General features: G+C 70.4%; 54 protein-coding genes (1 of these 54 cut by a window edge). 35 read left to right on the top strand and 19 right to left on the bottom strand.

Annotation, left to right across the window (positions count from 1 at the left end; all coding sequences use genetic code 11):
• The 8 genes from ABZ382_RS30760 to ABZ382_RS30725 form a co-directional block, all read left to right on the top strand.
• Positions 1 to 462: the 3' portion of an ABC transporter permease gene (locus ABZ382_RS30760; RefSeq protein ID WP_357096211.1), read on the top strand. The gene continues 300 nt to the left of window position 1, outside the view; the window shows 462 of its 762 coding nt (coding positions 301-762); the start codon falls outside the window, past its left edge; its stop codon occupies positions 460 to 462.
• 129 nt (positions 463 to 591) lie between these two features.
• Positions 592 to 1,281 carry an SDR family oxidoreductase gene (locus ABZ382_RS30755; protein ID WP_357096209.1) on the top strand — a complete coding sequence of 230 codons (690 nt, stop codon included), beginning with the start codon at positions 592 to 594 and terminating at the stop codon, positions 1,279 to 1,281.
• Entirely contained in the window at positions 1,278 to 2,384 is a 1,107-nt protein-coding gene (locus ABZ382_RS30750) for an S-adenosylmethionine:tRNA ribosyltransferase-isomerase (RefSeq protein ID WP_357096206.1), read from the top strand. Before ABZ382_RS30755 ends, ABZ382_RS30750 begins: the two co-directional genes overlap by 4 nt.
• A gap of 287 nt (positions 2,385 to 2,671) precedes the next feature.
• Positions 2,672 to 3,520, top strand: a complete 849-nt coding sequence (locus tag ABZ382_RS30745) for a GNAT family N-acyltransferase (RefSeq protein WP_357096203.1) — start codon at positions 2,672 to 2,674, stop codon at positions 3,518 to 3,520.
• Positions 3,521 to 3,526: 6 nt separating this feature from the next.
• Positions 3,527 to 4,468 carry a lysophospholipid acyltransferase family protein gene (locus tag ABZ382_RS30740; RefSeq protein ID WP_357096200.1) on the top strand — a complete coding sequence of 314 codons (942 nt, stop codon included), beginning with the start codon at positions 3,527 to 3,529 and terminating at the stop codon, positions 4,466 to 4,468.
• A 200-nt stretch (positions 4,469 to 4,668) separates the two neighbouring features.
• Positions 4,669 to 5,643: a hypothetical protein gene (locus tag ABZ382_RS30735; protein ID WP_357096197.1), complete on the top strand. Its 975-nt coding sequence runs from the start codon at positions 4,669 to 4,671 to the stop codon at positions 5,641 to 5,643.
• A 17-nt stretch (positions 5,644 to 5,660) separates the two neighbouring features.
• Complete coding sequence (locus ABZ382_RS30730) at positions 5,661 to 6,278, top strand: class F sortase (RefSeq protein WP_357096194.1); 618 nt, start codon at positions 5,661 to 5,663, stop codon at positions 6,276 to 6,278.
• A gap of 87 nt (positions 6,279 to 6,365) precedes the next feature.
• Entirely contained in the window at positions 6,366 to 6,989 is a 624-nt protein-coding gene (locus tag ABZ382_RS30725) for a VOC family protein (RefSeq protein WP_357096192.1), read from the top strand.
• Between the two features lie 45 nt (positions 6,990 to 7,034).
• On the opposite strand, the gene ABZ382_RS30720 is transcribed toward ABZ382_RS30725, so the two are convergent.
• Positions 7,035 to 8,162 (bottom strand): phosphotransferase family protein, encoded by a 1,128-nt coding sequence (locus ABZ382_RS30720; protein WP_357096189.1) that lies wholly within the window; start codon positions 8,160 to 8,162, stop codon positions 7,035 to 7,037.
• Positions 8,163 to 8,522: 360 nt separating this feature from the next.
• Here ABZ382_RS30720 and ABZ382_RS30715 point away from each other — a divergent pair, with 360 nt between their 5' ends.
• The 9 genes from ABZ382_RS30715 (at position 8,523) to ABZ382_RS30675 (ending at position 18,554) form a co-directional block, all read left to right on the top strand.
• A complete protein-coding gene (locus ABZ382_RS30715; RefSeq protein WP_357096186.1) occupies positions 8,523 to 9,038 on the top strand; it encodes a hypothetical protein in 516 nt (171 codons plus the stop codon).
• A 121-nt stretch (positions 9,039 to 9,159) separates the two neighbouring features.
• Positions 9,160 to 11,100 carry a DUF5615 family PIN-like protein gene (locus ABZ382_RS30710; RefSeq protein ID WP_357096183.1) on the top strand — a complete coding sequence of 647 codons (1,941 nt, stop codon included), beginning with the start codon at positions 9,160 to 9,162 and terminating at the stop codon, positions 11,098 to 11,100.
• Between the two features lie 233 nt (positions 11,101 to 11,333).
• Positions 11,334 to 12,524 carry a 4-hydroxybenzoate 3-monooxygenase gene (locus tag ABZ382_RS30705; RefSeq protein WP_357096181.1) on the top strand — a complete coding sequence of 397 codons (1,191 nt, stop codon included), beginning with the start codon at positions 11,334 to 11,336 and terminating at the stop codon, positions 12,522 to 12,524.
• 73 nt (positions 12,525 to 12,597) lie between these two features.
• Positions 12,598 to 14,286 (top strand): methyltransferase, encoded by a 1,689-nt coding sequence (locus ABZ382_RS30700; RefSeq protein ID WP_357096178.1) that lies wholly within the window; start codon positions 12,598 to 12,600, stop codon positions 14,284 to 14,286.
• Between the two features lie 119 nt (positions 14,287 to 14,405).
• Positions 14,406 to 14,645 carry a hypothetical protein gene (locus ABZ382_RS30695; RefSeq protein ID WP_357096175.1) on the top strand — a complete coding sequence of 80 codons (240 nt, stop codon included), beginning with the start codon at positions 14,406 to 14,408 and terminating at the stop codon, positions 14,643 to 14,645.
• 60 nt (positions 14,646 to 14,705) lie between these two features.
• Complete coding sequence (locus ABZ382_RS30690) at positions 14,706 to 15,926, top strand: cysteine desulfurase family protein (RefSeq protein WP_357096173.1); 1,221 nt, start codon at positions 14,706 to 14,708, stop codon at positions 15,924 to 15,926.
• Positions 15,927 to 17,048, top strand: a complete 1,122-nt coding sequence (gene mnmA, locus ABZ382_RS30685; protein WP_357096170.1) for a tRNA 2-thiouridine(34) synthase MnmA — start codon at positions 15,927 to 15,929, stop codon at positions 17,046 to 17,048.
• The gene (locus tag ABZ382_RS30680) at positions 17,045 to 17,524 is read left to right on the top strand and encodes a hypothetical protein (protein WP_357096167.1); all 480 of its coding nucleotides are present in this window, start codon (positions 17,045 to 17,047) and stop codon (positions 17,522 to 17,524) included. Before mnmA ends, ABZ382_RS30680 begins: the two co-directional genes overlap by 4 nt.
• Positions 17,511 to 18,554 (top strand): methionine synthase, encoded by a 1,044-nt coding sequence (locus ABZ382_RS30675; protein WP_357096164.1) that lies wholly within the window; start codon positions 17,511 to 17,513, stop codon positions 18,552 to 18,554. The genes ABZ382_RS30680 and ABZ382_RS30675 overlap by 14 nt, the downstream gene beginning before the upstream one ends.
• Before the next feature lie 3 nt (positions 18,555 to 18,557).
• On the opposite strand, the gene ABZ382_RS30670 is transcribed toward ABZ382_RS30675, so the two are convergent.
• The gene (locus ABZ382_RS30670; protein WP_357096161.1) at positions 18,558 to 19,112 is read right to left on the bottom strand and encodes a helix-turn-helix domain-containing protein; all 555 of its coding nucleotides are present in this window, start codon (positions 19,110 to 19,112) and stop codon (positions 18,558 to 18,560) included.
• 109 nt (positions 19,113 to 19,221) lie between these two features.
• On the opposite strand from ABZ382_RS30670, the gene ABZ382_RS30665 reads away from it, so the two are divergent.
• Positions 19,222 to 20,070: an SAM-dependent methyltransferase gene (locus ABZ382_RS30665; protein WP_357096158.1), complete on the top strand. Its 849-nt coding sequence runs from the start codon at positions 19,222 to 19,224 to the stop codon at positions 20,068 to 20,070.
• A 21-nt stretch (positions 20,071 to 20,091) separates the two neighbouring features.
• On the opposite strand, the gene ABZ382_RS30660 is transcribed toward ABZ382_RS30665, so the two are convergent.
• Positions 20,092 to 20,484: a hypothetical protein gene (locus ABZ382_RS30660; protein ID WP_357096156.1), complete on the bottom strand. Its 393-nt coding sequence runs from the start codon at positions 20,482 to 20,484 to the stop codon at positions 20,092 to 20,094.
• A 43-nt stretch (positions 20,485 to 20,527) separates the two neighbouring features.
• Positions 20,528 to 21,751 carry an ATP-binding protein gene (locus ABZ382_RS30655; protein ID WP_357096153.1) on the bottom strand — a complete coding sequence of 408 codons (1,224 nt, stop codon included), beginning with the start codon at positions 21,749 to 21,751 and terminating at the stop codon, positions 20,528 to 20,530.
• A 286-nt stretch (positions 21,752 to 22,037) separates the two neighbouring features.
• Between ABZ382_RS30655 and ligA the strand changes: the two genes are divergently transcribed.
• Both ligA and ABZ382_RS30645 read left to right on the top strand, forming a co-directional pair.
• Complete coding sequence (gene ligA, locus ABZ382_RS30650) at positions 22,038 to 24,095, top strand: NAD-dependent DNA ligase LigA (RefSeq protein ID WP_357096399.1); 2,058 nt, start codon at positions 22,038 to 22,040, stop codon at positions 24,093 to 24,095.
• A gap of 59 nt (positions 24,096 to 24,154) precedes the next feature.
• Positions 24,155 to 24,670, top strand: a complete 516-nt coding sequence (locus tag ABZ382_RS30645; protein ID WP_357096396.1) for a GNAT family N-acetyltransferase — start codon at positions 24,155 to 24,157, stop codon at positions 24,668 to 24,670.
• Positions 24,671 to 24,698: 28 nt separating this feature from the next.
• On the opposite strand, the gene ABZ382_RS30640 is transcribed toward ABZ382_RS30645, so the two are convergent.
• The 3 genes from ABZ382_RS30640 to ABZ382_RS30630 form a co-directional block, all read right to left on the bottom strand.
• Entirely contained in the window at positions 24,699 to 25,238 is a 540-nt protein-coding gene (locus tag ABZ382_RS30640) for a hypothetical protein (protein ID WP_357096151.1), read from the bottom strand.
• Positions 25,239 to 25,264: 26 nt separating this feature from the next.
• Positions 25,265 to 25,684, bottom strand: a complete 420-nt coding sequence (locus ABZ382_RS30635) for a hypothetical protein (RefSeq protein WP_357096148.1) — start codon at positions 25,682 to 25,684, stop codon at positions 25,265 to 25,267.
• A gap of 211 nt (positions 25,685 to 25,895) precedes the next feature.
• Positions 25,896 to 26,546: an amino acid-binding protein gene (locus ABZ382_RS30630; RefSeq protein ID WP_357096145.1), complete on the bottom strand. Its 651-nt coding sequence runs from the start codon at positions 26,544 to 26,546 to the stop codon at positions 25,896 to 25,898.
• Between the two features lie 245 nt (positions 26,547 to 26,791).
• Here ABZ382_RS30630 and gatC point away from each other — a divergent pair, with 245 nt between their 5' ends.
• From gatC to ABZ382_RS30615, 3 genes are all read left to right on the top strand, one after another.
• Positions 26,792 to 27,091: an Asp-tRNA(Asn)/Glu-tRNA(Gln) amidotransferase subunit GatC gene (gatC, locus tag ABZ382_RS30625; protein ID WP_357096144.1), complete on the top strand. Its 300-nt coding sequence runs from the start codon at positions 26,792 to 26,794 to the stop codon at positions 27,089 to 27,091.
• Complete coding sequence (gene gatA, locus ABZ382_RS30620) at positions 27,088 to 28,557, top strand: Asp-tRNA(Asn)/Glu-tRNA(Gln) amidotransferase subunit GatA (protein WP_357096141.1); 1,470 nt, start codon at positions 27,088 to 27,090, stop codon at positions 28,555 to 28,557. The genes gatC and gatA overlap by 4 nt, the downstream gene beginning before the upstream one ends.
• Positions 28,558 to 28,788: 231 nt before the next feature.
• On the top strand, positions 28,789 to 30,780 hold the full coding sequence (locus ABZ382_RS30615; protein WP_357096138.1) for an ADP-ribosylglycohydrolase family protein: 1,992 nt from the start codon (positions 28,789 to 28,791) through the stop codon (positions 30,778 to 30,780).
• Here the strand turns inward: ABZ382_RS30615 and ABZ382_RS30610 are convergent.
• Positions 30,741 to 32,033, bottom strand: coding sequence for an alpha/beta-hydrolase family protein (locus ABZ382_RS30610; RefSeq protein WP_357096135.1), 1,293 nt, complete (start codon positions 32,031 to 32,033; stop codon positions 30,741 to 30,743). The two genes, ABZ382_RS30615 and ABZ382_RS30610, sit on opposite strands and share 40 nt — an antisense overlap.
• A gap of 131 nt (positions 32,034 to 32,164) precedes the next feature.
• Positions 32,165 to 32,950: a hypothetical protein gene (locus tag ABZ382_RS30605; RefSeq protein ID WP_357096132.1), complete on the bottom strand. Its 786-nt coding sequence runs from the start codon at positions 32,948 to 32,950 to the stop codon at positions 32,165 to 32,167.
• A gap of 166 nt (positions 32,951 to 33,116) precedes the next feature.
• Here ABZ382_RS30605 and ABZ382_RS30600 point away from each other — a divergent pair, with 166 nt between their 5' ends.
• From ABZ382_RS30600 to ABZ382_RS30590, 3 genes are all read left to right on the top strand, one after another.
• Positions 33,117 to 34,313 carry a histidine kinase gene (locus ABZ382_RS30600; protein ID WP_357096129.1) on the top strand — a complete coding sequence of 399 codons (1,197 nt, stop codon included), beginning with the start codon at positions 33,117 to 33,119 and terminating at the stop codon, positions 34,311 to 34,313.
• A 96-nt stretch (positions 34,314 to 34,409) separates the two neighbouring features.
• Positions 34,410 to 35,069 (top strand): response regulator transcription factor, encoded by a 660-nt coding sequence (locus ABZ382_RS30595; RefSeq protein WP_357096127.1) that lies wholly within the window; start codon positions 34,410 to 34,412, stop codon positions 35,067 to 35,069.
• Between the two features lie 68 nt (positions 35,070 to 35,137).
• Positions 35,138 to 37,135 carry a protein kinase gene (locus ABZ382_RS30590; protein ID WP_357096124.1) on the top strand — a complete coding sequence of 666 codons (1,998 nt, stop codon included), beginning with the start codon at positions 35,138 to 35,140 and terminating at the stop codon, positions 37,133 to 37,135.
• On the opposite strand, the gene ABZ382_RS30585 is transcribed toward ABZ382_RS30590, so the two are convergent.
• Positions 37,132 to 37,311, bottom strand: coding sequence for a hypothetical protein (locus ABZ382_RS30585; protein WP_357096394.1), 180 nt, complete (start codon positions 37,309 to 37,311; stop codon positions 37,132 to 37,134). The genes ABZ382_RS30590 and ABZ382_RS30585 overlap by 4 nt on opposite strands.
• Before the next feature lie 381 nt (positions 37,312 to 37,692).
• Here ABZ382_RS30585 and ABZ382_RS30580 point away from each other — a divergent pair, with 381 nt between their 5' ends.
• On the top strand, positions 37,693 to 38,574 hold the full coding sequence (locus ABZ382_RS30580; protein WP_357096121.1) for a helix-turn-helix transcriptional regulator: 882 nt from the start codon (positions 37,693 to 37,695) through the stop codon (positions 38,572 to 38,574).
• Entirely contained in the window at positions 38,571 to 38,768 is a 198-nt protein-coding gene (locus ABZ382_RS30575) for a DUF397 domain-containing protein (RefSeq protein ID WP_357096120.1), read from the top strand. The genes ABZ382_RS30580 and ABZ382_RS30575 overlap by 4 nt, the downstream gene beginning before the upstream one ends.
• 29 nt (positions 38,769 to 38,797) lie before the next feature.
• Here ABZ382_RS30575 and ABZ382_RS30570 read toward each other — a convergent pair whose 3' ends face one another.
• Together ABZ382_RS30570 and ABZ382_RS30565 are read right to left on the bottom strand one after the other, a co-directional pair.
• Positions 38,798 to 39,019: a hypothetical protein gene (locus ABZ382_RS30570; protein ID WP_357096117.1), complete on the bottom strand. Its 222-nt coding sequence runs from the start codon at positions 39,017 to 39,019 to the stop codon at positions 38,798 to 38,800.
• A 66-nt stretch (positions 39,020 to 39,085) separates the two neighbouring features.
• Entirely contained in the window at positions 39,086 to 39,580 is a 495-nt protein-coding gene (locus tag ABZ382_RS30565) for a carboxymuconolactone decarboxylase family protein (RefSeq protein ID WP_357096115.1), read from the bottom strand.
• Positions 39,581 to 39,667: 87 nt separating this feature from the next.
• Between ABZ382_RS30565 and ABZ382_RS30560 the strand changes: the two genes are divergently transcribed.
• Positions 39,668 to 40,249, top strand: a complete 582-nt coding sequence (locus tag ABZ382_RS30560; protein ID WP_357096112.1) for a CGNR zinc finger domain-containing protein — start codon at positions 39,668 to 39,670, stop codon at positions 40,247 to 40,249.
• A gap of 69 nt (positions 40,250 to 40,318) precedes the next feature.
• Here the strand turns inward: ABZ382_RS30560 and ABZ382_RS30555 are convergent, their stop codons facing one another.
• The 6 genes from ABZ382_RS30555 to ABZ382_RS30530 all read right to left on the bottom strand — a co-directional run bounded on the left by ABZ382_RS30555 (position 40,319) and on the right by ABZ382_RS30530 (position 47,326).
• Positions 40,319 to 41,350 (bottom strand): ATP-dependent 6-phosphofructokinase, encoded by a 1,032-nt coding sequence (locus tag ABZ382_RS30555; protein WP_357096109.1) that lies wholly within the window; start codon positions 41,348 to 41,350, stop codon positions 40,319 to 40,321.
• Positions 41,351 to 41,437: 87 nt separating this feature from the next.
• A complete protein-coding gene (locus ABZ382_RS30550; protein ID WP_357096107.1) occupies positions 41,438 to 42,334 on the bottom strand; it encodes a hypothetical protein in 897 nt (298 codons plus the stop codon).
• 155 nt (positions 42,335 to 42,489) lie between these two features.
• Complete coding sequence (locus ABZ382_RS30545) at positions 42,490 to 43,341, bottom strand: hypothetical protein (protein WP_357096104.1); 852 nt, start codon at positions 43,339 to 43,341, stop codon at positions 42,490 to 42,492.
• A gap of 91 nt (positions 43,342 to 43,432) precedes the next feature.
• Complete coding sequence (locus ABZ382_RS30540; protein ID WP_357096101.1) at positions 43,433 to 45,256, bottom strand: protein kinase; 1,824 nt, start codon at positions 45,254 to 45,256, stop codon at positions 43,433 to 43,435.
• 58 nt (positions 45,257 to 45,314) lie between these two features.
• Positions 45,315 to 46,001, bottom strand: a complete 687-nt coding sequence (locus ABZ382_RS30535) for a response regulator transcription factor (protein WP_357096098.1) — start codon at positions 45,999 to 46,001, stop codon at positions 45,315 to 45,317.
• A complete protein-coding gene (locus ABZ382_RS30530) occupies positions 45,998 to 47,326 on the bottom strand; it encodes a histidine kinase (protein ID WP_357096095.1) in 1,329 nt (442 codons plus the stop codon). The genes ABZ382_RS30535 and ABZ382_RS30530 overlap by 4 nt, the downstream gene beginning before the upstream one ends.
• Before the next feature lie 183 nt (positions 47,327 to 47,509).
• Between ABZ382_RS30530 and ABZ382_RS30525 the strand changes: the two genes are divergently transcribed.
• The 5 genes from ABZ382_RS30525 to ABZ382_RS30505 are packed head-to-tail and all read left to right on the top strand — an operon-like array spanning position 47,510 to position 53,611.
• Positions 47,510 to 47,857: a hypothetical protein gene (locus ABZ382_RS30525; RefSeq protein WP_357096092.1), complete on the top strand. Its 348-nt coding sequence runs from the start codon at positions 47,510 to 47,512 to the stop codon at positions 47,855 to 47,857.
• 39 nt (positions 47,858 to 47,896) lie between these two features.
• Positions 47,897 to 48,706: an ABC transporter ATP-binding protein gene (locus ABZ382_RS30520; RefSeq protein ID WP_357096089.1), complete on the top strand. Its 810-nt coding sequence runs from the start codon at positions 47,897 to 47,899 to the stop codon at positions 48,704 to 48,706.
• Positions 48,703 to 51,198: an FtsX-like permease family protein gene (locus ABZ382_RS30515; RefSeq protein ID WP_357096086.1), complete on the top strand. Its 2,496-nt coding sequence runs from the start codon at positions 48,703 to 48,705 to the stop codon at positions 51,196 to 51,198. The genes ABZ382_RS30520 and ABZ382_RS30515 overlap by 4 nt, the downstream gene beginning before the upstream one ends.
• A 25-nt stretch (positions 51,199 to 51,223) precedes the next feature.
• Positions 51,224 to 52,738, top strand: coding sequence for an Asp-tRNA(Asn)/Glu-tRNA(Gln) amidotransferase subunit GatB (gene gatB, locus ABZ382_RS30510; protein WP_357096083.1), 1,515 nt, complete (start codon positions 51,224 to 51,226; stop codon positions 52,736 to 52,738).
• Positions 52,739 to 52,780: 42 nt separating this feature from the next.
• Positions 52,781 to 53,611: a MerR family transcriptional regulator gene (locus ABZ382_RS30505; RefSeq protein ID WP_357096080.1), complete on the top strand. Its 831-nt coding sequence runs from the start codon at positions 52,781 to 52,783 to the stop codon at positions 53,609 to 53,611.
• 56 nt (positions 53,612 to 53,667) lie between these two features.
• Here ABZ382_RS30505 and ABZ382_RS30500 read toward each other — a convergent pair whose 3' ends face one another.
• The gene (locus tag ABZ382_RS30500; RefSeq protein ID WP_357096392.1) at positions 53,668 to 54,795 is read right to left on the bottom strand and encodes a PQQ-dependent sugar dehydrogenase; all 1,128 of its coding nucleotides are present in this window, start codon (positions 54,793 to 54,795) and stop codon (positions 53,668 to 53,670) included.
• 198 nt (positions 54,796 to 54,993) lie between these two features.
• Here ABZ382_RS30500 and ABZ382_RS30495 point away from each other — a divergent pair, with 198 nt between their 5' ends.
• On the top strand, positions 54,994 to 55,989 hold the full coding sequence (locus ABZ382_RS30495) for a DoxX family protein (protein WP_357096077.1): 996 nt from the start codon (positions 54,994 to 54,996) through the stop codon (positions 55,987 to 55,989).
• Positions 55,990 to 56,095 lie beyond the last annotated feature (106 nt).

Here is a 56,095-nt window from a genome sequence, read left to right as displayed (position 1 = left end):
GCGCTGCTGCTGGGCCGGGTGCTCAAGGACATGGTGGTGCTGGTGGCGCAGGCGCTGGTGTTGGTCGGCGTGGCCGCGCTGGCCTTCGGGCTGCGGCCCGACCCGCTGGGGCTGGTGCTGTCGCTGGCGCTGATCGCGGTCATGGGCGCGGGCCTGGCGTCCGCCTCGTACGCGCTGGGCCTGTGGGCGCGTTCGGAGGACACCCTGGCCTCGCTGCTGAACTCGGTGTCGGTGCCGGTCATGCTGCTGTCGGGCATCCTGCTGCCGATGACGGTGGGGCCGACCTGGTTGCAGAACCTGGCGAAGGTGAATCCGTTCTCGCACACCGTGGACGCGGCGCGGGCGCTGTTCCGCGGCGACTTCGGGGCGCACGAGGTGTACCTGGGGACCGCGGTGACGGTGGCGGTGTCGCTGCTGCTGATCCTGGTCGCCTCGCGCAGTTTCGCGCGGGAGAACGCCTGACCGACGCATCGGGGACACCGCCCATCGCTCCGGCCCGCACGGGTCGGAGCGATGGGCCGTGTCCCCGGTTCTTCGCTGCGGGCGAAAAGTCATTGACCTGAACAGCACTTCAGGTTTCACGATGGCGGTATGCCTGAGAACACGAGAAGGGCCCTGGTCACCGGGGCGTCGGCGGGCTTCGGCCGGGCGGTCGCGCTCGCGCTCGCCGAGCGGAACTGGGAGTTGATCATCGTCGCGCGCGGCGCGGATCGGCTCGAACGAGTGCGGGCCGCGACCGGTGCGCACGCCATCGCGGGGGATGTCGCCGACCCCGAGGTCCGGGACCGCATCGCGCGGGCCGTCGGATCGCGGCGACTGGACCTGCTCCTCAACAACGCCAGCACGCTGGGCCCCAGTCCGCTGCCGAGGCTGGACCGGTACCCCCTCGACGAGCTGGCGACCGTCCTCGACACGAATGTGATCGCGCCCCTGGCGATCCTGCAACTCACCCTGCCCGCCCTGCGCATCGCGGGCGGCACCGTGGTGGATATCAGCTCCGACGCGGCCGTGGGCGGCTACGAGGGCTGGGGCGGCTACGGCGCGTCCAAGGCGGCGCTGGACCAACTCACCAATGTCCTCGCCGCCGAGAACCCCGCCCTGCGCATCTACAGCTTCGACCCCGGCGACATGCGCACCGAGATGCACCAGGCGGCCTTCCCCGGCGAGGACATCTCCGACCGCCCCGAACCGGAAACCGTCGTCCCGGCCCTGCTGAACCTCCTGGAAACCCGCCCCCCGAGCGGCCGCTACCTCGCCTCGGACATGCGAGTCGCGCCATGACGATCAGCGTGAACGCGGTGGACGGGCCGCCGGTGGCCGGTGGCGGTGTGGCCCTCGAATCCGCCGCCGTCGATTTCGTCCTGCCGGAGGAATTGTCGGCTGCCGCTCCGCCGGAGGCGCGTGGCCTGGCCCGCGACGAGGTGCGCCTGCTGGTGTCCGACGGCCCGTCGCTCACCCATGCGCGGTTCCGGGAGCTGCCGTCCTTCCTGCGGCCGGGGGATCTGGTGGTGTTCAACAACTCCGCCATGATCACCGCGGCCGTGGACGCCGAGTACGGCGGTGCGTCGGCGGTCCTGCACTTCTCGACCTGGCTGGACGACGGCGGCTGGGTGGTGGAACTGCGCGACCCGGCGGGGGTCCCGTGGCGCGGGGCCGCGGTGGAAGCCGGTGCGCGCCTCGCGCTTCCGGGCGGTCAGGTCGCCACGATGCGCGCCCCGTGGCTGCCGGACGGGGATCGGCTGTGGGTCGCCGAGGTGGCCGCGGTGCCCGGCGGCATCGATATCGACGTCCGCACGATGCTCGCCCGGCACGGTCGGCCGATCACCTATTCCTATGTGGCCGAGCGCTGGTCGGCGTCCTACTACCGGACGGTGTTCGGGACGGTTCCCGGTAGCGCCGAAATGCCCAGTGCCGGGCGGCCTTTCAGTGAGGCGCTGGTGACGGGTCTGATCGCGGGCGGCGTCGGGCTGGCCCCGATCACCCTGCACACGGGCGTGTCCTCGCCGGAGACCGGGGAGCCGCCCAGTCCGGAGCGGTTCGAGGTGCCGGAGATGACCGCGCGGCTGGTCGAGGCCACTCGGCAAGCGGGTGGCCGGGTGGTGGCGGTCGGGACCACGGTGACGCGGGCGCTCGAATCCGCCGCCACCGTCGACGGCCGGGTGCTGCCGATGGCCGGGTGGACCGAGCTGGTGCTGAGCGCCGACCGCCCGGCGCGGGTGGTGGACGGGCTGATCACCGGGTGGCATGCCCCGGGCGCCTCGCATCTGCATCTGCTGGAAGCGGTGGCGGGCGGGGACGTGGTCCGCGAGGCGTACCGCGCCGCGCTCGATTCCGGTTATCTGTGGCACGAATTCGGTGACGCCGCCCTCCTCTTCCGGAACTGACCCGCATCCGTTCCGGAACTGGACCCCCGGGATGCACGCTTCACCGACGGTGGCGTAGGCTGGCCTCTTCCGCATCGCCGAGGGCTCGCCACCCGGTTCCGGGTCCGCGGCAACGGGTTTCCTACCCGCCGGTACCCATCAGGGATACGAGCGTTTGTCCTGGTAGAGAACGTTCAGAGGCGCTTCGATGAACTCCCGGTGCGGTCTGCGTCGCGTTCACCGGACTGGCATCGACAGGTAATCCCGCGGACGCTCCGACGCAGTCTGGGACTGGCTTGATCAAGGCTATGACCACGATGGCAGCGTCGAATTCCAGCCTGCTGGCAGCCGCGTCGAAGCCCGCCCCGGAACCGCCCCGCACCACCGGACGGTCCCAGTACTCCCTGGTCGTCTCCTCCGATGCCGAGCATCGTGAGGCCGCGCAGCGCCTGCGCTACCAGGTGTTCGCCAATGAGCCGGGGTTCACCATCCCCGACAACGGAACCGGCCTGGACGCCGACCGTTTCGACGACCACTGCGACCACCTGCTGGTGCGCGACGAGCTCACCGATCAGTTCGTCGGCTGCTACCGCATGCTGCCCCCGGACAAGGTGACCGCCGCCGGCGGCTACTACACCGCCACCGAATTCGATTTGGCCGCACTGGATCCCGTCGGTCACCGGATCGTCGAGATGGGCCGCGCCTGTGTGGTCCCCGACCACCGCAACGGCTCGGTGCTCACCCTCATGTGGGCGGGCATCCTGCACTACATCCAGCTCACCGGCTACGACTGGGTGATGGGCTGCGTCTCGGTCCCCATGCGGATGACGCCCGAGGACGAGCCCGGCGTGAACGTGCGCGGTGTGCGCGATCTGCTGCTGCGCAAGCACGCGCTGGACGCGGAACGCCATGTGCGCCCGTACAACCCGGTCGTGGTGGACGGCCGCGGCCTGGACGAGCTGGCGGCCCCGGCCCGTCCGAAGCTGCCGCCGCTGCTGAGCGGCTACCTACGCCTGGGCGCGGAGATCTGCGGTGAGCCGGCCCACGACCCGGAGTTCGCGGTGGCCGACTTCGTCGCGCTGCTCGGCCTCGAGACCATCAACACCCGCTACCTGGAGCGCCTGCAGGGCGCGGCCAACAGCCTGGATGCCCGGTGATATCCCATGATGCCCGCTCTGCTCTCCCCGGAGGCCGGTGCGCTCTCGTGCCCGCCGGCCGAGCCCACCGCCCACTCCTGGATGCCCCACAGCCCGTGCGGCGCTTCGTGTGTCGACTCTCCCGCTGAGGCGGGCACGCTGCGGGTCACGGCCCGCGTGCTCGGCATCGCGGGGGTGCTGCTGAGTTTCCCGATCGCCCATATCGTCACGCCGCGTCGCCGCCGTACCGGTCTGCAGCGCCGCTATGCGCGAGCCCTGTTGGCCTGCTGCGGAATTCGGGTCCGGATCACCGACGACCGCGCACCCGGGGACCGTCGTGAGGGCGGTGTCCTGGTGGTGGCCCACCACATCGGCTGGACCGACATCCTCGCGCTGACCGCCGTGTCGCCCATGGGTTTCGTGGCCCGCGCCGACCTGGTGGAGTGGCCGGCCCTGGGCGAGGTCGCCAAGCGGGTCCGGGTGATCCCGATCGACCGTGAGAAGCTGCGGCAGCTGCCGTCGGTCATCGACGTCATGGCCCGGCGACTGTCCGCCGGCGAGCCCATCGCGTTCTTCCCCGAGGGCACCACCTGGTGTGGCCGCGCCCACGGGACCCTGCGGCCGGCGCTGTTCCAGGCGGCCATCGATTCCGGTGCGCCGGTGCAGCCCCTGCGGTTCCGCTATGTGGGGCGCGATGGCGAAAAGTCCACGGTTCCCGGCTTCGTCGGCGTGGACTCGCTGGCGGACTCGTTCCGGCGGGTGCTGCGGTCCAAGGGCGTGGTCGCCGAGATCACCCTGCGCCCGCAGCTGCTCCCGGACACCGACCGGCACGAGCTGGCGCGGCGCTGTGAGCAGGAGCTGGAGGGCGATACCGTCGCCCGTGCCTTCACCGATGTGATCCACGGCTCGGAGCACCTCGCAGCTATCGGTACCGGGGCGACGCGGCAGGCCGCGGTCGACCGGGTGTGATTCGGATCAATTTCACAGGGTATTAGGGGATTTCACCGGTTTGTGCTGAATGTCCGTTAGGGGGTTGTGCAGTCGTCCGGTCTCGGGACCCCCTAATTGTCGCTAGTTCTCAGCTTCCAGGCCGACCAGTCGGTAACGCCCGGCCCGCGTGATTCGACGGCAAGGCAATCGAATAACGACGTCTGGAAGCGAATACATCAATGTCGGCAAGGACATTCCCGGCTGCCGTGGTCATCGCCGCGGCCGTAGCTCTCTGCGCGCCGTCAGCCACCGCTGACCCCACGACCACCGCGCCCGCCCCGGGCCTCGGCCTCGGCGTCGATGTCAATGTCGGCCCGGGCGGGCTCGGCGTCGACGTGAACACCGGCGCCCACGTGGGCGGAAACGCCAATGGTGGCGTGCAGGCCGGCGGTAACACCCAAGCCGGTGGCAATGCCAATGGTGGCGTCCAGGCGGGCGGTAACACCCAAGCCGGCGGGAATGCCAATGGTGGCGTGCAGGTCGGCGGCAATACGCAGGCCGGTGGCAATGCCAACGGTGGCGTGCAGGTCGGCGGAAACACGCAGGCCGGCGGGAATGCCAATGGTGGCGTGCAGGTCGGCGGAAACACGCAGGCCGGCGGAAACGCGGGCGGCGGTGTGGATGTCGGCGGCGGCGTCCAGACGGGCGGGAACGCCGGTGGCGGCCTCGATATCGGTGGCGGTGTGCAGACCGGCGGGAATGCCAATGGCGGCTTGGACATCGGCGGGGGCGTGCAGACCGGTGGCAATGCCAATGGCGGCCTGGACCTCGGTGGCGGTGTGCAGACCGGCGGCAACGCCAATGGTGGCGTGCAGATCGGCGGGGGCGTGCAGACCGGCGGCAATGCCAACGGTGGCGTGCAGATCGGTGGCGGTGTGCAGACCGGTGGCAATGCCAATGGCGGTGTGCAGGTGGGCGGCAACACCAATATCGGTGGTGAGGCGCAGGGCGGTGGCCTGGGCGGTGTCGACCTGACCGTCTCCGGTGGCGCGGCCGCGGGCGCGGATGTGGTGAACGGCATGACGATTCCGGTCGGCGCGAGCACCGGCATCCCCGGCGGCATCGCGGCGACCGACGCGGTCCCCGTGGGCGGCTACAAGATTCCGAAGGGCGCGCCGGAGACCGGTGCGGGCGGCATGGCGGGCGCCCGATGATGATCGAACGCCGAAACATGATGAGCACGAAGCCGGTCCGCCGCAGACCGCTGGCCGCCGTGGCCGCGGTGCTGGCGGTCACCGCGGCCCTGGTCTCGGGGTGCGGTTCCTCCGGCGGTTCGGACGCGCCGTCGACCTCGCGGGTGCCGACCACGGTCGCGGTGAAGACCGCGGGGTCGATCACCCGGTCCACCCCGGTGTCGTTCTCGATTCCCTCGATCAATGCCGCCGGATCGCTGATCTCGGTGGGGCTCAATGCCGATGGCTCGGTCCAGGTGCCCGCGGACTATCAGCAGGCCGCCTGGTACCAGCAGGGTCCGGCCCCGGGCGAGCAGGGCTCGTCGGTCATCCTCGGCCACGTCGACTCCTACAAGGGCCCGGGCGTGTTCTTCGCCCTGAAGAAGGTCAAGAAGGACGACATGATCGACGTGACCCGCGCCGACGGCAAGATCGCGCACTTCAAGGTCACCGATGTGCGGATGTACCTGAAGTCGGAGTTCCCCGACCAGACCGTGTTCGGCCCCCGCGGCGGCGCGACCCTGCAGGTCGTCACCTGCGGCGGCGACTTCGACAAGAACGCCAAGAGCTACCTGTCGAACGTGGTCGTCTTCTCCTCGCTGGACTCGGTGACCTAGCCGGGAGTGACGGAGCCCACCGCGCGGTCGCGGACTGATCAGGAATCGAGAAGCACTGGTCAGGCCCGCGACCGTAGCGTCGTGGACATGACCTCCATCGAATTCATCACTCTCGATGTCGCCGATCCCGAGGCGGCCGCCCACTTCTACGCCACCGCCTTCGGCCTGGACACCGAGCTGCGGTTCCGCGCCGCCCAGGAGCCCAGCACGGGCTTCCGTGGCTACACCCTGTCCCTGACCGTCGCCCAGCCCGCCGACGCCGACGCCTACCTGGACGCGGCCGTCGCCGCGGGCGCGACGGTGCTGAAGCCCGCGGCCAAGTCGATGTGGGGTTACGGCGGCGTGGTCCAGGCCCCCGACGGCGCGATCTGGAAGGTCGCCACGTCCGCCAAGAAGAACTCGGGCCCCGCGACCAAGCGTTTCGAGTCCCTGGTCCTGCTGCTCGGCGTCGCGAATATCGGTGCCGCCAAGCGCTTCTACGTCGATCACGGCCTGCCCGTGGCCAAGAGCTTCGGCCCCGTGTACGTCGAATTCGACACCGGCTCGGGTTCGATCAAGCTGGCCCTCTACAAGCGCCGCGCACTCGCCAAGGACGCGGGCGTGCCCGCCGACGGCACCGGCTCCCACCGGCTCGCCATCGGCGGCTCCGAAACCTTCACCGACCCCGACGGTTTCGCCTGGACACCGGCCACCCAGCCCGCCGATCGGTGATCCGCGGCGCGGGGCCGATCGACCGGCCGCCCTCCGGGGCCCAGCTCAGTCCCAGGCGTAGGTGCCGTCGAGCAGGGCTTCCAGCAGCGGGCGGTGCATGACGAAGTCGTCGCGGTCCTCGGGTTCGGTGGTCTCGCCGAAGTGGATCATGCGCCGCCAGATGCGGGCCATGACGATGCCGTGGCGCAGCGCGGCGTAGAGGAGGTACCAGTCCATGTCCTGCGGCGCGTGGCCGGTGCGCTCGGTGTAGAGCCGCTCGACGTCGCTGCGGCGCAGGAAGTCCGGCAGCCCGGGCTGGTCGAAGCGGACGGCCATGTCCTGGAAGAACCGGTGCATGAAGATCGGCCACGCGACGTCGAGTTCGCGCGGGCCGATGGCGGCCATCTCCCAGTCCAGCACCGCGGTCGGGTCGCCGCCGTCGAACATGATGTTGCCGGGTCGGGCGTCGCCCCAGGTGAGCACGTCCGCGCCGGATTCGGTCGGCCAGTTGCGTTCGAGCCAGTCGAAAGCGCGCTCCAGCAAAGGGATTCCGAAGCCGTCGCGGGCGAGCGCCCAGTCGTACCAGTCGCGCTGGGCCTGGAAGTGGCTGCGCAGCGCGGAGCCGTCCCCGGCGAGCATGGGGAAGCGCCGGGCGGGTTCGTCGATGGCGTGCACCTGCGCGATCACCTCGACGGTGTGGCGGGTGATCGCCGCCCGCTCCTCGGGCGTGGCGTCGAACAGCCAGCCGGTGAAGACGTAGGGCGGATTGTCCTCGCAGACCCGCCCGGCGACGCGGCCCATGACGAAGAACGGCGAGCCGAGCACGCCGGGATCGGTTTCCAGCCAGTGCAGTCCGGGCAGCGGCGCGTCGATCGCGTCGGCCACACCCGACATGACGGCGAACTGCGTTTCCAGATCGTAGGTTTCGAACAGCGGGAACGAATCCGCCTCGGGCGCGAGCCGCGCCACGAACCGACCGCCGCGGGATTCCCCGCCGACGCTCCACTCGGCGTCGAAAAGCAGTGTGGCGCTCGACATCCCGCCACCCTTGGGCTTGACCAGGTCGGTGACCCGCGGCGTGGCGTCGGCGTCGACGCGGGTGGCCAGCCACTGTTCCAGCTGCACCGTCAGCTCATCGTTGTCGCGGTCGGAAACCGTGAGTTTCCAACTCTGGTCGGGCGCGGGGGCGGACATCTGCGGAGTTCCTCCTGGGGCGAAGAGCGGGTGAGCCGAGCCGTGCTCTCGGGCGACTGTAACGCGTTCTAATTTCGTGGCGAAACCACCACGACACATGCTCCGGTAGGTGGGACTCAAGTTGATATTCAGGGTTTTTGCACTATTTCCCCGAGATGCCCGGAAATCGTCACTTGATGTAACACGTATCAGATTGATAAATGCGGCGCGCCGGGCGCGGGGTGTGTTTTGTGGTGAGGTTCGCATTTGCTACGCGGTTTCCGTGTGAGTTGTCTACCGTCATGAATGCGCGCCGGTCAGGTGGCCGACGGAAGGGGGTGGGGCGCAGTGACAACAGGATTGGCTTGTCCCAGTTGGTGTATGGCGCACGATGAGACAGATCTGCCGGGAGTCGACAGCGGGGGAACGCATTTCGGCCTGATGCTCGACGTCGATGACGTATCAACTTCGGCATCAGCGGGTTTCGTGCAGCTGCGGGCGACCGGTGAGGAGCTGCGGCACCGGCGGGTGGACCTGGTGTTCGCCCCGCATCTGTGGGTGGAGATGACCGACGAGCAGGCCTCCGATATCGCGCGGGCGCTGTGTGCCGGAGCGGCGCTGTGCGATCGGACCGTCGGCTCCCCGGCGCGCTGTCCGGCCTGGTGTCGCTGCCACGACGATCCCGAAGGCTGGGTGCACTACGGCCCGAAGCGGGTGGTGGAGGTGTCGGGGGAGCTGCGCTCGGTGGAGATCCAGCTGTGCGCCTTCAACTGTGGCCACGACCGCAGGCTCATCATCGAATTCACCGTCGGTCACGACGAGATCGTGGAATTCGCCCCGGCCGCCGCGCGCCGGATCGCCGCCCATTTGATGGAAGCCGCCGACCTGCTGGGTTGACGGCCCGGATTGCGACGGTACAACCGGGTATTCGCCTACGATAGCTGATGATTTGCGAGCTGTGGTCGCTTGCGTTCGTGCATGGGCCTGATCGTTCCTTCTCACGGCAAAGGGGATCGGTGTGCGAAACATAGGTTTGTCCAGTTCGGTCCGGTTGCGCAGGGCGGCGCTCCTCGGCTGCTCCGCGAGCCTCGGCGTCGCCCTGCTGGTGACTCCGGCGCAGGCTCAGGTGTCCGGGGCCGAGGAGATCGCCCAGAAATACGAGCAGTTCGGCGGCGCCGGATCCTTGCTCGGCAACCCGTCCGGTGACGTCCACGAGGTGGCGGGCGGCGCGGTCCGCGACTACGCGGGCGGCGCGATCTACTACTCGCAGCCCACCGGCGCGCATGTCCTCTACGGCGACATTCTGGCCGACTATCGGCAGCTCGGCGGGCCCGGCAGCGATCTCGGCTTCCCCACCAACGACGAATCGATGACGCCCGGCGACACCGGACGGTTCAACGACTTCTCCGCGCCCGACGGCGCGGCCATCTACTGGTCGCCCCGGCAGTCGTGGGTGGTCCGCGGTCCGATGCTCGCGGCCTACCGCAAGCTGGGCGGACCGGCCGCCGAACTCGGCTTCCCGGCCGCCGCCGCGACCGTCGACGCCGACGGCACCGTCGCCCAGAAGTTCACCGGCGACAGCGGCGCCGTGGAGATCTCCTGGAACCCGCAGCGCGGATTCGGCACGGTGCCAGGCAGTTTGGCCGGCGCACTGGCCGGTGTGATGGTTCCGGGCGCGGCCGGTCAGCTGCCCGGCGGCACGGTGAACCTGCCGGAGGGCTCGGTGAACCTGCCCGACGGTACGGTGCGGCTCCCGGACGGATCGATCCGTTTGCCGGACGGTAGCTTCCAGTTGCCGAATGGGAATCTGGTGCTGCCTGACGGCTCCGTCAAACTCCCCGACGGCTCGATCAGTCTGCCGGAGGGCTCGGTTCGGCTGCCCGACGGTTCGCTGCAGTACGCGAACGGTGTGATCCGGATGCCGGACGGTGCGTTCAAGCTGCCCGAGGGTGCGGTGCGGTTGCCCGACGGCACCGTGAGGATGGCCGACGGGTCGATCGTGTTCCCCAGCGGCGGCGTGAAGATGGCCGACGGGTCGTTCGAACTCCCGGGGATGTCGGCGCCGAGTACCGACAAGGCCGAGGGCTGGTTCACCAAGTTCAAGAACAACCTCGGCTGGTGGTGGCTGATCGCGCTACTGGCCATCGCGGCCGCGATCATCGGACTGCTCGCGCTGCTGGTGTGGGCCTGGCGGAAGCTTCGCGGCGGCAACGGATCGGGTCGCCGGGGCGCCACGATGGGCGCGACCAGGCCGGTTCCGAATGCCAAGGACGGCATCGCGGATGCGCAGAGCAACACGGTGCGGATGACGGGTGGCGGAGTCGACGGGCGGGGCGGCCTCGACGCGAAGGGAACCGTGTCCCGGGCCGCGGGCGCCGGCGACCTCGGTAGGAAGGCGGGCCTGGCGGCCGCGGGAGCCGGAGCGGTGGGTGCCGCCGGTGTGGCCGGGCTCGGCAGGCGCGGCCGGATGACCGGCGCGCCGCTGGTCGCCGACCCCGAGCTGGACACCATGCTGCGCGGTCTGAGGGACGGCGCCGTCCTCGACATCACCTACGGCGAAGCGCTGCAGGGTCTTTCGCCGGTGGTGGTCGGCGCCAAGCTGCTGGTCGACGAGAACCTGAGCCCCCGGCTGGCCGAACGGCTGGAGGCCGCCGGCTACGACGTGGCGCACGCGCGCGATGTCGGCCTGTCCGGTGGCGACAATCGGCGGGCGCTGGAGCAGGCGAAGTCGAGTGGTCGCGCCCTGGTGACCGCCGAGCGGACCTGCATTCCCGATCTCGTCGCGGGCACGTCGGCGCCGAGCGTGGTGCTGCTGCACTCGGCGGACGCCACGGTCGACGATCAGGTGACGGTGCTGAAGCAGGCGCTGCCGCGACTGGATCAGCTGCTGTCCGGCGGCGCCCTGGCGGTGCTGTCGGAGCAGCGGATCCAGGCGTGGCGGTTGCCGTCGCGCGGCTAGGGTCGAATTCACCAGTTCTGCTGTGGCGCTGGTGCCGATGCGTTCGCATTGGCACCAGCGCCATTTCTTTTGTGCGACTTGTCCTTTTTGTGAAGAATGCGCGGCGCGCCCGCGACGCGTGATGGGAAGCAATCCCGTATTCGACTCGTCAAGCCCAGTAACATCGGCCCGGCATTCGTCTGCGTCACCACTTTCCTTTCGGTTAGGACGGTTTCGTGAACAACGTGGAGTCGATGGGTCGCGAGAATGGCGACATCGACACCGAGGTAGTCGTTTTGGGCGCGGGACCCGCGGGCCTGGTCCTGGCGAACCTGCTGCAAGCGGCGGGCATCGCATGCGCGGTCCTGGAACGGCGAAGCCGGCGCTGGGTCGAGAATCGTTCCCGGGCAGGGTTTCTGGCGCCGGACGCGGTGGCGGTGCTGCGTGCGCACGGGTTGGCGACCGGTCTGGATCGGCACGGTCGCGAGCACGATGTCTGCGAATTCCGCGGGCCCGGGGTCGGGTTCGAATTGTGTTACGGGAAGCGGGGTTCCGGCCGTCCACACACGGTGTACCCGCAGCAGTCGCTGGTATCCGACTTGATCGCAGAATTTCTGCGGGCCGGTGGCGCAATGTATTTCGAGACGGTCGCCGAAGCCGTCGGCGATCTCGATACCGAGCGCCCCTGGGTGCGGGTTCGTGACGCCGACGGACGGGTTCGGCGCGTCACCGGGCACTATGTCGCCGGGTGCGACGGCGGCCACGGGGTGGCCGCGCCATCGGTTCCGGCGCGCACCGCGGTCCGCGATCACGGGATCACCTGGCTGGCACTGCTGGTCCAAGCGCCGCCGAGCTCACCGAACGTCCTCTACGGCGTGCATCCCGACGGCTTCGCCGGCCAGATGCCGCGCACCCCCGACATCACCCGGTACTACCTGCAATGCGATCCGGCCGACACTTCCGAGTCCTGGGACGACGCGCGCGTCTGGGCGGCGCTCGACCGTCGCCTGCACGCGAGCGTCCACGGCCCGTTGCGCCGCGGTCCGGTCGTGGAACGCGGTCTGGTCCGCTTGCGGTCGGAGATCCGAGATCGCCTCCAGCACGGCCGATTACTGCTCGTCGGCGACGCCGCCACGGCCATCAGCCCGTCCGCGGCCAAGGGCGCGAATCTGGCGATCCTGGGTGCGGAGTTGCTCGCGCGGGCGCTGACCTCCGCCTTGCGTGGCGGCGATACCGCCGGTGTCGCGCGCTATTCGGCCGACTACAGCCCGTTGATCGAACGGGCCCAAGAGTTTTCGCACTGGATGATCGATCTGCTCCATCCTCCCGTCGCCGCGGATCCGCACGCCGACTACCAGCGCGTCCTGCGCCGGTCCCGCCTGCGCGATCTCTCGGTATCGCGGGCGCACCAGGACTTCTTCGCCGACAACTACGTCGGCCTCTGACATTCCGTCACCTCTCCCATTCTTCCTGTCCCACAACTGAATACCTCTGTTCGCCATCCCCTCAGGAGGACGCGTGAATCCCGCGCTGGTAGCGCACGCCGAGCTCGATTCGTTCGATCTCGACCAGTTGGACGCCGCGGCACGATACGCCGCGGCCCACGACACCGGGGCGGTGCTGAGCGCCATGCTGCCCGGCCTGGCCGCTGCCGATCGGGCCGCCATCATGGCCCGCACCCGCTTCGCTCACACCGCCGTACTGGTGTTCCCACCGGATCTGAAGGCGCTCACCGCCGCGCTGGCCGGGCGCGGTCTCACCGCGGGCCCACCCACCCCGAGCATGGTGGTCAGATCCCGGCTCGCCGACCGCTACGGCCTGCCCGCTAGCGAGCTGGACGTGCGGATCATTCGCACCGCGGTGCCCAGCCCCGACGACGATCCCCGGTTACTGGAGATCTTCGCGCTGGCCGGAACGGCCGAAGCGACGCGCGCCACGATCGTGGCCGCGGAACGGGCCGCGGGCTACGAATCGCATCTGGCGCTCGAGGTCGAGAAGGCCGACAGCGTCGAACTGGCCGGGCTGCGCGCCCTGCTGCTGCACAAGAACCGGATGCACGCCGACGGCGGCGGCTACAACAGCCACGAGCACGCCACCGTCCTCTACTTCCGCACCACCGCCGCCGACCGCCCCTTCCGGCGGCTGGAACTCCATGTGGCCGGGCAACATTCGTCGGTGCTGGCCGCGCACCTGGGCGTCTCCCACGACGCGCCCACCCGCCTGCTGCGGCTGCTGACCGGTGCGTGGGCCACCCAGGCGCTCGCGGTCACCGCCACCCTGGGCGTGGCCGACCGGCTGGCCGCCACCCCCGGCGCCTCGGTCGCCGCCCTGGCCGAGCTGACCGCCACCGATGTCGACAGCCTGTCCCGGCTGCTGCGCTACCTCTGCGAACTCGACATCGTCCGGGTCTGCGGCGAGGGCTACGAACTCACCGACTCCGGCGCGCTGCTGTCCAGCACTGCCGCCCGCTCCCTGCAACCGCTCGCCCGCCTGTACGGGGGAGCGTTCTACGAGTCCTTCGCCCACCTCGACCACGCGGTCCGCACCGGCGCCGCCGGCTTCGACCACCATTTCGGCAGCCATCACTTCGACTACTTCTCCCGCACCCCGGCCGGCGCCGAACTCTTCGACACCGCCATGGCCGCCGGCGCCGCGATCTTCGGCCACGTCGCCGACCTGATCCAGCTCACCGGCGCCGAGACCATCGTCGATATCGCGGGCGGCAACGGCACCCTGCTGGCCGCCCTGCTGCGCGAAGCCCCCGCCGCCCGTGGCGTCCTGCTGGAACGCGCCACCGCGCTGGTCACCGCCCGCACCGCCCTGGAGCAGGCGGGCTGCCTGTCCCGATGTCGTTTGCTGGAGGGCGATTTCACCGCCCAGGTCCCCGCGGGCGCCGACGTCTACCTGCTCTCCCGGGTCCTGCACGACTGGGACGACGACCGCTCCCGCACCATCCTCGCCCGCTGCGCCGCCGCCATGCCCGCCCACGCCCGCCTGTTCGTCATCGAACGCCTCCTCCCCGACGACGACGCCCCATCCCTCGCCCCCGCCTGGGACGTCCACATGCTCTGCAATGTCGGCGGCCGCGAACGCACCCTCACCCACTACCGCGACCTCGCCGCCACCGCCGGGCTCGCGGTCGATCGGGTCTGCTCGCTGCCGTTGGACTTCTCGATGATCGAGCTGAGCCGCCCGCCCGGCCGCTGACGGTCTCGATCGTTTCGGCGGTGTCCGCTGTCAGCGCGCGATCGGCGGGCTGTCAGCGGCCGCGGCCATCGTCGTGCGTGTGCCGGAGCGACGGCACACCACCACGAAGGAGGACAACCATGAACAACTCGGCGATCGCGCGGCTGGAAACCCTGGCCAATCGGATGGAGCCCGCTGCGCGGGTCGACCGCAACGCGCGGGACTGGCTGACCGAGGTGCGGACCGCCATCCTTGAACTACGACAGCAGCCCGGGTCCCGGGCGGGCGGCGGCTTCCTGGAGTCGGTCGGGGAGGGCCTGGCCCTGGGCGCGGGCTTCGCCGTCGGCGAGGAGATCGTCGAGGACCTGTTCGACTGGTGAACCGGCCCGCGGGTATGGCGGGAATACCGACGCGACGGCGGCGGCTATCCTTGGACGGTCATGAAGTCGGCTTTCCCGGGTCCGGTCGGTGCCCAGACGGTCTACCTCGATCACGCGGCGACTACACCGATGTTCCCGGTCGCGGTCGAGGCCATGTGTGCTGCCCTGGGGGTGACGGGGAACGCCTCGTCGCTGCACGGGTCGGGACGCGCCGCGCGGCGGCTGCTCGAGGAGGCTCGGGAGTCGATCGCGGCGGGGCTGGGGGCGCGGCCCTCGGAGGTGATCTTCACCTCGGGCGGGACCGAGAGCGACAATCTCGCCGTCAAGGGGATCTACTGGGCGCGGCGTGACGCCGACCCGAAGCGGAACCGGATCCTGGTGAGCGCGGTCGAGCATCACGCGGTGCTGGACACCGTGGAATGGCTCGAACAGCACGAGGGCGCGCGGATCACGTGGCTGGAGTGCGACGCCGAGGGCGTCGTGTCGCCGCGCACGCTGCGGGCCGCGCTGGCCGCGCACGCCGACGAGACGGCGCTGGTCAGTGTCATGTGGGCCAATAACGAGGTCGGGACGATCCAGCCGATCCGGGAATTGGCCGCGGTGGCACAGGAGTTCGACGTGCCGATGCACAGCGACGCGGTGCAGGCGGCCGCCCAGCTGCCCATCGATTTCGCGGGCAGCGGGCTGGCGGCGGCCAGCTTCGCCGGGCACAAGGTCGGCGGGCCGCACGGGGTCGGGGTGCTGCTGCTCGGACGGCAGGTGCCCGCGGTGCCGCTGCTGCACGGCGGCGGGCACGAGCGGGATCTGCGCTCGGGCACCTCGGACGTCCCCGCGGCGGTGAGCCTGGCGGCCGCCCTCCGCGAGACCGTGGCGGGCCTGGAGCTGCGCGCGGTGGTCTTGGAGCGGCTGCGGGACCGGCTCATCGACGGGGTGCGCGCCGTCGTGCCGGACGCGGTGCTCAACGGGGGGACCGGTGAGCGACGGCTGCCCGGCAACGCCCATTTCACGTTCCCGGGCTGCGAGGGCGACTCGCTGCTGATGCTGCTCGACGCCGCCGGGATCGAATGCTCGACCGGATCCGCGTGCAATGCCGGAGTCGCCGGACCCTCCCATGTGCTGCTGGCCATGGGCGTGGAACCGGGCCGCGCGCGGGGATCTCTGCGATTCTCATTGGGACACGATTCGACCGACGCCGATATCGATGCCCTGCTGGCCGCGCTGCCGCAGGTGGTCGAGCGGGCGAAGGCGGCCGGACTGGCCGGAGCGAAGGGAGGCTTCTAGATGCGAGTACTTGCCGCGATGAGTGGTGGCGTGGATTCCGCCGTGGCGGCCGCCCGCGCCGTGGACGCCGGACACGAGGTGGTCGGCGTGCACCTGGCGCTGTCGGCGAGCCCGGGCACGCTACGCACCGGATCGCGCGGCTGCTGCTCGAAGGAGGACGCCGGTGACGCCCGGCGAGCGGCCGACGTGCTCGGAATCCCGTTCTACGTCTGGGATTTCGCGGACCGGTTCAAGGAGGACGTGATCGACGACTTCGTCGCCGCGTACGCCGCCGGCGAGACCCCCAACCCGTGCCTGCGCTGCAACGAGAAGATCAAGTTCTCGGCGCTGGCCGACCGCGCCGCGGCGCTCGGCTTCGACGCCGTCGTCACCGGGCACTACGCCCGCCTCGAGGACGGCGTGCTGCGCCGGGCCGTGGACGCGGACAAGGATCAGTCGTACGTGCTGGCCGTGCTGACCGCGGATCAGCTGTCGCGCGCCATGTTCCCGGTCGGCGACACCCCGAAGCCGCAGATCCGCACCGAGGCCGCCGAGCGCGGGCTGGCCGTCGCGAACAAGCCCGACAGCCACGACATCTGCTTCATCCCCTCCGGCGACACCCAGGCCTTCCTGGGCGCGAAGATCGGCATCCGCCCGGGCGCGGTGCTCGACGCCGACGGCACCAAGCTCGCCGACCACGAGGGCGTGCACGGATTCACCATCGGCCAGCGCAAGGGTCTGGGCCTGCCCGGCCCGGCCGCCGACGGCAAGCCGCGCTACGTCACCGGCATCGACCCCGACACCGGCGACGTGCACGTGGGCTCGGCCAAGGACCTGGAGGTGTGGACGGTGCTCGCCGACCGCGCCATCTGGACGTCGGGTGAAACCCCTTCCGGCCCCATCGAATGCGTCGCCCAGGTGCGCGCGCACGGGGGCACCGCCCCCGCGGTCGCCGAGGCCGTCGACGGCGGCCTGGTGGTGCGGCTGCGAGAGCCGCTGACCGGGGTGGCCCGCGGCCAGGCGGTGGTCCTCTACCGCCCCGACACCGACGGTGACGAGGTGCTGGGCAGCGGCACCATCTCCGGCACCGACCGCGAACCGCACTCGTACGCAAGCGAACTGGTCTCGGATAGCGCCCGGTGAGCGACCGTCCCTCGCGCAGCGGCGCGAAGTCATATGTGGCACGACAGATCCGGCCCGTTCTCGGTGGCCGGATCGTGTGGCGCACCGGTCTGGCGCAACCGGCCGGTCTGCGGCCCAAGCGCGGCCCCGGCAAGGTCCGGCTCGGCAAGGGCGCCACGCGGGCCTCGGCCGACCCGGTGGGGCAGCCCGCCCGCGCCGACACCGGCGAATTCCAGCCCGGCGAAGCGCAACCCGGCCCCGAGGGCCCGCACGACGCGGCGACCGGACCCTCGTCGGACCGCAGCCCCGACCATTCCGGACGCAAGCGCGCCGTGACCGTCCGGGTCGCCCCCTACGCCGAACGCGGCCGCATCCCCACCGGCGCGCCCGCCGAGGGCACCGCGGGCAAGACCTGGGACTGGTTCGTCAACACGACCTGCTGGGACTGGTACACCAACTCGAGCGACAAGACCGATCGCGGCGATGCCGGTGAGTGACAACGCCTTCGCGCTGCCCGGGGGCATCGCGACCGGCGTCGGCTCGTGGCCGGGCGCCGACCCGCGCGAGGCGGCGGCGACCGTGGTGGGGGAGCTGGGGCAGCTGCCGCACCTGGTCGAACTGCCCGCTCGCGGTATGGGCGCGGACATGATCGGGCGGGTGTCCGGGCTGCTGGTGGACATGCAGTTCGACAGCACCACCCGTGGCTACCGGCTGGGCGCGCGGCCCGGCGCGGTCTCGCGGCGCGCCAACGACCTGTTGCGCACCGACCTGGACGCGCTCGAAGAGGCCTGGGAGACCGGCGGTTTGGCCGGATCCGGCCATCCGGTGAAGGTGCAGGTGGCGGGTCCGCTGTCGGTCGCCGCGGAGGTGGAACTGCCCGGCGGGCATCGCATCCTCACCGATTCCGGTGCGCTGCGCGACCTTTCGGAGTCCCTGGCCGAGGGCGTCGCCAACCACGTCGCCGAAGTCGCCAAGCGACTCGGCACGCAGGTGATCCTCCAGATCGACGAACCGCACCTGACGGCCGTCCTGAACGGGACGTTGAAGGGCGTGAGCGTCCTGAACACGGTGCGCGCCATGCCCGAACCCGAGGCCCTGCACGTGCTCGACACCGTGGCCGCGCGGCAGTCGGTCCCGGTCCTGATCCACTCCTGCGCCGACCGCCCCGCGCTCGGCTTCCTGCGCGCATCCGCCGCGAGCGCGGTCGGGTTCGACCTGGCCGCCATCGGCACCCGGGACCTGGACCGCATCGGCGAATTGCTGGACGCCGGAAAGCATCTGGTTCTCGGCCTGGTCCCCACCACCGAACCGGCCAAGCCCGTCACCTGGCGCGACATCGCCGAACCCGGTGTCCGCCTGATCGACCGCCTCGGCTTCCCCCGCCGCCTGCTCGCCGAGCAGATCCTGGTGTCCCCGGCCTGCGGCCTGGCCGGGGCCTCCCTGTCCTGGGCCCGCCGCGCGGTGAGCCTGGCCGCGGAGACCGCCCGCGCCTACGCCGACGAGCCCGACGGCCTCGGCTTCGAGTAGCCGCTACATCCGCTCGACGATGCCGAGCGCGATGGCCACCGCCGCCGCGTTGCTCTCCTCGTCGGACAGCTCCAGGTCGCCCATCATGGACAGGCTCCAGCTGATGGCCAGCAGCGCCTGCCGGGCGTGGAACACGGTCAGCGGGTCCCGGCTCGGCGCGCTCATCAGGTCCGCCAGCACCCGGAACTGGTAGCGCAGGCTCGTCCCGAACCCGAGGTCGCGGAACGCGGGCTGGTTCTCGTGCCAGAACCGGATCATGTCCTTGCCGAGGCTGTGCAGCAGCGCCCCGTACCGGGTCACGATCTCGCGCGCCCGTTCCCGCCCCTCGGGGGCGCTCTCGGCCCAGGTCACGATCTCGTCGACGCCGCCCCGCAGATCCTCCGACAGACTGGCGACGATGTCTTCCTTGGTCCGGAAGTGGTAGTACAGCGCGGCTTTCGTGACTCCCAGGCGTTCGGCGATCTCCCGCAGCGAGGTCTTCTCGTATCCCCGCTCCGAGAACAGCTCCATGGCGACGGCCCGAATCCGCTCCCGCGTGTCACTACGACGCCCGTCCATCGAATCCCTTCATTTTGCTTGACGCCCGGCAAGGAAAAAGCCTAGCGTCTTCCTCACCGCCAGATACCTAGCCGGGCGGCAAGTTAATTCACTCGCGGGGAGCAGTGACATGACCGAATCAGCAGCGACAGTGCCGGTCGACGGCGTGGCCATGACGGCGATCGGGGTGGCCGTCATCCGGGCGCGGGAGTCCGAACGCACCGACCGCCTCTACGACGATCCGCAGGCCGCGGCCTTCGTGGCCGCCGCCCGCACGGGTTTCGACCCGGACCGCTGGGCCCGCGTGGAGGCCGTGGCGGACCAGTTCTACGAGGGCCGCACCGTCGGCGTGCACCTGGTCGACGAGCGATTCCGTGCGGCGATCACCGCGGGCTGCGCCCAAATCGTCCTCCTGGGAGCGGGTTTGGACACGCGCGCCTACCGCATGCCCCTGCCGCCGGACACCCACGTGTTCGAGATCGACCTCCCGGAACTCTTCGCGTTCAAGGAACCCGTCCTCGCGACCCTGCCCGCCACCTCCGGCTGCCACCGCCACGTGGTCGTCTCCGACCTGCGCGACGACTGGCGAACCCCCTTGCTGGCAGCCGGTTTCACCCCGAGCGTCCCCACCTACTGGGTGGACGAGGGCTCCCTCGGCTACCTGGACCAGGACTGGAACCAGCGCGTGGTCCGCACCCTCACCGACCTCTCCGCCCCCGGCAGCCGTTTCGGCGCGGCCCGCTACGTCGTCGACCCCGACGCCCCGCAGTACCGCGACCTCCGCCGCCTGGTCGCCGGTGACCGAGCCCCCGACCCGGCCCCCATCACCGCATCCCAGGACCTCGACGTCCAGTCCTGGCTCGACTCCCTCGGCTGGTCCACCGAGTTCCACAGCTGGAACGACATGACGGCCCACCTCGACCGCCCGGTCGGCCCCCTCGACCCCCGCATCGGCAATATCGCGGCCGTCCGCCGCTGACGATGACCCCTGGCCGGAGGATCAGCCCTGATCCTTCGGCCGCTTCGAGCCGAAGTAGGGGCGGGCGCCCGGGTGGCCGAGCTGCCATTTGTCGGGCTTGCCGCTGGGGTAGGCGACGGGGATCTGGTCGCCGATGGACGGCCACTGGTTGACGTCCCAGGCGAAGCGGCCGTAGACCTCGTGCGCCACCACGGTGGGACCGGAGATGCTGCCGCTGATGGTGACGTACTGTTCGCCCGGTTCGGCGGGGCGGGGGCTCACGCCGGTGACGTGCAGGGTGCCGGATTCCAGCTCGGCGGGGGCGCCGAAGCCGGGCAGGGCGCCACCGCCGCCGCCATTGGCGCGGCGGTAGTACATCACGGTCGCGGCCAGGGCGCCGCCGATCAGCAGGACGAACGCGAGCTGGATGAGCATGGAGTCCATGCTAGGCGGCGTCGCGTCCGGCCCCGGGCAGCGGCTAGTGGGCGGTGAGTTCGGAGACGCCGTGGTGGCGGCGGAGCTGCCAGACGGTGGTGCGCTTGGACTGGGAGCGGCCGTTGCCGCGGTCGATGAGGGTGCGGTTGGCGGTGGTGAACACCAATTGCGCGCCCTGGGTATTGGTTTCGGGGTTCTGGAACAGCTGGATGAGGCTGTCGGCGGTCTCGGGGGTGAGGGCGGCGTCGATATCGTCGACCGCCAGCACGCCGCCGGTGTCGAGGGCGTCGAGCATGGGCGGGAGCAGGCGCAGCATGGCCAGGGTGGCGCTGGACTCGTCGGCGATGTCGAAGGCGGTCTCGATGCCCTCGTGGGTGAGGCCCAGGCCGACGCCGCGGCGGGCCACCATGCGGGAGTAGAGGGCGTCGCGGGCGGCGTAGAGATTGGCCAGTTCGCGCTGTAGCAGGGTGACGGTGATGCCGTGCTCGAGGAACATCTCCTCGGCGTAGTTGGCCGACACCGTGCAGTTCTCGATTTCCTTTGTGGTGGACGAGATATCGGTGTCCAGGTCACGCAGGTAGTCGGCGTACATGGGATCGTCCGAGGGCAGCAGCAGATCGGTGATGCCCAGGTCCGCGCCGCGCAGCAGGGTCAGCAGCCGCACCGCGTGATCGGTGGAGCGGGAGATGTGCGAGCCCACGCGGTGCGCGATCTCCTGCGGATCCGGTTGCCCGCACTGCACTTCCAGCAGCGACTGGAACCACCGGTAGGCGGGCACCAGCGGTTCGGCGTACAACTGCCCGGACAGGCTGAGCAGCAGCGCGTTCGGCCGCACCAGCGGCACCACCGCCCCCAGGCCGTACCGGGCGGCCTCGAACATGGGTCCGATCCGGATGTCGTCCCCGGCGCGTTCGAAGACCACCCGCTTGCGATTGTGCGGATGCGAGTGCAGCCATTCGGCCGCCACATCGGCATTGTCGAGCCGGAATCCGTAGGTGTACGGGCAGCCCTCGGCGACGAAGTTGGCCACGAATTCCGAAGGGCGATCCGAGAATCCGAGATGCGGGGTGCGGTCGGGCCCGGAGTACGGGTCCCACCCGGTGACCGAGTTCAGCACGGCGTCGCGCATGCGGTCGAGCGCGTCGATGAGACCGGTCTTGCCGGTGGCGGCCGCGCCGTACACGGCGGTGACCGGCGTGGCGACCGGTCCGCTACCCCGGGTCAGCCGCAGCTCCTGCGGTTCGGCGAGGGACCGATGGTTCGTCACCTGAAAACTACGCAACACCCTGGACATCCTGCCGGTCGCGGGTCGGAAATGCGACTCACCTTATTCGGACGTGGCGGTCGGATTGCGGGCGGGCCGCGAATGACGCTGCGCGACAGCGCGAACGGTCGCGCGCGCGGGCCGCGACACGGTCGCCGCGACCCGGCGACGAGTCGTTCCGATCGCCCGAGAATGCGGCTCGACGTGCGGGAATGTTTGATCGAACCTGTCGGTGGGGCGGGATAGAGTGCCTGCTGTGAGCGAATCGGGCAGCGAATCGGGCAAGGAGATCACCGCGGCGAGCGGGGACGAGCGGGTCGAGTGGCAGCGGCTGGCGGAGGAGGTTCGCGACCACCAGTTCCGCTACTACGTGCGGGACGCGCCGATCATCACCGACGGTGAGTTCGACGAGCTGTTCAACCGGCTGGCGGCGCTCGAGGAGTCGCATCCGGATCTGCGGACCCCCGACTCGCCGACCCAGCTGGTCGGGGGCGGCTTCACGACGGAATTCGCGCCGGTCGATCACCTGGAGCGGATGTACTCGCTGGACAATGTGTTCAACGAGGACGAGATGCGGCAGTGGATCGCCAAGGTGGAGGCCGACGCCGGCACCGACCTGCACTACGTCTGCGAGGTCAAGATCGACGGCGTCGCGCTGAACCTGGTGTACGAGGACGGCAAGCTGGTGCGCGGCGCCACCCGCGGCGACGGCCGCACCGGTGAGGACGTCACCCTCAATGCCCGCACCATCGAGGACATCCCGCACGAGCTGGTGCACAGCGACGAGTTCCCGGTGCCGAAGCTCCTCGAGGTGCGCGGTGAGGCGTTCATGACGCTCGCCGACTTCGAGTCCCTCAACGCCGCCATCGTGGCGGAAGGCAAACCGCCGTACGCGAATCCGCGCAATACCGCGGCCGGCTCGCTGCGCCAGAAGGATCCGGCGGTGACGGCCCGCCGTCGGCTGCGCATGATCTGCCACGGCTTCGGCCGCCTGGAGGGTTTCGCGCCGGAGTCGCAGCACGAGGCGTATCGCGCGCTGGCCGCCTGGGGTCTGCCGGTGTCCGCGCACACGGTGCGGGTGCAGGGCGCGGACGCGGTGGTCGACCGCGTCAACTACTGGGGCGAGCACCGCCACGACATCGAGCACGAGATCGACGGCCAGGTCGTCAAGGTCGACGAGTTCAGCCTGCAGCGCCGCCTGGGCGCCACCTCGCGCGCGCCGCGCTGGGCCATCGCCTACAAGTACCCGCCGGAGGAGGCCACCACCAAGCTGCTCGACATTCAGGTGAATGTCGGTCGCACGGGCCGGGTTACGCCGTTCGCGGTCATGCAGCCGGTGACGGTGGCGGGCTCCACGGTCGCCATGGCCACCCTGCACAACGCCTCCGAGGTGCAGCGCAAGGGCGTGCTCATCGGCGACACCGTCACCATCCGCAAGGCCGGTGACGTGATTCCCGAGGTGCTCGGTCCGGTGGTGGACGCGCGCGACGGCTCCGAGCGCGCCTTCGTGATGCCCACCCACTGCCCCGAATGCGGTACCGAGCTGGCTCCCGCCAAGGAGGGCGACGCCGATATCCGCTGCCCCAATCAGCAGTACTGCCCGGCGCAGCTGCGGGAGCGGGTGTTCCACGTGGCCGGGCGCGGCGCGTTCGATATCGAGGCGCTGGGCTACGAGGCCGCCATCGACCTGCTGAAGTCGGGCGCGATCGCCGACGAGGGCGACCTGTTCGCCCTCGACGAGGCGACGCTGCTCACCACCACGCTGTTCACCAACAAGGCGGGCACGCTGTCGCAGAACGGCAAACGCCTGCTGGAGAATCTGGATTCGGCCAAGAATCGCCCGCTGTGGCGCGTCCTGGTCGGCCTGTCCATCCGGCACGCGGGTCCCACCGCGGCCCGCGCCCTGGCCACCGCCTTCGGCAGCATGGACCGCATTCGCGAGGCCTCGGCCGAGGAACTGGCCGCCACCGACGGCGTCGGCCCGACCATCGCCGCCGCGGTCACCGAATGGTTCACCGTGCCATGGCATCTCGACATCGTCGACAAGTGGGCCGCCGCCGGCGTCCGCATGGAGGACGAGCGTGACGAGTCCATCGAACGCAACCTCGAGGGCCTGTCCATCGTGGTGACCGGTTCCCTGCAGACCTTCACCCGCGACGGCGCGAAGGAAGCGATCCTGATCCGTGGCGGCAAGGCCGCCGGATCCGTCTCCAAGAAGACCGCTTTCGTGGTCATCGGCGACTCGCCCGGCTCGAAGGCCGACAAGGCGGAGGAACTCGGCGTCCCGATCCTCGACGAGGAAGGCTTCGTCAAACTCCTCGCGGGCGGCCCCGAGGCGGTGTCGTAGCGACCGCCGGGTACCGGTGGGATGACGGTGTGGGATCGATCGAGGACGGAGTTGTGGTGATGGGCGCGGACGGTGACGCCGTGGTGATTCGGGATGCCGAGGCCGGAGATTTCGCCGCGGTCGGTGAGTTGACGGTCGAGGTGTATGTGGGCGAGGGACATGTGAATCCCCAGAGCCTGTATGTCGCGGAGCTCGCCGACACCGCCACCCGCGCGGCGTCGGCGGAGATCCTGGTGGCGGTGCGCGGCGGGGAGCTGCTCGGCTCCCTGACCATGGCCCGGCCGGGCACGCCGTTCGCCGATATCGCCCGGCCCGGGGAGCTGGAGTTCCGGATGCTCGCGGTGTCCAAGCGCGCCCGCGGCCTCGGCGTCGGCCGCGCCCTGCTGGAGCGGGTGATCGAGACCGCCCGCGCCGAGGGCTTCGACGCGGTGGTCCTCACCACCATGCCGACCATGCAGGACGCTCGCCGTATGTACGACCGGTTCGGTTTCGCGCATGTGCCGGAACGCGATTGGCACACCGATTCGGGGCTGCCGCTGACCGTCATGCGATTCGACGTCGCGGCGGGGGAGTGACCCCGCGGGGTCTGGACCGGTCCGGAATCTAGGTCAGCACGCCGTCGATACAGAGCGACGCCGTGCGCCAGGTCGGGGCCGGGCGGGTGCCGTCGAAAGTCCATCCGGCGATGGGTTCGGCGGCCTTCCAGAGCAGCACGTCCCCGGAGACCCGGACCACCTGGTACACGTCGTCGGTGCCCGGGATCAGCTGATTGCCGACGCAGTAGTCGGTGTAGCTGGTGCCGGGTTGCCGTGCGCCCGGACTGAATTGACCGACCGGGCTGCCGGTCGCGCCCGGTGTCCGGACCGTGGCGGGCCGGTCGGTATCCGCACCGGTGAACCAGTACGGCGCCCCGGCGTCGGTGCCGCACCGGAAGCTGGTGCCGCCCGCGATGACGGTGCTGTCCTGCGGGTAAGTCGTTCCCGCCCACAGGCACCCGCCGCGGGCCCGGCGCTCGCCGGTCTCCGCCTCGGCGGTCGCGGCCAGCGGCAGCCCGGCGACGGCCAGGGCGGCGATGGCGATGGGCGCGGCGGCGGCCCGCCCGAAGCGTCGCGAGCCGCGCCGCGTGGTGATTGCAGTGGTCATTGTCGCTCCCTGGTCTCGGTACGTGGTCAGCAGTGGCTGGCGAGCGCGGGGCAGACGGTGTAGCCGGAACCGTCCCGGTCCCACTTGGGCGTCCAGGTGGCCGGGTCGCCGCCGCCGACCCGGTTCGGCGGTTGGTGCGGCGGGCGGACCGTGCCGGGTTTCCGCGGGTGCTGATTCTGGAGAACCGGATCGGTGTCGGTGTGGTTGAAGCCGAGCGGATCCCGGGCGTGGATGCCGGTGTTGTCATTGCCGTGCGTGATGATGCCGGACCGGTTGCCGCGGTCCCCGGACGTCCGCGACGAGTCGGAGGCTCCGGGTGATGTGCCGCCGTGTGTGGACGGTTCGGCGGATGCCTGTCCCGCGGCGAGCACGGCGGAGCCGGCCAGTGGGGCCAGGATCAGGCCGATGATGCGGAGGTGGGGTCGTGGTCGATGGGCGTGCTGCATGGCGTCATTGCCTCTCTGCGCGGCGTCTCGGCCGTTCCTTATCTACTAAGTAAGAACGTAGATGACCTACGTAGGTGAATAGTAGATAAAACCTGGGAATCTACTGAGTTCCTACGTAGGAAACGGGAGGCGCGCAGCGGCCCGGCAATGCGAAACGCCCCCACCGGATCTCCGGTAGGGGCGTGAAACGCGAGGTGAAAGCGGGTGCGGCTCAGCCCAGCACGGTCGCGACGATGCCGGCCAGATAACCCAGCCGAGCCACCTCCGAGGGCCGGAAGTCCGGTCCGCCCGGGCGGCCCAGCAACAGCACCTTGCCGGTATTGCCGAGCGGCGCGGCCGCCAGCTTGGTGTCCATGTCCTTCCACAGGTCCGGCACCCAGTCGGCGTCACCGTCGAGCACCGACGGCTTCTCCAGGGGCATCCACGGCGCGGAGGCGGCCTGCGTGGACGGCGCGCTCTGGGAACCCACCACCCGGTAGGCGCCCTGCGGGCCCATGTCGATCACGGTCGACCAGCCGACCCGCAGCACCCGGGGCGCACCGTCGACGAGCACCTGCAACCGGTCGTCGCGCGCATTGGCGACCTGGTCGATGAGCTCGAGTTCGCGGTGGGTGTCGAGAATCCCCGAGTACGGCCGCAGCGAATCCACTTGCACATCGTGCAGTGATTCGGCGGCGGTGATGAGGGTGTCGGGCAGTGCGCCCGTCGGCACCTCGACGACGATGTCGTCGATCGCGAAGCCGTCACCGCGCTCGACGACATCCAGCGAGAGGATGTCCGCGCCAACGGAACCCAGCGCCAGCGCCAGCGATCCGAGACTCCCCGGGCGATCCGGAAGTTGCACGCGAAGCAGGTATGACACGTGCCTTCCTTTCTTTACTGTGCGACCGAAACTTTCCGACGGGTACCCGAGTCCCGCAATACTTACACCCTCGAGAGCCCGTTATCGAATCGAAGCATCTGCTGTGACGCGGGCCACCTACCCGCGGGTCACACATTGATGGTGCCAGGTCCGGCGCGTACCTGCGACCGGTGGCCGAAGGTGAACCCACTAGGCTGTCGGATGGCCAATCACCTAGCTCGAACCATGCCGAAAGGGGTCCCGCGGTGCCCGCCATCTCCAGGGACGAGGTAGCCCACCTCGCCCGGCTGTCCCGGCTCGCTTTGACGGACGACGAACTCGATCTGTACGCCGGTCAGCTGGATTCCATCCTGACCCACGTCGCACAGATCTCGCAGGTCGCCGCCGCCGATGTGCCCGCCACCGCATCCCCGAATCCGGAGACCAACGTGACGCGCCCGGATGTGCCGCGGCCGTGCCTGACTCCGGACGAGGCGCTCGCCATGGCCCCGGCCGTCGAGGAGCAGCGGTTCATGGTTCCGCAGATTCTGGGAGAGGGCGAATGACCGACCTGACCAAGCTGTCCGCGGCGGAACTCGCGGACAAGATCCACGCCCGCGAGGTGTCCTCGGTCGAGGTCACCGAGGCGCACATCCGCCGCATCGCCGAGGTCGACGGGGAGATCAACGCCTTCCTGCACGTCGCGGGCGAGCAGGCGCTGGTCACCGCCGCCGAGGTGGACCGCCAGGTCGCCGCCGGGACCGTGGCCTCGCCGCTGGCCGGTGTTCCCTTGGCGCTCAAGGACGTTTTCACCACCGTCGACATGCCGACCACCTGCGGGTCGAAAATGCTCGAGGGCTGGGTGTCGCCCTACGACGCGACGCTGACCACCAAGCTGCGCGAGGCGGGCATCCCGATCCTCGGCAAGACGAACATGGACGAGTTCGCCATGGGTTCGTCGACCGAGAACTCGGCGTACGGCCCGACCCGCAATCCCTGGGACACCGAACGGATTCCGGGTGGTTCGGGTGGCGGCTCGGCCGCCGCGCTGGCCTCCTACCAGGCTCCGCTGGCGATCGGCACCGACACCGGCGGCTCGATCCGCCAGCCCGCCGCGGTCACCGCGACCGTCGGCACCAAGCCGACCTACGGCACCGTGTCCCGCTTCGGCCTGGTCGCCTGCGCGTCCTCGCTGGACCAGGGCGGCCCGTGCGGCCGCACCGTGCTGGACACCGCGCTGCTGCACGAGGTCATCGCCGGGTACGACCCGCGTGACTCCACCTCCCGCAATGTGCCGGTGCCGCCGGTGGTCGCCGCCGCCCGCGAGGGCGCCAAGGGCGACCTGTCGGGCCTGAAAGTCGGTGTGGTGCGCGAGCTTCACTCCGACAGCTACCAGCCGGGCGTCCTCGCCTCCTTCGACGCCGCGGTCGCGCAGCTGAAGGAGCTGGGCGCCGAGGTGATCGAGGTGTCGTGCCCGCACTTCGAGTACGCGCTGCCCGCCTATTACCTGATCCTGCCGTCGGAGGTGTCGTCGAACCTGGCGCGCTTCGACGCCATGCGGTACGGCCTGCGCGTCGGCGACGACGGCACCCACTCGGCCGAGCAGGTCATGTCCATGACCCGTGAGGCCGGCCTGGGCCCGGAGGTCAAGCGCCGCATCATGATCGGCACCTACGCGCTGTCCTCGGGCTACTACGAGGCCTACTACGGCCAGGCCAACAAGGTCCGCAACCTGATCGCGCGGGACTTCGACAAGGCCTACGAGACCGTCGACGTGCTGGTCTCGCCGACCAGCCCGTTCACCCCGTGGAAGCTGGGCGAGAAGGTCAACGACCCGCTGGCCATGTACCTCTCGGACCTGTGCACGCTGCCGACCAACCTGGCCGGGCACTGCGCCATGTCGGTGCCGTCCGGGCTCAGCGCGGACGACGGTCTGCCGGTCGGTCTCCAGATCATGGCCCCCGCCCTGGCCGACGACCGCCTGTACCGGGTCGGCGCGGCCTACGAGGCGGCCCGCGGCCCGATCGCCTGATCGGTCCGATCCCGCAAGCGAATTCGGCCCCCGTCGGTGTCCACCGGCGGGGGCCGTTCGCTGTCCGCGGACCGGACCGGTGCGCCGCAGGTCAGCGGGGGATGTGCGCTGTTGTCCGGCTTGTCCGATTCCGGGCAGTCGGTATCCGGCCGATCCGGCATTGCCTGCGACGCGTCGGTCCCGACCGGTAGGCTGGCAGCGTTTCGGCGTGTGTGAAGGGTTTGTCAGGGGATGTTGCGACGCGGCGAGGTCTTCGCGGGCTACGTGATCGAGCGCGAAGTGGGCCGTGGCGGAATGGGTTCGGTCTACGCGGCCCGCCACCCTCGGCTCCCGCGGCTGATCGCGCTCAAACTGCTGCACCGGGAGATGTTCGGCGACAACGAGACCCGGCAGCGCTTCGAGCGCGAGGCCGATGTGATCTCCCAGCTCGACCACCCCAACATCATCACCGTCTTCGACCGTGGTGACGAGGGCGAGCAGCTGTGGATCGCCATGCAGTACGTGGACGGCGTCGACGGCGCGTCCATCGATCCCTTCGACCTACCCCCGGACCGGGCGGTCGAGATCATCGTGCAGACCGCGGCCGCACTGGATTACGCGCACGCGCGCGGCGTCCTGCACCGCGACGTGAAGCCCGCGAACCTGCTGCTGTCGCGTTCCGGCGGCATCGGCACCGGCTTCGCCGAACGGGTCCTGCTCAGCGACTTCGGCATCGCCCGGGTGCTCGACGACACCGCGCACCTGACCCGCACCGGCATGCTCAACGCCACCCTCGCCTACGCCTCCCCGGAGCAGCTGACCTCCGCGCCCATGGGGCCGCGCTCGGACCAGTACTCCTTGGCCTGCACCCTGTTCCGGCTGCTCACCGGGCGCGGGCCGTTCGACGCGCCGAACATCGCGACCGTCATGCTCGGCCATCTGCAGTCCCCGCCGCCGTCGGCCCGCCAGTTCCGGCGTGAGGTCCCCGCTGAACTGGACGCGGTGCTGCGGCGCGCGCTGTCCAAGGACCCGCGCGACCGCTACGAGACCTGCTACGAATTCGCGCGGGCCGCGTGGGACACGGTGGCCGAACCGGTGTCCCTGGTGCGGCGGCCCCGCGCGCTGGCCGCCGACCGGCTGCCCCGCGAGGACACCGTGCGCGGCTGCCTGTTCGGCGGCGCCATCGGGGACGCGCTGGGCGCGCCGATCGAGACCATGCTGCTGCGGAACATCCAGCTGCGCTACGGGAATCAGGGCGTCACCGGTGAGGGCGGCGGCTACAAGGGCCGTATCTCCGACGAGACCCAGCTGACCCTGTTCACCATGGAGGCGCTGATCCGCAGCGCGCGCGTGCGGGCTCGCGGCAATGCCGCGGCGGTCGGCATGATCCAGGAGAACCTGCTGGTGTGGCTGCGCGGGCAGGGGCAGGCCGCCGTGCCCGAACAGCCGGTGCCGTTGCAGAGCGGGCTGACCATGTATCCCGAGCTGATGACCTACCGGGGTCCCACCCAGACCACCATCTCGGCCATGCTGCGCGCGGCCGCCCGGCAGCGGCCGGGCACGCCGCTGGGCACCCGCGATCATCCGATCAACGACTCCAAGGGCTGTGCGGCCGTGGTGCGTTCCGCGCCCTGCGGATTCACGCCGTCGCTCGAGCACGCCTTCGAATTGGCCTGCGACGCGGCGGCCCTCACCCACGGCAACCCGAGCGGCTGGCTGCCCGCCGGCACCTTCGCGGCCACCGTGTACGGCTTGGGCAGGGGACTGGACGTGCGGACCGCGGTGGAACAGGCCCGCGCGCAGCTGGTCCGGAACCGGAACCACGAGGAGACCTCCGAGGCGCTCGACGCGGCCGTGCGGCTGGCCGACACCGTCGCCTTCCGGGGACGGCCCATGCCCGCGCCCGGACTGCTGGAACGACTGGGCAGCGGCGTCATCGGGTCCGAGGCCCTCGCGCTGGCGGTGTGCGCGGCGGTGTGCGCCGAGAATGTCGGCGGCACACCGGAAGAGATCTTCCGCAACGGCGTGCTGCTGGCCGTCAACCACTCCGGGGACAGCGACTCCACCGGGTCCATCTGCGGCGCGCTGCTCGGCGCCCGCCTGGGCGCGGACGCCATTCCGGAGGTCTGGCGGGCCCGGCTCGACGCGGCCGCCGCCATCGACCGGCTGGTCGCGGACTTCACCCGCGAGGTCCGCGAACCGACTCAGCAGCCCGGCAGTACCGTGCCCTGGTCGACGCCGTAGCGGTGCCCGTGACCGGCGGGGGCGTCCAGCGCGCCCAGCAGGTCGGCGGAGGTCTGCAGGAAGCTCACCACCGGAAACCACGGCGGGACCGGAGCATCCGGCCGAGTGCCGGTGAGATCCGGTGCGCGCCACAGCAGGGACGGCGACCAGCGCACCACCGGATCGGAGGCATTGGCCAGCACCGCCGCCCGCCCGTGCCGCACCTGCCCGCCCGGCGGGCCCGCCCAGAGCGCGCCGCAGGTCCTGCGGTCCAGGTCGGCGTCATCGGTGAACACCGCGCTGCCGCCGAGCGCGCCCAGGCTCTGCCCGTAGATGTAGAGCTTCGGCGGGTCCGGCAGCGTCGAAATCCGTTGTTCGACAGCCCGGAACAGGGCCCGCGCCGACTCCTCGGCGGCATCGCGCCCGAAGACGAAGGTGACCCAGCTGGGCGCGTCCGAGTACTGCACTCCGACCAGCGCCACATCGCCGCCGAACCGCGCGTCCAGTCCCTTGGCGGCATCGCTGTCGATCCACCCCGACCCGGTCGGCACGGTCACCACCAGATTCCGCCGTTCGAATCCACCCGTCCGCTCCAGCTCCCGCACCGCCAGCGCCACCCGGGCCTCGAGCCCCGCCGCCGAGTTCAACCCGACATACACCCGCACCGCCCGCGCCGGCGTCCCCGCCACGAACCGCCGCCCCTGCGCTCCCAGCGACGGCCAGCTCGCCATCGACACCGGACTCCCCGACCGGGTCGGTGAATCCGGTTGCACCAGCTCCGGATCCACGAACGAATCCGCCGCCGCGTACGCCGCCCGCCGCCACTCCACCACGCCCGGCACCACCAGCAGCTGCGCCGCCACGCCCAGCGCCACCCCCGCCGCGATACTCCGCGCCCGCCCCAATCGCCCCACCACCCACCGCACCCCGTGCGCCAGACCCACCACCAGCGCCACGATCGGCACCGTCCACACCAGCCACTGCACCCAGTACCCCGGCCCGATACCCCCGACCCCCATGGCATTCCGCAGCGAATTCTGCCAATGCTCCGCATACCCCATCGCACCCCCGACCAGCCCCGTCCCCGCGACCGCCACCGGTACCCGCCACCGCGCCAGCCGCTCCACCCCGAACCGGGTCCAGCGCAACACCATCCGAACGATCCCCGCCACCGCCAGCCCGATCAGCACCAGCAGCGCGGTCACGATCGCCTGCGCCGACGGCGTGCGCGGCAGCAGCCCCGGCGCCAGCGACGCCAGCGTCCCGCCCACCACCGCCGCGCTCGTCCCGACCCGTGGGGCGCGGAACCATGTCCACCCCGATGCCCCACGAGACCGCGGCGCGAGGGTCGCATCCGTCCGCACCCGCTCGGGGCGCACGCGGCGAGCGGCGTGCCCGGCGGGGATCACAGCGCCACCGCCGCGGCGGTACCGGCGATCGTGACGCCGCGTTCCCGAGCCGCTGTGCCACGGCGGGAGCGGGTGCGGCGCGCCAGAACGGTTGCCGCGCAGGCCAGTCCGGCGATGCCGGCTCCGGCCGCGACGAGGGCGGCGGGAGTGGGGCCCGCGCCGGTGTGCTCGAAGAACGGCTCGTAGACGGGGCTGCCGTAGTCCTGGCGGATGGAGTTCAGGTCGACGGCCGTCGCGGCGATCGTCGCCATGACCTGGCACCGAGTGCGCGCCATCGCATCCTCGCGGGCGGCGCAGGCGGTGTGCATGCGCTGTTCCAGTGCGGCGTCCACGGATCGGCGGGCCCACGGGCCCAGCGGCTGGCCGTGGGCGGCGGCGTAGCGCAGCAGGTCGTAGCCGAGGTCGTGGGATTTGCAGGCCAGGTCGAACTCGGCGGGCAGGGGGACGGGGGAGGAGCAGTCACCCTCCGGGTTGAGGAGCATGCCCGCCTCGACGACGGGTCGGTACCCGGCCGCGGTCGCGAAGTCGCCGGGGATCGCGGTGGGATTCGGCCGGGCGGCGATCGACTCCAGCAGGCCCGCTCGGGCCGACGTGCTCTCGGTTCGGCGCGGCAGGTCGGCCGCCGCGCCGGCCGCCGGGGCGAACGCGACGCCGACCGTGCACACGACGGCGGCCGCGGCCGCGAGCGCGCCGTACCGGTGGAGCCCGGCGGAGTCGTGCGACGGGATGGCGGACGAGGTGGAACGGGGCGAATTCCTGCGGGAAGTCGGGAACGCTCTCATGGGATCGACGCTAGGAATCGGCCTCCGACCGGGGCGTCAGCCTGTGGGGCGGTTGCGTCGTGGGCGGTGCGGGGGACACCCGGGCCGGTGTCGTACCGGGGTAGGGGGTGGGAGATCACTCAGGGGTATGAGGTGCGGGGCGGGCGGAGTCTCTACCGTCGATGCCATGGGTGGAAAGTTGTCAGGGCAGGCCCGGGTGGCACGGGCGCGGTGGTGGTTCGACGGGTTCACGGTGCTGCTCGCGATCGTCTTCATCGCGGTGGCGTGGCCGACCCTGCATCTGACCCACAAGGTGCCCGCGGCCGCGGCGCCGTTCATCGCCGGGTTCGCGGCGTTCCCGATCCTGCTGGTGCGGGTGAATCCGCCACTGGGATGGGCGGTTTCGGCCGGGTCGGCGCTGCTGATCACGCTGGCCGTGCCGCATCAGCCGGGAAACACCATCCCGTTCCAGGTGGTGCACATTCTGGCGCTGTTCGCCCTGGTGTTCGCGGTGGCGGTGCGCGCGCCCATCCGGATCGTGGGCGTGGTGTGGCTGTCCACCTCGCTGCTGTTCGCCACCGCCATGGCCCAGACCGGCGACAGTTTCGCCGAGTCCGGTTTCGGCTGGCCGCTGGCGATCACGGGTCTGGTGGTGTTCGGCCTGCTCATCCGGTGGGTGGTGGTGTCGCGGCGGGCGCTGTTGAAGTCGGAGGAGGAGACCGAGCTGGAGCGGGCCCGGCGGGCGATCCTGGAGGAGAAGGCCCGCATCGCCCGCGACCTGCACGACGTGGTGGCCCACCACATGTCGATGGTGGTGGTGCAGGCGCAGACCGCGCCCTACCGGATCGACGGGCTCTCGGCCGAGGCCCGCGCCGAATTCGAATCCATCGGGACGGGTGCGCGGGCCGCGCTCAACGAGATTCGCGGCATGCTGGGCGTGCTGCGCAGCGACGGGCAGCTGCCCGAGCACGCGCCGCAGCCCTCCGCCGCCGACCTGCCGGGCCTGCTGGAGGGCGCGCAGCGGGCCGGGGTGCCGCTCACCTGGACCGTCGACGGCGAGCTCGGCGCGGTGCCGGAGACCACCGGACTGGCGCTGTACCGGATCGTGCAGGAGTCGCTGGCCAATGCCTCGCGGCACGCGCCGGGCGCGGCGGTGCGGGTGCACCTCGCCAGCACGCACGAACTCACCCTGACCGTCGGCAATGATCGCCCGATCGCGGTCCGCACCGGCGACCACTCCGCCGCCGCGGGCTCCGGCATCGCGGGCATGCAGACCCGCGCGGCGGCGGTCGGCGGCGTGCTCACCGCCGGACCCCGGCCCGACGGCGGCTTCGAGGTCCACGCCCGGCTGCCCTTGACCGCCCTCACCCCGGTCACGCTGTAATCCCGGTCCCTGCCCGGCCGGGGGTGCGAAGTTGTCTTCGTGACGGCCGTTCCGCCCCCGGCATGGCAAACTCGGTTGCGTGCGTGAGGTGGGACTGTGGCGATAACCGTGTTGATCGCCGACGACCAGGCGATGGTGCGGCAGGGGTTCGGGGCTTTGCTGGCCGCGCAGCCCGACATCAGCGTGATCGGTGACGCCCCGGACGGGAAAGCCGCTGTGGCCGAAGCGAAACGGCTGCGGCCGGACGTGGTGCTCATGGACGTGCGCATGCCCGAGATGAACGGGCTCGACGCGGCCAAGGTGATTCTCGACGCCGGATTCGACCCGCCGGTGCGGGTGCTCATGCTCACCACCTTCGACATCGACGACTACGTGTACGAGGCGCTCGGCATCGGCGCCAGCGGCTTCCTGCTCAAGGACGCGCCCGCCGAGGAACTGGTGCGCGCCGTGCGGGTGGTGGCCGCCGGGGACGCGCTGCTCGCGCCGACGGTGACCCGCCGGCTCATCGCCGACGTCACCAGCCGCCGCACCCGGCGCGCGCCCGCCCCGCAACTGTCGGTGCTCACCCCGCGTGAGCGGGAGGTGCTGGAACTGGTGGCGCGCGGCATGTCCAATGCCGAGATCGCCGAAAGCCTGTTCGTGGCGGAACAAACCGTGAAGACCCACGTGTCGAAGGTGTTCACCAAACTGAACCTGCGCGATCGGGCGCAAGCGGTGGTGCTGGCCTACGAATCCGGACTGGTGACCCCCGGCTGACCTGCCCCGACAGCGTTTCGGCGGGTAGGCTCACGGATTTGTACGTCACCGGAAGGGGGTCGTGGACAGTGCTGAATGGCGGTGACGTGTTCGCCGGGTTCACCATCGAACGACTGCTCGGTCAGGGCGGGATGGGCTCGGTGTATCTGGCCCGGCATCCGCGCCTGGGCAAGCTGACGGCACTGAAGCTGCTGAACCGGGAACTGTACGCGGACACCGAGATCCGTGCCCGATTCGAGCGCGAAGCGGATCTGGTCGCGCGCCTGGACCACCCCAATATCGTCGAGGTGTACGACCGCGGCACCGAGAACGAGATGCTCTGGATCTCCATGCAGTACGTGGACGGGGTGGACGCGGCGGGCGTGAACGTGGCCACGCTGCCCCCGGAGCGCGCGGTGCAGGTGATCGAGGGCGTCGCCGACGCCCTGGACTACGCGCACGGCATGGGCGTCCTGCACCGGGATGTGAAGCCCGCCAACATCATTCTGGCCCGCGCCGTCGCCGGCCACGGCGAACGCGTCTTCCTCACCGACTTCGGCATCGCCCGCCTGCGCGAGGACTCCACCCACCTCACCCAGGCCGGGATGTTCACCGCCACCCTGGCCTACGCCTCGCCCGAACAGATGACCGGCGCTCACCTCGACCCGACCACCGACCAGTACTCCCTGGCCTGCGCCCTCTACTGGCTCCTGATCGGCATGGGCCCCTTCGATTCCCCCCATCCCGGCGAACTGATCCGCGGCCACCTCCAGCTGCTCCCGCCCCCGGTCAGCCTCCGCCGCCCCGGCCTCTCCCCGGCCATGGACGCCGTCCTCACCAAGGCCATGGCCAAACGCCCCGCCGACCGCTTCCCCACCTGCACCGACTTCGCCAAGGCCGCCCGCCGAGCCCTCTCCGGACCCCCGGCGCAGCACCCCGCCTACCCCAACCCACCCGCCCCCCAACCGAACTACGCCCAGCCTCAGCCCTACCCCGCCCCGCCGTACCAGGCCCCGCCGGCCGCCTACCCGCCCCCGGCGGTCCCGGCGAACCAGCAGCCCTACCCGGTGCCGCCGTCCGCCGCCCAGCCCCCGCCGGCCGCACCCAACTACCCGGCACCCCAGCCGGCCGCACCGAACTCCCCGCAACCGGCCGCCGCTCCCAATTACCCGGCCCCGCAACCCCAGTCCGGCCAGCCCGTCCTCCCGCCCCCGGTGGGACCGGCCTATCCGGTACCGTCGCCATCCCCGGCCGGGCCCTCCGCGTATCCCGCGCCGGCTGCACCGGTCCCCCCGGTGTCGCAGGACGCGGACCGCGTCGGCTCAGGCCCCACCGTTCGCCCCTACCCGCAGGCGTCGGAACCCGCCGCCGCGGGCGGTTCCACGCCGCCGCCCCAGGTCCTGGGTGTGCCGCCGTCCGGAGCCGCCGATCAGGTCGGGTCGGGGCCGCGGTATCGGCCGCAGCCTTCCGGAGACGAGGTGTGGCAGCGGCCGACCGATGTCGTTCCGCAGCCGGTGGTTTCGGCGGCCCCTTCGGGGGAGGAGCCCGAACCGGTGGTGCTGGAGTCGGCGTCGGAATCATCCGATTCCACGGATCTCGAGACGGTGGTGGAGGATTCGCCGACCGCCGTCGGGGAGGAGCCCGGATCGACCGGCGGCGACACGGCGACCCGTCCCGATGAGTCGGCCGGTGACGGCGCGCCCGAGCATGCGCCGGAGACGGTGGTCCGCGGTGAGGACGAGGCGGGCGGGATGTCGCGGCACCCGGATTCGGGCGCGTTCGTGCCCGCGGGTGCGAATCAGGCCGCCGGAGGAGCGGTGCGGGCCGCGCCCGCGACGGAGTTCGTTGTGGCCGAGCCGGTTTCGAGTGGTGCTGTCGAGAGGGTGGCGGCCGGACCGGTGGGAATGCCGGGGCAGCAGGGATTCGGTCCGCCGCCGTTCGGGGTCGGACCGGTGCGGCCGCCGGCGGTTCCCGCGGCCGGGCAGCGGGCCGCAGCCTCGCAAACCACCGCGCTGGTGGTGCTGGGGCTCGCCGTGTTGGTGCTGGTGCTGCTGGTGGCCGTGGCCGTCGTGGTGGTGTCGGGCTAGGGATATCGGGCGCGGTCGCCGAGGACCATTTGCCCTTTGTCGACGAGGATTTGGCGGGCTCGGCGGCGGACCAGGCAGTTGTCCACGGTGCAGAACTTGTGGATCTGCATGGCTTGATGGGCCTGGGGCAGGCCCAGGTCGCCGGGGTCCATTGTGCAGTCGAACAGATACATCATGGTGTCCACCGGGGGCAGCGCAGGGGGCTGGACAGTTCGCGGTCCGGCGCTGGCGCTCGGCGTGCGGCGGTGGTGCGCCGGGCCGACCCCAGCCTACCGAGATTCCTTGCCCGCCACGCCGCAATCGGGTCCTTGCCGCACCCGATCGCGGAGTTCGGCACAGAGGGGATTGGGTGCGCCCGGCTCGGGGACGAGTGGGTCCAGAGATATCAGGGCTCCGGTTCTCACCGGGCGCGACTCCAGTCCAGCACCGATTCGGCGAACCGACAATCACTGCCCGCCCCGCGGTGGGAAACTTTCCGAAAGCTCCAGGTCGGCATTCATATCGCGTGGGAGCATCATTCGCAGTGACCGAAAACAGCCTTCGTGGGGGAGGATTCGATGTCCGATCATGGTTCGACTTTGCCGCGCCGGCAGCTGGGGAGGTACCTGCGGGAAGGCCGGATGCAGTGCAATATGACGATTGCCGAGGCCGCCGCCCTGATGGAGTGGAGCGAGTCCAAACTGCAGCGTCTGGAAACCGGAAATGCCGAGAAGATCCGGGTTCTCGATGTCCGTGAATTGTGTCGGATCTACGACTTCGACGACGAATTCTGTTCGGCCCTGACCGGACTCGCGCAACAGACCAGCGTCAAGTCGTGGTGGCACGAGTACGACGATCTGATACCCGAGGGTTTCAATGTGTATGTGGGCCTGGAGGCTTCGGCCCGCGGCCTCATCTCCTACCAGCCGGAGATCATTCCCGGCCTGTTGCAGACCGCTGAGTACGCACGGGTCCTGATCAATGATTACTGGCCGGATGCTGCAAGTGACCAACTCGACCGCCGGGTGCAGTTGAAGACCCGTCGTCAAAGCCTCTTGACGCGCAAGCGAAGTCCCGCGCATTTCGATGTGGTAGTGCACGAAACCGCACTACGTCGCGTTGTCGGCGGTCCGCGCGTGATGGCGGGGCAGCTGCGGCGGCTGGCCGACATGTCGACTCTGCCGACGATCGCTGTTCGTGTACTACCCTTTTCGGCGGGGGTGCCGATCGGCCACACCGTGGGCCCGTTCGTGATCCTGGATTTCGGCTATGACGCGGGTAATCGGCCCGTCGAACCCACGGTCGTCTACCTGGAGAACTTTCTCGGCGATCTCTACCTGGAGAAGCAGGCCGCGGTCGATCGCTACCGCGAGGCCTACCAAGCGATTCAGCGCGCCGCGCTGGACGAGGCGACGAGCAGAGACCTCCTGCGGAGGGCGGCGAAGGAGTACGCGACGTGACCGTCGAACCCGGCGTCCGGTGGTTCAAGAGCGCCCGCAGCACCGGGGCCAAGGAATGCGTGGAGATCGCGTTCCTGGCCGGCGGTGTCGGGGTGCGGGACAGCAAGAATCCCGGTGGTCCGGCGTTGGTGTTCCCGCCGGCGGATTGGGATCGTTTCACCACCGCCGTGGCCGCGGGGCGGTTCGACCACTGAGGTTGCGCGCGGACCGCTTTCGGCCGCGCTCAGGCGGCGCGCGCGGCGGCGCGGGCGGAGTTGAGGGTGACCGCGGCGGCGTTCCAGATGGCGTAACCGCTGACCGCGTAGGGGACCCAGGTGGGGTGGTGGATGGCGAGCAGCACGATGGTCGCCACGGCCAGCGCGACCGCGCGGACCACGATGCCGTTGTGCAGCAGGGAGCGCAGCACCTGCGCGTCGATCAGGCTGGGGGACTTGACGCCGTTCATGAGTGTCGACCTTAGGTATTCGCGTGCGGCCCCCGAGGGGGCCGATCACGCCATGAATGGGACAAATTACGCGGCGGGCCAGTCGTTTTCGGTCTCGCCGACCTTGTTGACGTAATTGGTCAGGGTCTGCAGGGCGACCAGGGCCACGATTTCGAGCACCTGCTCCTGGGTCCAGCCCGCGGCCAGCGCCTCGGCCGGATCGGCCTTGCCGCGGCTCTCGGTCAGCTCGCGGGCGAAGGCCACGGCCGCGGCCTCCTTGGCGTCCGCCGAGGTGCCCTGCTTGGCGGCCTCGATCTCCTCGGTGCTGAGCTTGGCGACCCGCTTGCCGGTGAAGGTGTGCGCGGCGACGCAGTAGCCGCAGTCGTTGGCCGCGCCGACGGTGAGCGCGATGCGCTCCGAGGTCGGGGCGGGCAGCGTGCCCTTCTTCAGCGCGCCGGCCAGCCCGAGGTAACCCTCCAGTACCACGGGCGCGTTCGCCATCACCTTGGTCATGTTCGGCACCCGGCCCATGCGCTTGCGGACCTCGTCCAACAGGGGAGCCTGCTCGATCGGAGTGATCATGACGTCCTCAACTTTCTAACGGAAGATCGTGCTTTCACACGTTAGAACATCATGGCTTCGGAAATCAATACCCGTTAGAATCGAGTCATGGTCGATCCCTTGGCACTTCGTTTGGCGAACACCATCCGCGCCACCAGCCGCGGTCTGACGGACGCCTTCGGCACCCGTGAATCCACCCGGGAATGGCTGGTCGCCCATGCCGCCAATGTCGGCATGTACGTGGACCTGGAGGCCTACCTGCCCACCGAGGACGACCGCTCCGCCCTGGTGGACCTGCGCCAGCAGGTGCGCGCGCTGTTCGCGGAATACGTTGCGCCGCATCCGCCCAGCTCCGCCGACGCCACCGTGCTGCCGCCCTTCCCCGAGTCGCTGGCCGCGATCAACCACGCCGCCGCCCCGGCGCTGCGGCAGCTCGAATGGGACAGCGAAGGGCAGCGTCTCGAATACCGGCTGCTCACGAAGACCGAACTGGACACGGTCAAGGCCGGCTTGGCCGACGCCGTCATCGAGTTCTTCGGGGGGCCGCAGGCCGAGCAGATCCGCGTCTGCCCCGCCCCGCGCTGCGTGCGGTACTTCGTGAAATCCCATCCACGCCAGGAGTGGTGCTCGGTGGCCTGCGGCAATCGCGCCCGCGCGGCCCGTCACTACGCCCAGCACCGCGACGACTGAGCGGTTCTCCCCGGGACGCGAAACGGCCCTCGCACGGTCGCGTGCGAGGGCCGTGAGAGCTGTTCCGGCTCAGCCGAAGAAGGCGGCGGCCTCCCGATACCGGTCCTGCGGCACCAGCTTCAGCTGCTTGGTGGCCTCCGAGAGCGGCACCAGCGCGATGTCGGTGCCGTGCAACGCCACCATCTGCCCGAATTGCCCGGCGTGCACGGCTTCCGCCGCGTGCACGCCGAATCGCGTGGCCAGCACCCGGTCGTACGGCGTCGGCGTGCCGCCGCGCTGCACGTGTCCGAGCACCGTCACCCGGACCTCCTTGCCGATGCGCCGTTCGATCTCCGGCGCCAGCTGCTGGGCGACCCCGGTGAAGCGGACGTGCCCGAATTCGTCGATGCCGCCGTCGCGCAGCGTCATGGACTCCGGATCGGGGTGCGCGCCCTCGGCGACCACACAGATGAAGTGCGAATCCCCGCGCTGGAAGCGCCGTTTCACCATGGCGCAGACCTCGTCCACGTCGAACGGCACCTCGGGCACCAGGGTGAGGTGGGCGCCGGCGGCGATGCCGGAGTTGATGGCGATCCAGCCCGCGTGCCGCCCCATCACCTCGACCAGCATGACGCGCTGGTGGGATTCGGCGGTGGTGTGCAGCCGGTCGATGGCCTCGGTGGCGATGGCGACCGCGGTGTCGTGGCCGAAGGTGGTGTCGGTGCAGTCGATGTCGTTGTCGATGGTCTTGGGCACGCCCACCACGGGGACGCCCTCGTCGGCCAGCCAGGAGGCGGCCGTGAGGGTGCCCTCGCCGCCGATGGGGATGAGCGCGTCGATGCCGTTGTCGTCGAGGGTCTGCTTGATGCGGGGGAGTCCGGCGCGCAGGACATCCGGATTGGTGCGCGCGGTGCCGAGCATGGTGCCGCCCTTGGTGAGCAGCCGGTCGGTGCGGTCGTTGTTGAGGATCTGGATCTTGCGATCCTCGAGTAGTCCGCGCCAGCCGTCCTGGAATCCCACGATGGCATCCCCCCAGCGGCCGTTCGCGGTGCGAACGACAGCACGGATGACGGCATTCAGGCCTGGGCAGTCTCCGCCTCCGGTCAAGACTCCGATGCGCATGGACCCCATCTTGCCCTGAGAGCGGTGGTTCGTGGGCTGCACCCCCGTGAACCGCCGGTTACGGTTCGCGGCGGTTCGGCCGGGCCGCTAGCCCGCCGCGCAGACCCCGCCCCGGAGCTCGTCGAGGTGCTTGCCGATCAGGGTGGCGACCTTGGTGAGAATGACGGTGCCGTCGTCGAAGGAGCCCGAATTGGGCTGCGTGGCAATCGCGATGGCGATCTGCCCGCCGGTGGTGGGAATCAGGCCCAGCTGCCTGACCAGGTAGTTCCCGCTGGTGTCGGGGCCCCAGCCGCCCTTGAACTCGGCCCCGTCCAGAGTGCCCAGCCCCCAGCGCTGACCGGAGCTGACCTTGCTCATCAGCGAGGTGACCGCGTCGGATTCGGGCAGACAGGGCAGTTTGGCCGCGAATTTGACCTGATTGGCCAGCGACCAGTCGGCTTGCCCGAAGGCCGAGTAGTCGGATCGGGTGCGGGTGGCGGGCACCGTGGTGTCGGTGTCGCCACCCTCGCGTAGCACGTCCTGGACGGTCTGGGCGGCGATATCGGGCGAGCCCAGCGCCTGCCACAGGGTGTCGGCCGCGCTGTTGTCGGAGTACTCGATGGCATTGATCGCGGCCGTCTGGTTGGACGAGCTCTTGCGCAGCGCGGCCAGGGTGAGCGGCACCTTCATGGTCGACCAGCCCGGTCCCGAGCTCCAATCGCCCAGCGCCACCGTGCGATCGCTGCCCACCGGCGTGATGGCCAGCCCCACCTTGCCCGACAGCGACGGCTTCAGCTCGTTGACGAAATCCCAGGCCAGCGTGCCCGGCAGGGCGACCGCGGTGGCCGGGACGGTGGCTCCGGGCGTCGCCACGGTGCTCGTTTTGTCCGGTACCAGTACGGGTTTGCTGCTGCAGGCCGTCAAGGCGCCGAGCAGCAACACCAGGGCGCCGCGACCGGCGGTCCGGGCGAGCCGCCGCCGTCCGCGTGAAATCGGTGCGTGCACCCGTCAACCTCCATCTGCCCCGGCGTCCGGCGCGTTCCCTGTTCCTAGCGGACGCACCGGAACCCCGTCAATCTCAGGGATTGTCGTGTGCCCGGACGACGGGGGTCAAATGCCGTGGGTATGGGTGGTTTTCGGTGGTGCGCGGCCGAAACGGGTCAGTGCGAGCAGAGTCCGCCGTGTAGGTCGGGCAGGTGGTCGCCGACCAGCAGCGCCAGCTTGTCCATCATGTCGGTGGCGTCATCGAAACTGCCCGAGTCGGGTTCGGCCGCCAGCGCCACCGCCACCGGTCCGTTCAGCGTCGGGACGAGGCCGAACTGGCGGACGGTGTATTTGCCGGTGTCGTCGTCGGGACCCCAGCCGCCCTTGAATTCCGCGCCGATCAGCCGGCCCAGGCCCCAGCTCTGGCTGGGGGTGATCTCACTCATCAGCGAGACAACGGAATTGGCGCGCGGCAGGCAGGGCAGCCGGGAGGCGAAGTGCACCTGGTCGGCCAGCGACCAGTCGGTCGCGCCGAAGGCGAGCAGATCGTCGGATTCCAGCGCGGCCAGTTTGGTGTGGCGGGCGGCGACATCGGTGGCGACGTCTCCGGCCTCGCGCAGGATCGACTCGACCGCCTCGGCGGCCTCGCTGCCGGTGCCCAGCGAGGTCCACAGCGTCTGCGCCGCATCGTTGTCGGAGAAGGTGATGGCGGCCTCGGCGGTGGAGCGCATGCCGGTGGGGTCGTGGCGCAGTGCGGCCAGGGCCAGCGGCACCTTGATGGTGGACCACGCGATGCCGGTGGTCCAGTCGCCCAGCTGGGTCATCTCGCCGCCGCCGACCGGCATCACCGCGAGGCCGATCCGGCCCTCCAGTCCGGCCTTCAGTTCGGCGAAATCCGCCGCGAACGCAATGGTTTTCGGCAAACCGAACAGTTCGGGCAATTCGGGCGCGATCAGGGGCGGGGACTGCAGCTTCGAGCTGTCCCCGACCGGCTTGATCTCATCCGCCTGCGCCGAAGAATGGTGCACCGCACCGACATTCACACCACACCCGGACACGGCCAGGACAGCCGCCACCGCCAGCCCGCGCACAAAACCCTTGCAACAGGCCGGGATCGGATCAGTAGACATACACCACCGCGTTCTCGCCACCAGCGCAGGTCACCAATTTGCCTGCGGCCGTGCAGTTCATCGTGTAAGACCGGCCCGTCACCGGACTCACTGCCACCACAGTAACCGGCGACCCCGGCCGGCCAGTAGCCGTATCGGCATAAGACCGGCGAACCGCCTCCGCGAAAGGACAGGACGTGACCGTGTTCCCGATCGCGGAATTGGCGAAGCCGCCCAGCGCCGCATACGTCGGTGGACACGGCGTAGCACCCGGCGGCAGCTGGACCGCGTCGGATGTCGTGGTGGGCGCCACCGGGCTCGTCTGCTGTGAGCGCGGAGGCGTGGTTCCCGGAACACCCTGTGCTGCCGTCGTTATGGGTGTTTCGTTGCCGGAGCGGTCGAGGACTTGCCAGCCGATCGCACCGGCGATCGCGGCCAGCGCCACCACCAGCACGGCGATCGACACCGGCGCCGCCACCGACCGCTTGCGCCGCCGCCCCGGCTCCCGGGGCTCGGGCTGCACGATGGCGTGCTCGGAGGTCGGATACAGCGAGGGATCCGGGGCCGGCGCGTACGGGAAGTCCCGCTGCTGCGCCTGGGCGTGACCCCATACCGCCTGCTGCTGGGCGTCCGGCGGCAGCGGCGTGTAGTGGAAGTCGCTGACCCGCACCCGGGTCGGGTCCGAGGGCGTGATGATCGGCAGATCGCTCGACGGCGAGGGATCCTCGGCCGCCGGGAAGGAGCCGGTGATGTAGGCCGGGATCGACGTGGTGTTCGGGCGACCGGGATTGGTCTGCCGCACAGTCGGATCGGTATTGCGGGCGGGCGGCGGCGGGGTGCCGCCCGGCAGCATGGTCGTCGCCGGACCGGCCGGGCCGCCGGTCGGCAGCACGGTGGTCGGGGGCGCGCCCACGGGCGGGCCGGGCGGCACGGTCCGGCCCGGCCGCGGCGGCTGCCCCGGCGCACCCTGGCCAGCGGCGCCCTGCAGGTTCGGGGGCGGGCCCTGACCGGCCAGCGCCGCGCGGGCGGCCCGCGCGAATTCGCCCGCGGTGTAGAAGCGGTCGTTCGGGTCCTTGGCGAGCGCCTTGCCGATCACCGCGTCCAGGGCGGGCGGAATCCCGCCGCGCAGCATGCTGGTCAGCGGCGGCGTCTCGGACAGGTGCGCGCGGATCAGCACGCTCATGTTGTCGGCCGGGAACGGCTTGTCGCCGGTGAGGCATTCGTGCAGCACGCAGCCCAGCGAGTAGATGTCGGCGCGGCCGGAGACCGGGCCCGCGTCGAACCGCTCGGGGGCCATGTAGGCGTAGGAGCCCACGGCCGTGCCGGTCATGGTGATGGTGGAGTCGCCCTCGGCGCGCGCGATGCCGAAGTCCGCGAGATATGCGAAATCCGCATCAGTGACAAGAATGTTGGCGGGTTTCACGTCGCGGTGCACCAGCCCCGAGTAGTGCGCGGCGTCCAGCGCCGCCGCCACCTGCTCGATGATCCCGATGACCCGCAGCGGCGGCAGCGCCCCCGAACCGTCCAGCAGCGAACGCAGATCGCGGCCGCGCACCAGCCGCATGTCGATGTAGAGGACGCCGTCGATCTCGCCCCAGTCGTGGATGGGGATGATGTGCGGCTCCGCCAGCCGGGCCGCCGCCTGCGACTCGCGCCGGAAACGCTCCTGGTAGGAGGGATCTTTTGCGAGCTCGGCGGGCAGCAGCTTGAGCGCGACGACCCGATCCTTGGACGTGTCGTAGGCCTCGTAGACCTCGCCCATGCCGCCCTTGCCGAGCAGCGAGCGCAACTCGTACGGCCCGAACCTGCTCCCGGCCCGCGATGGCGCATCCACCCCGTCAAACCTCCACACTCTTGGGAGGGAAGCAGACGAGGACCCGCGACCCACCCCTCTAGGAGGTGGATTCTCCCGGTGCGACTACGCCGTGGTCAAACGCAAAGACGATGGCAGCGGAGCGGTCGCGTAACCCAAGCTTCCCGAAGATATGTCCCACGTGGCTCTTCACCGTTACTTCGGAGATGCCGAGGGCGGTCGCGATCTCGGCGTTGACCCGGCCTCTGCCGATGAGTTCGAGCACCTCGAGCTCGCGAACCGTGAGCTCGGACAGGCGATTGCCGGCCGGTGCCGGAGTGGGGCGCGCCGAACGGTAGGTATCGATGACACGCGGGGTGACGGTCGGATCCAGCCACGAGCCGCCGCCGGCGACGGTGCGGACCGCGCGGATCAGGTCCTCGGCGGGCGAGTCCTTGAGCAGGAACCCGGCCGCGCCCGCGCGCAGCGCGCCGGACAACAGTTGCTCGTCGTCGAACGTGGTGAGCACGAGCACCGGGGGCGCGCCGGGGTCCGCGCGCAGCGTCCGGGTGGCCTCGATGCCGCCGATCCGTTTCATGCGCAGGTCCATCAGGACCAGGTCGGGACGGTGCGCGGCCACCGCCGCGGGCACTTCGTCCCCGTCGGAGCATTCGCTCACCAGGAAACCGTCGCGGCGGCGCAGGATTCGGCGCAGTCCGCCGCGTACCAGCTCCTGATCGTCGACTACGAGGACGCCGATCGGTTCCTCGTCCGGACGGTCGGTCACAAACCCTCCTGCTGCGGCTGTTTCATGGTCACGGCCTGCATGGCGGTGCGCAGTCCGTGTTCGGCGGCGGCCACGCAGGGCCATTGGCCGGTGGTCGGAATTCTGGCGTGTACTTGCCAGCCGTCGTCGTGCGGACCCGAGGACAGGGTGCCGCCGAGCGCCGCCAGACGCTGGCGCATACCGGAGATGCCCATGCCGAGCCCGGGCCGCAACACCGCACCCGCGGGCAGGGTGTTGGTCACCGTCAGCTCGATGTTCCTGGGGTACACCATGATTCGGACTCGGGCCCGTGCGCCCGGCGCGTGCTTGGCGACATTGGCCAGAGATTCCTGGCAGATTCGATACAGGGCCAGGCCCAGGGCGGCTGAGATCTCGGCGGGGTCGCCGTCCGAGCGGAAGTCGATCTCCATGCCGGCACGCACGAAGTCCGAGACCAGACCCCCGATGTCATCCAGGCCCGGTTCCGGCCGCAGGGGTGCGGACCGCTCGCCGAGCAAGCCGACCGTACGCCGGATGTCGGCCATCGCCTGGCGTCCCAGCCGCTCGGCGTCGGACAGCGCATCGACCGCCTCGTCCACGTCCCGGTCGGTCTGCAACGCGTGCCGGGCGGCCGTCACGTGCAACAGGGTGATGCTCAGCGAATGCGCGATCACGTCGTGCACCTCGCGGGCGATGCGGCGGCGCTCCTCGTCGGCCGCCGCCTGCGCGCGAATGTCCTGGTAGTCGCGCTCCTGATACAGGTAGCGGCGCTGATAGTTGAGTAGCTGGCCGGTGAACCAGGCGAACAGGATGCCCAGCGCGAACCAGGTGAACCCGTCGATGTGCCCGACCGATTCGAAGAACACGAGCTCGGCGAACATGGCCAGCCCGACCGGCAGGCTGACCGCGGTGCGGGAGATGGCCGCGATCTCGCCGGCGATGACGATCAGGATCAGCGGCGCGGCGTCGAGCGCGACCGGCTGGGACAGGAACAGCGCCACCGAGATCATGGTCAGCCCGGCCAGCAGTACCGGGCGCGGCTTGAAGTCGAAGATGATGCACGGCGGGCCGGTCACCAGCACCACCGCCAAGGCGGTCGTCGCGAGGGCGCTGGGGAAATAGCCCGCGGCCACTCGCTGCGCGAAGGCCGTCGTGGCGATGATGTACATCATCAAATCCACCAGCACGGCCATCGAGGCGGGGTAGTCGAACCCGGTCGCCTCCACCCAGCGCTGATAGTCGGCGATCGGATTGCGTGCGAATCGCCGGAACCCCGCGCCGGCGCGGCGCAGTCCCTCCAGCAACTCCTGCCCCAGGGCGGCGGGGGTGGCGCTGGTCACGTTCATTCTGCAAGGCTATCCGTGGAATCAGACGGCGTACATCGTCCGGCGGCAGGGGTCCGTCTCCTACCGGGGTAGGAGGTCAAGTCGCGTCCGCGGCACGAAGACAGCGGCGGGAGGCCGATCGTAGTTTGGGGACAACAGCCGACACGCTCGCCATCAGCGGGCGTTCAACGAGAGGTTGGCGTCATGTCCTGGGCAGATCTTCACGCTCGCACCGACATTCTGCACACCGTCCTGGATCGGGCGGCGCGCCGCGACTTCGCACGAAATCCCTTGGACCCCACGCTCTTCCACGACCTGCCGGACCTGGACCGGCTCTTCGGCGGACCCGAGGGCGTGCTGCTGGCGCTGCGGAACCGCTGGGAGAACCATCTGACCGTGAAACTCGAGAACGCAATGGAGAAGGGCATTCTGGCGCAGGAGGCGTACGCCGAACTCTGCGCCGAGCAGCCCGCGCTGCGCGCCCTGCTCGATGCCTGCGACACCGATAGCCTGTACTACCGCCGTCCCCGCCTGCGCGCGCTGGCCGGCTGACCGCACCACACCGATGCACTGATCTTCGAGGGGTAGACAATGCTGGAATTGACCGACGTCACCAAGGAATACCGGGTGGGTGAGCAGGCCGTACGCGCCCTGGACGGCGTCAGCCTGCGGATCGGGGCGGGGGAGTTCACCGCGATCATCGGGCCCTCCGGTTCCGGCAAGAGCACCATGCTGCACCTGCTCGGCGCGCTGGACTCGCCGGACTCGGGGTCGATTCGCTTCCAGGGCAAGGAGATCGGCGACCTCGACGACGATGCGCAGTCCGAATTCCGGAGGCAGCGTGTCGGTTTCATCTTCCAGTTCTTCAACCTGCTGCCCACCCTCACCGCGTGGGAGAACGTCGCCATCCCGAAACTGCTGGACGGCAGCGGACTGCGCAAGGCCAAGCCGCGCGCCCTCGAACTGCTCGACCTGGTCGGCCTCGGTGAACGCGCCGACCACCGGCCCGCGGAACTATCCGGCGGGCAGATGCAGCGCGTCGCGGTGGCCCGGGCGCTGATCATGGACCCGCCGCTCATCCTCGCAGACGAGCCCACCGGCAACCTGGACTCCAAGACCGGCGCCTCGATCCTGCGGCTGCTGGCCGACATCACCGAGGCGGGGAACTCGGTGGTCATGGTCACCCACGACATGGGGGCGGTGCGGTACTGCGATCGCGTGATCAACCTGCGCGACGGGCGGATCGGGTCCATCGACCGGGTCGAGCGGGGCGATGACGGGGAGGTCCGGACGGTTCCCGAAACCGACGCCGCCCAACCCGCCGTGAATGGCGCCGAGGCCACCGGCGCCGAGACCGCCGCGAATGGTGCCGCCAACGGCGCCGGGGCGGTGCGCGCATGATCCGCGCTGCCTGGGACCGCCTCCGGCTGTTCAATATCGGTGAGCTGCTCGCCCACCGCGCCCGCACCATCATGGCCATGGTGGTGATGGGCGTCTCCGCCGGACTGCTGGTCTCGGTCTTCAGCATCTCCGGCTCCATCACCGGCTCGGTGGACAAACTCACCCACAGCCTCGGCGGCAAGGCCGCGCTCGAGGTCAGCGGCGTCACCGACGCCGGCTTCGATCAGTCACTGCTGCAACAGATCCGGACCGTGCCCGGGGTCGAGACGGCCGCGCCGATGCTGCGCCAGTCCATCGGGGCCGACGACAATCGGGCGCTGCTGATCGGCGTCGACCAGTCCATCGCCCAGCTGGGCAGCGATCTAGGCGGGACGCTGAAAGACCAGGCGGGCAAGCTGCTCACCGTCCCCAACGGGGTGCTGGTCGGCGCCGCCATGGGGCACGGCGAAGGGGAGCGGTTCCAGCTCGGCACCGTGACCGCCACGGTCGCGGGCGTCATCGACGACGCCACCGCGGCCAAGATCAATGGCGGCCACATCGTGTTCGCGCTGCTGCCGGTGGCGCAGAAGATCACGGGCCGGGCCGGGCACATCGACTCGGTGCAGATCGTGCCCGCGCCGAACATCGATGCGGGACAGCTGCGTTCGGATCTGACCACCGCGGTCGCGGGCCGGGCCGTGGTCGCCGATCCGGACCTGCGCACCGCGCAGGCGGGCGGCGCCATCATGCTGGTGCGCTTCTCCACCCTCGCCTCCTCCGCGGCGGCGCTGATCGTGTCGACCTTCCTCATCTACAACGCCATGAGCATGGCGGTGGCGCAACGCCGTCCGACGCTGTCGCTGCTGCGGGCCATGGGCGGCAAGCGCGGACCCATGGTGCGCGACCTGCTCACCGAGGCCGCGCTGCTCGGCCTGGTGGGCGGCCTGATCGGTGCGATCATCGGAATCTTCATGGGCCGCACCGCGATCCATCAGCTGCCCGCGGCCATCGTGAACTCGGTGGAATCGCGCACCGAATACGAGGTGCCCGGATACGCGGTGCCGGTGGCGATCGCCGCCTGCGTGCTGGCCAGCGTCGCGGCCGCGGCCCTGGCGGCGCGGCAGGTGTACAAGGTCGCGCCCATCGAGGCGCTGGCCCCGGTCGGCGTCGGCACGGCCGACCGGGTGAGCCCGATCCTGCGCTGGTCCGCGGCCGCCCTCGGCCTGGCCATGGTGGGCGGCGCCATCGCGGTCGCCGAGCTGGATCTGGGCCGCTACTCGATCGGCGCGATCTCGCTGTCCATCGGCGGATCGGTGGTGCTGTGCTTCGCCGCCACCGGACCCATCGTGCGCGCTGTCGCCGCGGTGGCCGGACTCTTCGGCGCGCCGGGAGCATTGGGCGCCACCACCATCGAACGCGCGCCGCGCCGGGTGTGGGCCACCGTCATGACGGTCATGATCGGCATCACCGCCATCGTCGCCATGGGCAATGCCAGCCGCAATATGGTCAGCGCCGCCACCGACAGCTTCGAGGGCCTGGGCCGCACCGACGTGTTCGTCAGCCCGACCGCCATGGAGCAGTTCCCCACCGGGCCGCTGCTGCCCGCCGATCTGAAGGAGAAGCTGGCCGCCATCCCCGGCGTCGGCGGAGTCGGCTCGGCGCAAATGGCTTTCGCGACCCTGGGCCGCGGCCGCGTCATGTTGCAGGGCTACGAGGACGGCGTCGCACGCACCTCGGCGCTCGACTCGGTGAGCAAGACCGAGCAGGCGCGCATGGCGGCGGGGGAGGGCATCGTCATCTCGCGTGACGTGGCCCGTTCCCTCGGCGTGGAGGAAGGCTCCGAAGTCACCCTGCCCACGCCGTCCGGTGAACACCGGGTGCAGGTGCTGCGGGTGGTGCCGTACTTCTCCGCCATCGCCGGGGTGGTCGTGCTCGACCTCGACATCATGCGGCAGTGGTACCAGCGGCCGGGCGAGACCATCATCGGCATCGACTTCGCGCCCGGCGCGGACCACGCCGCGGTGATGGCCGCAGTCCGCGCCGCCGTGCCGGCCGAAATCCACGTCAGCACCGGACGGCAAGCGGTGGACGCGATCTCGTCGAGCGTCCAGCAGGGCACCGCGATCAGCGCCGCCATCCTCTGGATCGTGGTCCTGGTCGCCACCATCGCCCTGCTCAACACCCTCATGCTGTCGGTGCTGGAACGCCGCCGCGAACTGGGCGTGCTGCGGGCGATGGGCACCAGCCGCCGCTTCCTGCTGCGCACCGTGCTCACCGAGGCCGCGGGCATCGGATTGACGGGCGCGGCCCTGGGACTGGCGATCGGGTCGGGCGTGCACTATCTGGCGACCGTGGCCCTCGGGCACGCCATCGCCATGGACATCGCCTATCGTCCCAGCCCACTGCTGGTGGTGTACGCGATCGTCGCGCTCGGACTGGCTCTGCTCGGGGCGATTCCGCCCGCCCTGCGCGCCGCCCGGATGCCCATCGTGGAGGCCATCGCCGTGGACTGATCGGCGGGTAAATAGGATGGAGCGCATGAGCGCAGCGACCGTGGACTTGATGGACTACTCCGATGTCATCGACCGGTACGACCCGGTGCTCGGCATGGAGGTACACGTCGAGCTGGGCACCGCGACCAAGATGTTCTGCGGCTGCCCGACCGAATTCGGCGCCGAGCCCAACACCCAGGTGTGCCCCGTGTGCCTGGGCCTGCCGGGCTCGCTGCCGGTGGTGAACGAGAAGGCCGTCGAGTCCGCGATCCGCATCGGGCTCGCGCTGAACTGCTCCATCACCCCCTGGGGGCGGTTCGCGCGGAAGAACTACTTCTACCCGGACCAGCCGAAGAACTACCAGATCAGCCAGTACGACGAGCCGATCGCGCAGAACGGCTACCTCGACGTGGTCCTCGATGACGGCTCGGTCTTCCGGGTCGACATCGAGCGCGCCCACATGGAGGAGGACACCGGCAAGTCGCTGCACGTCGGTGGCGCGACCGGCCGCATCCACGGCGCCTCGCACTCGCTGCTCGACTACAACCGCGCGGGCGTGCCGCTCATCGAGATCGTCACCAAGCCCGTCGAGGGTGCGGGCGAGCGGGCCCCCGAGGTGGCGCGCGCGTACGTGACCGCGCTGCGCGAGGTGCTCAAGTCCCTCGATGTGTCGGACGTGAAGATGGAGCAGGGCTCGCTGCGCTGCGACGCCAACGTGTCCCTGATGCCCAAGGGCGCCAAGGAATTCGGCACCCGCACCGAGACCAAGAACGTGAACTCGCTGCGCAGCGTCGAGGTCGCGGTGCGCTTCGAGATGCGCCGCCAGGCCGCGGTGCTGGCCTCCGGCGGCGAGATCCTCATGGAGACCCGCCACTTCCACGAGACCGACGGCACCACCTCGCCGGGCCGCATCAAGGAGACCGCCGAGGACTACCGCTACTTCCCGGAGCCCGACCTCGAGCCCATCGCGCCCGACGCCGCCTGGGTCGAGGAACTGCGCGGCACCATCCCCGAGTACCCGTGGCTGCGCCGCGCCCGCATCCAGTCCGACTGGGGCCTGTCCGACGAGGTGTTCCGCGACCTGGTCAACGCCGGCGCGCTGGACCTGATCATCGCGACCGTCGACGCGGGCGCCTCGGTCGACGCCGCCCGCTCCTGGTGGGTCGCCTACCTCACCGAAAAGGCCAAGGAGAGCCAGGTTTCGCTCGAGGACCTGACCATCACCCCCAAGCAGGTCGCCGAGGTGGCCGGGCTGGTCGAGGCCAAGACCATCAACAACAAGGTCGCCAAGCAGGTCGTCGACTTCGTCCTCGCCGGCGAGGGCGAGCCCGCCGCCATCGTCGAGGCCAAGGGCCTGGGCATGGTCTCCGACGACTCCGCCCTGCAGTCCGAAGTCGAGAAGGCCCTCGCCGCCAACCCCGACATCGCCGAGAAGATCCGCTCCGGCAAGGTCCAGGCCGCCGGCAAGGTCGTCGGCGACGTCATGAAGGCCACCCGCGGCCAGGCCGACGCCGCTCGCGTCCGCGAACTCGTCCTCGCCGCCTGCGGCGTCGAGGGCTGAGCTTGACCCTCACACCGTGTTAGGCCCGAGCCTGGAGGAGTCATGTTCAGTATCGGAGACTTCGCCAGGTTCGGATCGGTGTCGGTGCGAATGCTGCGCCACTACGACGAGATCGGGCTGCTACCGCCGTCCGAGGTCGACCCGTACTCGGGCTATCGGTTCTACGCGGCCGATCAGCTCGCCCGGCTCAACCGCATCGTCGCGCTGAAGGATCTCGGCTTCACCCTGCAACAGGTGGCCGAGATGCTCGACGGTCAGCTATCCGCGGAACGGTTGCACGGCATGCTGCAACTGCGTCGCGCCCAGCTGGCCAATCAGGTGGCCGCGGACACCGCGCGACTCCAGTCCGTCGAGGCGAGGCTCCTGCGTATCGAAAGGGAGGGCGTCATGCCCGAGCAGGAAATCGTCGTGAAATCCCTGGCCCCCACACTCGTCGCCGAAATGAGCGATGTGGCGGCCGAATCCGGTGAGGCCGCCGTCGGCCCGATCATCGAGCGGCTCTACCAGCGGCTGGGGAAGTCGATCCCGGAGGCGGGACTCACCATCACCGGTGCGCCGGTCGTGTATTACGAAGAGCTGGAAGCGGGTCTGCGCGTCCACGTCGCCCACCAGGTCGCGGGCGCCGCCACCGCCGGCACCCCCTTCGAGCTGCGTGAGCTGCCCGCGATCACGCAGGCCGCCACCCTCGCCCACCGCGGCAAACTGTCGGAACTGTGCGTGTCCTTCGAGGCCATGGGCCGCTGGGCCGACGAGAACGGTTACGCCCCTTGCGCTCCCATCCGCGAGGTCTACCTCAACGCCCCCGGCGACCCCGCCTCCGCCGAATGGGTCATCGAACTGCAGATGCCGGTCACGCAGGCCGCCCGAGCCTGAGCCGGAAAGCGCTGCGGCGCACAGCGAGTGCTGTGCGCCGCAGCGTGCGCCGGAGGCTAGTCCGGACCGTTGCCCTGACCGGCGCTCGGCGGCGGGATCCGCACCACCCGATCGTCGTACTGGTTCGGACTGCCGTCGGGCTTGTTCACGGTGCCGACCCAGATATTGCCGTCGCCGCCGATCGCCGCGCCGTCGAGGCGGCCGTACTTGTCCTGCGCCAGCAGCGAGGGCGCGGCCGTCACCGCGTGGGTGTTCTTGTCGGCCATGGCGATGGCCAGCGCCTTCTGATTGGTCATGGAGATCGCGACCGCGTCCGTGGCGGCCGCGCAGCCCGCGACCCCCGGGTGATCGGGCCAGGTCCATGCCTTCACCGGCACGCCATCCGCGCCGACCCGCTGCAGCCGGTCCTCGGTGGCGGTGCGGTCGGTGAACCAGATCGACCCCTTGCCGTCCGAGCACACGCCGCCCGCCACCCCGATTCCGGACACCATCACATCGGCGGCCGCACCGGGCGCGGGGGCGTTGATGCTCAGCAGCTTCCCCGCCAGCGAGCCGGTGTCGGCGGCCAGCGCCGGGTTGCCCGCGTCGCCGGTGAGCACCAGCATGCGGTCGTGCGCGGTGAAATCGATCGACCCGCGATTGCCGTTGGCGCCCTTCGGGATTCCGGTCAGGATCGGCTTGGGCGCGCCGCCGTCGGTGGAGATGCGCACCACCCGGTTGTCGCTCGGCGTCGTCACGTACGCGTAGACCAGGCCGTCCTCACCGTAGGTGGGCGACAGCGCCAGCCCGGTCACGCCGCCGTCCCCGGCCGGGTCGACATCCACCTTCGCCACCTCCACCGGCGCGGGCGGCTCACCCTCGTCGGTGGCGACCACCTTCAGGATCCGCCCGGTGGTGCGCTCGGCCACCAGCGCGCTGCCGCCGTCGGGCAACGCGACCAGCCCGCCGGTGGTGTCCAGGCACGAGACCACCACGGCCAGATCGGGATCCACACACGGCAGATCCGGACGCTTGGCATTGGTCGGCGGCGTCTTGGGGGTGCTGGTCTTGGGCTCGGCGTCCTGCCAGGTCGGCTCGGTGGTGAACGGACTGGAGGCGCGATCGTCGAAGCGCGCGCACCCCGACAGCAGCACCGCGCCGAGCGTCATGCCCAGCACGATCCGCCCGGCGCCCGCGCGGACCATCCGTGCACCCACCCCGACACGGTCAGCGGCAACCAGACTCATGGTGGAGACGTTACGGAAAACCTGCCGTCACCGCTCGGACGGGGTGTCGCAAAAAGGCGTGCCGTGGCGAAACACTCCACCGTGGCGCGAATCGGCCAGCGGACACGCCCACGTTCTGCGGGGTGCCGGACGGTTGCGGCTAATACTCTGACCCGGGTGACGAACAAGCCGAACCAGCCGTCCGCCGCGGCGGGCGACGCCACGCCCGCAGCTCCGCGCCCGGCCGGCGCCCCGGTCCGCAGCCCCTTCGACTCGCCGACCGAGCAGTTCGCCGCCCCGTCCGGCGCGGAGCCCACCGAGAAGATCACACCGCCGCCCGCCGCCCCTTCCGGTCCGGCCGCCGAGCAGCCCGGCCAGGGCACCGGGCAGCCCGGCCAGGCGACCGAGAAGATCACGCCGCAGAAGGTCGGCCACGGCACCGAGCGGAACCTCCCGCGCACCGACGAGGAACTCGGCCTCGATCCGGACGTCCCGCTCTACTCGCAGGGCAAGAACTCCGTCCCGGGCGCGGCCGACAGCTCCGCCGCCGAGCCGTCCTCGACCTACTCCTTCGCCAGCATCCCTCCGGCCCCGGCCGCGCCTCCGGAGAACAACGGCCGCCGCCGTCGCGACGACCGCCGCGGCACCGTGGACCTCGGACTCCTCCTGCTGCGCTTGGTCATCGGCGGCACCTTCACCTATCACGGCCTGCAGAAGGCCTTCGGCTGGTTCCATGGACCCGGCTTCGACGGCATCAAGACCGCGATGCAGGGCGGTGGCTGGAAGCACGTCGACCTGGCCGCGCCCATGCTCATCGCCGGCGAGCTCGGCGGTGGCGTGCTGGTCCTGATCGGCCTGGCCACGCCGCTGGCCGCGGGCGCGCTGCTCGCGGTGATCCTGGACGCGTGGATGTGGAAACAGGGCATGGTTCCCGGTTTCCAGTACTCCGCCAAGACCAACTCGGTCGAGATCGAGTCGATCCTGGTCGGCATCACCACCGCGCTCATCCTCACCGGCCCCGGCCGCTACTCGCTCGACCGCAACCGCGCCTGGTCCACCCGCCCGTTCCTGGGCTCGCTGGCCGCCTTCGTCGCGGCGGTGGCCGCCGCCATCCTGGTCTACATCTACCTGCACGGCGGCAACCCGCTCAACGGCATCGGCCCGTTCAAGTAACAGGTCGCGGCCGCGCGGCCACATGACGTCGTCGCAGGTGGAGGCCCTGATTCCGTTGCTCGCGGCGTTCGACGCGGCCGCGGGGGAGGGGCATGTCACGCGGGCG

Source organism: Nocardia sp. NPDC005825 (genome assembly GCF_040630175.1).
In the GTDB taxonomy this organism is placed as follows: domain Bacteria; phylum Actinomycetota; class Actinomycetes; order Mycobacteriales; family Mycobacteriaceae; genus Nocardia.
The sequence above is the reverse complement of the archived record's forward strand: the minus strand, read 5'-3'. Positions and strand labels throughout refer to the sequence as shown.

Bases quoted from the DNA above. Each gene is read 5' to 3' on its own strand.
- ABZ382_RS30755 (WP_357096209.1), top strand. From the start codon at position 592: ATGCCTGAGAACACGAGAAGGGCCCTGGTCACCGGGGCGTCGGCGGGC.
- ABZ382_RS30750 (WP_357096206.1), top strand. From the start codon at position 1,278: ATGACGATCAGCGTGAACGCGGTGGACGGGCCGCCGGTGGCCGGTGGC.
- ABZ382_RS30745 (WP_357096203.1), top strand. From the start codon at position 2,672: ATGACCACGATGGCAGCGTCGAATTCCAGCCTGCTGGCAGCCGCGTCG.
- ABZ382_RS30740 (WP_357096200.1), top strand. From the start codon at position 3,527: ATGATGCCCGCTCTGCTCTCCCCGGAGGCCGGTGCGCTCTCGTGCCCG.
- ABZ382_RS30735 (WP_357096197.1), top strand. From the start codon at position 4,669: ATGTCGGCAAGGACATTCCCGGCTGCCGTGGTCATCGCCGCGGCCGTA.
- ABZ382_RS30730 (WP_357096194.1), top strand. From the start codon at position 5,661: ATGATGAGCACGAAGCCGGTCCGCCGCAGACCGCTGGCCGCCGTGGCC.
- ABZ382_RS30725 (WP_357096192.1), top strand. From the start codon at position 6,366: ATGACCTCCATCGAATTCATCACTCTCGATGTCGCCGATCCCGAGGCG.
- ABZ382_RS30720 (WP_357096189.1), bottom strand. From the start codon at position 8,162: ATGTCCGCCCCCGCGCCCGACCAGAGTTGGAAACTCACGGTTTCCGAC.
- ABZ382_RS30715 (WP_357096186.1), top strand. From the start codon at position 8,523: ATGGCGCACGATGAGACAGATCTGCCGGGAGTCGACAGCGGGGGAACG.
- ABZ382_RS30705 (WP_357096181.1), top strand. From the start codon at position 11,334: ATGGGTCGCGAGAATGGCGACATCGACACCGAGGTAGTCGTTTTGGGC.
- ABZ382_RS30695 (WP_357096175.1), top strand. From the start codon at position 14,406: ATGAACAACTCGGCGATCGCGCGGCTGGAAACCCTGGCCAATCGGATG.
- ABZ382_RS30690 (WP_357096173.1), top strand. From the start codon at position 14,706: ATGAAGTCGGCTTTCCCGGGTCCGGTCGGTGCCCAGACGGTCTACCTC.
- mnmA (WP_357096170.1), top strand. From the start codon at position 15,927: ATGCGAGTACTTGCCGCGATGAGTGGTGGCGTGGATTCCGCCGTGGCG.
- ABZ382_RS30675 (WP_357096164.1), top strand. From the start codon at position 17,511: ATGCCGGTGAGTGACAACGCCTTCGCGCTGCCCGGGGGCATCGCGACC.
- ABZ382_RS30670 (WP_357096161.1), bottom strand. From the start codon at position 19,112: ATGGACGGGCGTCGTAGTGACACGCGGGAGCGGATTCGGGCCGTCGCC.
- ABZ382_RS30665 (WP_357096158.1), top strand. From the start codon at position 19,222: ATGACCGAATCAGCAGCGACAGTGCCGGTCGACGGCGTGGCCATGACG.
- ABZ382_RS30660 (WP_357096156.1), bottom strand. From the start codon at position 20,484: ATGCTCATCCAGCTCGCGTTCGTCCTGCTGATCGGCGGCGCCCTGGCC.
- ABZ382_RS30645 (WP_357096396.1), top strand. From the start codon at position 24,155: ATGGGCGCGGACGGTGACGCCGTGGTGATTCGGGATGCCGAGGCCGGA.
- ABZ382_RS30640 (WP_357096151.1), bottom strand. From the start codon at position 25,238: ATGACCACTGCAATCACCACGCGGCGCGGCTCGCGACGCTTCGGGCGG.
- ABZ382_RS30635 (WP_357096148.1), bottom strand. From the start codon at position 25,684: ATGCAGCACGCCCATCGACCACGACCCCACCTCCGCATCATCGGCCTG.
- gatA (WP_357096141.1), top strand. From the start codon at position 27,088: ATGACCGACCTGACCAAGCTGTCCGCGGCGGAACTCGCGGACAAGATC.
- ABZ382_RS30615 (WP_357096138.1), top strand. From the start codon at position 28,789: ATGTTGCGACGCGGCGAGGTCTTCGCGGGCTACGTGATCGAGCGCGAA.
- ABZ382_RS30605 (WP_357096132.1), bottom strand. From the start codon at position 32,950: ATGAGAGCGTTCCCGACTTCCCGCAGGAATTCGCCCCGTTCCACCTCG.
- ABZ382_RS30600 (WP_357096129.1), top strand. From the start codon at position 33,117: ATGGGTGGAAAGTTGTCAGGGCAGGCCCGGGTGGCACGGGCGCGGTGG.
- ABZ382_RS30585 (WP_357096394.1), bottom strand. From the start codon at position 37,311: ATGATGTATCTGTTCGACTGCACAATGGACCCCGGCGACCTGGGCCTG.
- ABZ382_RS30580 (WP_357096121.1), top strand. From the start codon at position 37,693: ATGTCCGATCATGGTTCGACTTTGCCGCGCCGGCAGCTGGGGAGGTAC.
- ABZ382_RS30570 (WP_357096117.1), bottom strand. From the start codon at position 39,019: ATGAACGGCGTCAAGTCCCCCAGCCTGATCGACGCGCAGGTGCTGCGC.
- ABZ382_RS30565 (WP_357096115.1), bottom strand. From the start codon at position 39,580: ATGATCACTCCGATCGAGCAGGCTCCCCTGTTGGACGAGGTCCGCAAG.
- ABZ382_RS30560 (WP_357096112.1), top strand. From the start codon at position 39,668: ATGGTCGATCCCTTGGCACTTCGTTTGGCGAACACCATCCGCGCCACC.
- ABZ382_RS30555 (WP_357096109.1), bottom strand. From the start codon at position 41,350: ATGCGCATCGGAGTCTTGACCGGAGGCGGAGACTGCCCAGGCCTGAAT.
- ABZ382_RS30530 (WP_357096095.1), bottom strand. From the start codon at position 47,326: ATGAACGTGACCAGCGCCACCCCCGCCGCCCTGGGGCAGGAGTTGCTG.
- ABZ382_RS30525 (WP_357096092.1), top strand. From the start codon at position 47,510: ATGTCCTGGGCAGATCTTCACGCTCGCACCGACATTCTGCACACCGTC.
- ABZ382_RS30520 (WP_357096089.1), top strand. From the start codon at position 47,897: ATGCTGGAATTGACCGACGTCACCAAGGAATACCGGGTGGGTGAGCAG.
- ABZ382_RS30515 (WP_357096086.1), top strand. From the start codon at position 48,703: ATGATCCGCGCTGCCTGGGACCGCCTCCGGCTGTTCAATATCGGTGAG.
- gatB (WP_357096083.1), top strand. From the start codon at position 51,224: ATGAGCGCAGCGACCGTGGACTTGATGGACTACTCCGATGTCATCGAC.
- ABZ382_RS30505 (WP_357096080.1), top strand. From the start codon at position 52,781: ATGTTCAGTATCGGAGACTTCGCCAGGTTCGGATCGGTGTCGGTGCGA.
- ABZ382_RS30500 (WP_357096392.1), bottom strand. From the start codon at position 54,795: ATGGTCCGCGCGGGCGCCGGGCGGATCGTGCTGGGCATGACGCTCGGC.